This window comes from Nitrospirota bacterium (genome assembly GCA_040757335.1).
GTDB lineage: Bacteria > Nitrospirota > Nitrospiria > 2-01-FULL-66-17 > 2-01-FULL-66-17 > JBFLXB01.
On sequence record JBFLXB010000016.1, the window covers coordinates 1 to 56,211 of the forward strand.

The 56,211-nt window shown below is 64.5% G+C and carries 60 protein-coding genes, 1 tRNA gene and 1 pseudogene (1 of these 62 only partly in view); 33 read left to right on the forward strand and 29 right to left on the reverse strand.

The features are described from left to right. Positions 1-141 precede the first annotated feature (141 nt). The 10 genes and pseudogenes from AB1451_09720 to crcB form a co-directional block, all read right to left on the reverse strand. Positions 142-420: a hypothetical protein gene (locus AB1451_09720; GenBank protein ID MEW6683180.1), complete on the reverse strand. Its 279-nt coding sequence runs from the start codon at positions 418-420 to the stop codon at positions 142-144. 13 nt (positions 421-433) lie between these two features. Then, complete coding sequence (locus tag AB1451_09725; GenBank protein MEW6683181.1) at positions 434-1,486, reverse strand: trypsin-like peptidase domain-containing protein; 1,053 nt, start codon at positions 1,484-1,486, stop codon at positions 434-436. A 4-nt stretch (positions 1,487-1,490) separates the two neighbouring features. Next, complete coding sequence (locus tag AB1451_09730; protein ID MEW6683182.1) at positions 1,491-2,225, reverse strand: pirin family protein; 735 nt, start codon at positions 2,223-2,225, stop codon at positions 1,491-1,493. 104 nt (positions 2,226-2,329) lie between these two features. Further along, on the reverse strand, positions 2,330-2,656 hold the full coding sequence (locus AB1451_09735) for a DUF5615 family PIN-like protein (protein MEW6683183.1): 327 nt from the start codon (positions 2,654-2,656) through the stop codon (positions 2,330-2,332). Beyond that, positions 2,653-2,898: a DUF433 domain-containing protein gene (locus tag AB1451_09740; GenBank protein MEW6683184.1), complete on the reverse strand. Its 246-nt coding sequence runs from the start codon at positions 2,896-2,898 to the stop codon at positions 2,653-2,655. The genes AB1451_09735 and AB1451_09740 overlap by 4 nt, the downstream gene beginning before the upstream one ends. Positions 2,899-3,036: 138 nt before the next feature. After that, positions 3,037-3,246, reverse strand: coding sequence for a hypothetical protein (locus AB1451_09745; GenBank protein MEW6683185.1), 210 nt, complete (start codon positions 3,244-3,246; stop codon positions 3,037-3,039). 18 nt (positions 3,247-3,264) lie between these two features. Beyond that, positions 3,265-3,618, reverse strand: coding sequence for a hypothetical protein (locus AB1451_09750; protein MEW6683186.1), 354 nt, complete (start codon positions 3,616-3,618; stop codon positions 3,265-3,267). 4 nt (positions 3,619-3,622) lie between these two features. After that, positions 3,623-3,964: a DUF190 domain-containing protein gene (locus AB1451_09755; protein MEW6683187.1), complete on the reverse strand. Its 342-nt coding sequence runs from the start codon at positions 3,962-3,964 to the stop codon at positions 3,623-3,625. A gap of 105 nt (positions 3,965-4,069) precedes the next feature. After that, positions 4,070-4,369, reverse strand: a pseudogene (locus tag AB1451_09760) (DUF190 domain-containing protein). A gap of 16 nt (positions 4,370-4,385) precedes the next feature. After that, positions 4,386-4,775, reverse strand: a complete 390-nt coding sequence (gene crcB, locus AB1451_09765; protein ID MEW6683188.1) for a fluoride efflux transporter CrcB — start codon at positions 4,773-4,775, stop codon at positions 4,386-4,388. A 157-nt stretch (positions 4,776-4,932) separates the two neighbouring features. On the opposite strand from crcB, the gene AB1451_09770 reads away from it, so the two are divergent. Continuing rightward, positions 4,933-5,727 carry a hypothetical protein gene (locus AB1451_09770; protein MEW6683189.1) on the forward strand — a complete coding sequence of 265 codons (795 nt, stop codon included), beginning with the start codon at positions 4,933-4,935 and terminating at the stop codon, positions 5,725-5,727. A 25-nt stretch (positions 5,728-5,752) separates the two neighbouring features. Beyond that, complete coding sequence (locus AB1451_09775; GenBank protein ID MEW6683190.1) at positions 5,753-6,478, forward strand: class I SAM-dependent methyltransferase; 726 nt, start codon at positions 5,753-5,755, stop codon at positions 6,476-6,478. On the opposite strand, the gene AB1451_09780 is transcribed toward AB1451_09775, so the two are convergent. From AB1451_09780 to AB1451_09800, 5 genes are all read right to left on the reverse strand, one after another. Continuing rightward, complete coding sequence (locus AB1451_09780) at positions 6,455-7,192, reverse strand: hypothetical protein (protein MEW6683191.1); 738 nt, start codon at positions 7,190-7,192, stop codon at positions 6,455-6,457. The two genes, AB1451_09775 and AB1451_09780, sit on opposite strands and share 24 nt — an antisense overlap. Next, positions 7,189-7,602, reverse strand: coding sequence for a DUF559 domain-containing protein (locus AB1451_09785; GenBank protein ID MEW6683192.1), 414 nt, complete (start codon positions 7,600-7,602; stop codon positions 7,189-7,191). The genes AB1451_09780 and AB1451_09785 overlap by 4 nt, the downstream gene beginning before the upstream one ends. Positions 7,603-7,658: 56 nt before the next feature. Further along, the gene (gene polA, locus AB1451_09790) at positions 7,659-10,238 is read right to left on the reverse strand and encodes a DNA polymerase I (protein ID MEW6683193.1); all 2,580 of its coding nucleotides are present in this window, start codon (positions 10,236-10,238) and stop codon (positions 7,659-7,661) included. A 117-nt stretch (positions 10,239-10,355) separates the two neighbouring features. Then, positions 10,356-10,844 (reverse strand): methylated-DNA--[protein]-cysteine S-methyltransferase, encoded by a 489-nt coding sequence (locus AB1451_09795; protein MEW6683194.1) that lies wholly within the window; start codon positions 10,842-10,844, stop codon positions 10,356-10,358. Between the two features lie 98 nt (positions 10,845-10,942). After that, positions 10,943-11,027: transfer RNA gene (locus AB1451_09800), tRNA-Leu, on the reverse strand. Positions 11,028-11,172: 145 nt separating this feature from the next. On the opposite strand from AB1451_09800, the gene AB1451_09805 reads away from it, so the two are divergent. Further along, positions 11,173-11,334: a hypothetical protein gene (locus AB1451_09805; GenBank protein MEW6683195.1), complete on the forward strand. Its 162-nt coding sequence runs from the start codon at positions 11,173-11,175 to the stop codon at positions 11,332-11,334. A gap of 292 nt (positions 11,335-11,626) precedes the next feature. Next, entirely contained in the window at positions 11,627-12,154 is a 528-nt protein-coding gene (locus AB1451_09810) for a J domain-containing protein (protein MEW6683196.1), read from the forward strand. A gap of 73 nt (positions 12,155-12,227) precedes the next feature. On the opposite strand, the gene AB1451_09815 is transcribed toward AB1451_09810, so the two are convergent. The 7 genes from AB1451_09815 to AB1451_09845 form a co-directional block, all read right to left on the reverse strand. Next, entirely contained in the window at positions 12,228-12,560 is a 333-nt protein-coding gene (locus tag AB1451_09815; GenBank protein MEW6683197.1) for a co-chaperone GroES, read from the reverse strand. Between the two features lie 51 nt (positions 12,561-12,611). After that, positions 12,612-14,048 carry an ABC transporter permease gene (locus AB1451_09820; GenBank protein ID MEW6683198.1) on the reverse strand — a complete coding sequence of 479 codons (1,437 nt, stop codon included), beginning with the start codon at positions 14,046-14,048 and terminating at the stop codon, positions 12,612-12,614. Beyond that, positions 14,045-15,022 (reverse strand): ABC transporter permease, encoded by a 978-nt coding sequence (locus AB1451_09825; GenBank protein MEW6683199.1) that lies wholly within the window; start codon positions 15,020-15,022, stop codon positions 14,045-14,047. Before AB1451_09825 ends, AB1451_09820 begins: the two co-directional genes overlap by 4 nt. Further along, positions 15,019-17,196: an ABC transporter substrate-binding protein gene (locus AB1451_09830; protein MEW6683200.1), complete on the reverse strand. Its 2,178-nt coding sequence runs from the start codon at positions 17,194-17,196 to the stop codon at positions 15,019-15,021. The genes AB1451_09825 and AB1451_09830 overlap by 4 nt, the downstream gene beginning before the upstream one ends. A 153-nt stretch (positions 17,197-17,349) precedes the next feature. Beyond that, positions 17,350-17,574, reverse strand: a complete 225-nt coding sequence (locus AB1451_09835; GenBank protein MEW6683201.1) for a hypothetical protein — start codon at positions 17,572-17,574, stop codon at positions 17,350-17,352. A 231-nt stretch (positions 17,575-17,805) separates the two neighbouring features. Continuing rightward, the gene (locus AB1451_09840) at positions 17,806-18,930 is read right to left on the reverse strand and encodes an HD domain-containing phosphohydrolase (GenBank protein ID MEW6683202.1); all 1,125 of its coding nucleotides are present in this window, start codon (positions 18,928-18,930) and stop codon (positions 17,806-17,808) included. Continuing rightward, the gene (locus AB1451_09845; protein MEW6683203.1) at positions 18,914-21,049 is read right to left on the reverse strand and encodes a HEAT repeat domain-containing protein; all 2,136 of its coding nucleotides are present in this window, start codon (positions 21,047-21,049) and stop codon (positions 18,914-18,916) included. The genes AB1451_09840 and AB1451_09845 overlap by 17 nt, the downstream gene beginning before the upstream one ends. Positions 21,050-21,202: 153 nt before the next feature. Between AB1451_09845 and rplU the strand changes: the two genes are divergently transcribed. From rplU to gspK, 22 genes are all read left to right on the forward strand, one after another. After that, a complete protein-coding gene (gene rplU, locus AB1451_09850; protein ID MEW6683204.1) occupies positions 21,203-21,517 on the forward strand; it encodes a 50S ribosomal protein L21 in 315 nt (104 codons plus the stop codon). A 21-nt stretch (positions 21,518-21,538) separates the two neighbouring features. Next, positions 21,539-21,799, forward strand: a complete 261-nt coding sequence (rpmA, locus tag AB1451_09855; GenBank protein ID MEW6683205.1) for a 50S ribosomal protein L27 — start codon at positions 21,539-21,541, stop codon at positions 21,797-21,799. 67 nt (positions 21,800-21,866) lie between these two features. Next, on the forward strand, positions 21,867-22,913 hold the full coding sequence (gene obgE / locus AB1451_09860; GenBank protein MEW6683206.1) for a GTPase ObgE: 1,047 nt from the start codon (positions 21,867-21,869) through the stop codon (positions 22,911-22,913). After that, on the forward strand, positions 22,910-24,061 hold the full coding sequence (proB, locus tag AB1451_09865) for a glutamate 5-kinase (GenBank protein MEW6683207.1): 1,152 nt from the start codon (positions 22,910-22,912) through the stop codon (positions 24,059-24,061). The genes obgE and proB overlap by 4 nt, the downstream gene beginning before the upstream one ends. Before the next feature lie 12 nt (positions 24,062-24,073). Continuing rightward, positions 24,074-25,333: a glutamate-5-semialdehyde dehydrogenase gene (locus tag AB1451_09870; GenBank protein ID MEW6683208.1), complete on the forward strand. Its 1,260-nt coding sequence runs from the start codon at positions 24,074-24,076 to the stop codon at positions 25,331-25,333. A 52-nt stretch (positions 25,334-25,385) separates the two neighbouring features. Beyond that, positions 25,386-26,072, forward strand: coding sequence for a nicotinate-nucleotide adenylyltransferase (gene nadD / locus AB1451_09875; protein ID MEW6683209.1), 687 nt, complete (start codon positions 25,386-25,388; stop codon positions 26,070-26,072). Between the two features lie 48 nt (positions 26,073-26,120). Continuing rightward, positions 26,121-26,522 carry a ribosome silencing factor gene (gene rsfS / locus AB1451_09880; protein ID MEW6683210.1) on the forward strand — a complete coding sequence of 134 codons (402 nt, stop codon included), beginning with the start codon at positions 26,121-26,123 and terminating at the stop codon, positions 26,520-26,522. A 9-nt stretch (positions 26,523-26,531) separates the two neighbouring features. Further along, on the forward strand, positions 26,532-27,872 hold the full coding sequence (locus AB1451_09885) for a tetratricopeptide repeat protein (GenBank protein ID MEW6683211.1): 1,341 nt from the start codon (positions 26,532-26,534) through the stop codon (positions 27,870-27,872). Continuing rightward, the gene (gene gpmI / locus AB1451_09890) at positions 27,866-29,449 is read left to right on the forward strand and encodes a 2,3-bisphosphoglycerate-independent phosphoglycerate mutase (protein MEW6683212.1); all 1,584 of its coding nucleotides are present in this window, start codon (positions 27,866-27,868) and stop codon (positions 29,447-29,449) included. The genes AB1451_09885 and gpmI overlap by 7 nt, the downstream gene beginning before the upstream one ends. 36 nt (positions 29,450-29,485) lie before the next feature. Further along, positions 29,486-30,178 carry a rhomboid family intramembrane serine protease gene (locus AB1451_09895; GenBank protein MEW6683213.1) on the forward strand — a complete coding sequence of 231 codons (693 nt, stop codon included), beginning with the start codon at positions 29,486-29,488 and terminating at the stop codon, positions 30,176-30,178. Positions 30,179-30,295: 117 nt separating this feature from the next. Further along, positions 30,296-31,192 carry a type II secretion system protein GspC gene (gene gspC / locus AB1451_09900; GenBank protein MEW6683214.1) on the forward strand — a complete coding sequence of 299 codons (897 nt, stop codon included), beginning with the start codon at positions 30,296-30,298 and terminating at the stop codon, positions 31,190-31,192. A 93-nt stretch (positions 31,193-31,285) separates the two neighbouring features. Then, the gene (locus AB1451_09905; GenBank protein ID MEW6683215.1) at positions 31,286-32,791 is read left to right on the forward strand and encodes a secretin N-terminal domain-containing protein; all 1,506 of its coding nucleotides are present in this window, start codon (positions 31,286-31,288) and stop codon (positions 32,789-32,791) included. 18 nt (positions 32,792-32,809) lie between these two features. Next, positions 32,810-34,597: a type II secretion system ATPase GspE gene (gene gspE, locus AB1451_09910; protein MEW6683216.1), complete on the forward strand. Its 1,788-nt coding sequence runs from the start codon at positions 32,810-32,812 to the stop codon at positions 34,595-34,597. A gap of 65 nt (positions 34,598-34,662) precedes the next feature. After that, complete coding sequence (gene gspF, locus AB1451_09915) at positions 34,663-35,871, forward strand: type II secretion system inner membrane protein GspF (protein ID MEW6683217.1); 1,209 nt, start codon at positions 34,663-34,665, stop codon at positions 35,869-35,871. 34 nt (positions 35,872-35,905) lie between these two features. After that, on the forward strand, positions 35,906-36,412 hold the full coding sequence (gene gspG / locus AB1451_09920) for a type II secretion system major pseudopilin GspG (protein ID MEW6683218.1): 507 nt from the start codon (positions 35,906-35,908) through the stop codon (positions 36,410-36,412). 229 nt (positions 36,413-36,641) lie between these two features. Then, a complete protein-coding gene (locus tag AB1451_09925; GenBank protein MEW6683219.1) occupies positions 36,642-37,163 on the forward strand; it encodes a prepilin-type N-terminal cleavage/methylation domain-containing protein in 522 nt (173 codons plus the stop codon). 35 nt (positions 37,164-37,198) lie between these two features. Next, positions 37,199-37,651 carry a type II secretion system minor pseudopilin GspI gene (gene gspI / locus AB1451_09930; GenBank protein MEW6683220.1) on the forward strand — a complete coding sequence of 151 codons (453 nt, stop codon included), beginning with the start codon at positions 37,199-37,201 and terminating at the stop codon, positions 37,649-37,651. 40 nt (positions 37,652-37,691) lie between these two features. Further along, a complete protein-coding gene (locus AB1451_09935; protein MEW6683221.1) occupies positions 37,692-38,348 on the forward strand; it encodes a type II secretion system protein GspJ in 657 nt (218 codons plus the stop codon). Between the two features lie 10 nt (positions 38,349-38,358). Next, positions 38,359-39,264: a type II secretion system protein GspN gene (gspN, locus tag AB1451_09940; protein MEW6683222.1), complete on the forward strand. Its 906-nt coding sequence runs from the start codon at positions 38,359-38,361 to the stop codon at positions 39,262-39,264. Positions 39,265-39,266: 2 nt separating this feature from the next. Next, positions 39,267-40,766, forward strand: coding sequence for a pilus assembly protein PilM (gene pilM, locus AB1451_09945; GenBank protein MEW6683223.1), 1,500 nt, complete (start codon positions 39,267-39,269; stop codon positions 40,764-40,766). Further along, entirely contained in the window at positions 40,763-41,311 is a 549-nt protein-coding gene (gene gspM / locus AB1451_09950; GenBank protein MEW6683224.1) for a type II secretion system protein GspM, read from the forward strand. Before pilM ends, gspM begins: the two co-directional genes overlap by 4 nt. Continuing rightward, on the forward strand, positions 41,295-42,278 hold the full coding sequence (gene gspK / locus AB1451_09955; protein MEW6683225.1) for a type II secretion system minor pseudopilin GspK: 984 nt from the start codon (positions 41,295-41,297) through the stop codon (positions 42,276-42,278). Before gspM ends, gspK begins: the two co-directional genes overlap by 17 nt. Positions 42,279-42,300: 22 nt before the next feature. Here the strand turns inward: gspK and AB1451_09960 are convergent, their stop codons facing one another. The 6 genes from AB1451_09960 to AB1451_09985 all read right to left on the reverse strand — a co-directional run bounded on the left by AB1451_09960 (position 42,301) and on the right by AB1451_09985 (position 46,692). Continuing rightward, on the reverse strand, positions 42,301-43,158 hold the full coding sequence (locus tag AB1451_09960; protein MEW6683226.1) for a class I SAM-dependent methyltransferase: 858 nt from the start codon (positions 43,156-43,158) through the stop codon (positions 42,301-42,303). A 62-nt stretch (positions 43,159-43,220) separates the two neighbouring features. Next, positions 43,221-44,312, reverse strand: coding sequence for a class I SAM-dependent methyltransferase (locus AB1451_09965; protein ID MEW6683227.1), 1,092 nt, complete (start codon positions 44,310-44,312; stop codon positions 43,221-43,223). Between the two features lie 106 nt (positions 44,313-44,418). Further along, entirely contained in the window at positions 44,419-45,204 is a 786-nt protein-coding gene (locus tag AB1451_09970; GenBank protein ID MEW6683228.1) for a methyltransferase domain-containing protein, read from the reverse strand. A 199-nt stretch (positions 45,205-45,403) separates the two neighbouring features. Continuing rightward, positions 45,404-45,844, reverse strand: coding sequence for a group 1 truncated hemoglobin (locus tag AB1451_09975; protein MEW6683229.1), 441 nt, complete (start codon positions 45,842-45,844; stop codon positions 45,404-45,406). Between the two features lie 25 nt (positions 45,845-45,869). After that, the gene (locus tag AB1451_09980) at positions 45,870-46,109 is read right to left on the reverse strand and encodes a zf-HC2 domain-containing protein (GenBank protein ID MEW6683230.1); all 240 of its coding nucleotides are present in this window, start codon (positions 46,107-46,109) and stop codon (positions 45,870-45,872) included. Next, positions 46,081-46,692 (reverse strand): sigma-70 family RNA polymerase sigma factor, encoded by a 612-nt coding sequence (locus tag AB1451_09985; GenBank protein MEW6683231.1) that lies wholly within the window; start codon positions 46,690-46,692, stop codon positions 46,081-46,083. The genes AB1451_09980 and AB1451_09985 overlap by 29 nt, the downstream gene beginning before the upstream one ends. Before the next feature lie 163 nt (positions 46,693-46,855). Between AB1451_09985 and AB1451_09990 the strand changes: the two genes are divergently transcribed. The 7 genes from AB1451_09990 (at position 46,856) to AB1451_10020 (ending at position 54,951) form a co-directional block, all read left to right on the forward strand. Then, positions 46,856-47,380: a DUF4262 domain-containing protein gene (locus AB1451_09990; GenBank protein ID MEW6683232.1), complete on the forward strand. Its 525-nt coding sequence runs from the start codon at positions 46,856-46,858 to the stop codon at positions 47,378-47,380. Positions 47,381-47,429: 49 nt separating this feature from the next. Then, on the forward strand, positions 47,430-47,792 hold the full coding sequence (locus AB1451_09995; GenBank protein MEW6683233.1) for an FHA domain-containing protein: 363 nt from the start codon (positions 47,430-47,432) through the stop codon (positions 47,790-47,792). A gap of 152 nt (positions 47,793-47,944) precedes the next feature. Further along, complete coding sequence (locus tag AB1451_10000) at positions 47,945-48,343, forward strand: hypothetical protein (protein MEW6683234.1); 399 nt, start codon at positions 47,945-47,947, stop codon at positions 48,341-48,343. A 72-nt stretch (positions 48,344-48,415) separates the two neighbouring features. After that, positions 48,416-49,672 carry a TolC family protein gene (locus tag AB1451_10005; protein ID MEW6683235.1) on the forward strand — a complete coding sequence of 419 codons (1,257 nt, stop codon included), beginning with the start codon at positions 48,416-48,418 and terminating at the stop codon, positions 49,670-49,672. A 10-nt stretch (positions 49,673-49,682) separates the two neighbouring features. Then, complete coding sequence (locus tag AB1451_10010) at positions 49,683-51,374, forward strand: efflux RND transporter periplasmic adaptor subunit (protein MEW6683236.1); 1,692 nt, start codon at positions 49,683-49,685, stop codon at positions 51,372-51,374. Between the two features lies 1 nt (position 51,375). Next, positions 51,376-54,591, forward strand: coding sequence for a CusA/CzcA family heavy metal efflux RND transporter (locus AB1451_10015; protein ID MEW6683237.1), 3,216 nt, complete (start codon positions 51,376-51,378; stop codon positions 54,589-54,591). 39 nt (positions 54,592-54,630) lie between these two features. Further along, positions 54,631-54,951, forward strand: a complete 321-nt coding sequence (locus AB1451_10020) for a hypothetical protein (GenBank protein MEW6683238.1) — start codon at positions 54,631-54,633, stop codon at positions 54,949-54,951. A gap of 67 nt (positions 54,952-55,018) precedes the next feature. On the opposite strand, the gene AB1451_10025 is transcribed toward AB1451_10020, so the two are convergent. Beyond that, positions 55,019-56,211, reverse strand: partial view of a glucosidase gene (locus tag AB1451_10025; GenBank protein MEW6683239.1) — the end only. Its footprint extends 1,489 nt past the window's final position; the window shows 1,193 of its 2,682 coding nt (coding positions 1,490-2,682); the start codon falls outside the window, past its right edge; it ends in the stop codon at positions 55,019-55,021.

The following is a 56,211-nucleotide window of genomic DNA, read 5'->3' on the forward strand; positions in this document are numbered from 1 at the left end:
CCGCCAGGCTGGGAAACAGAACACCCTGTGTGCTATCATCCGCTCGCATCGACACGCCTCCGAGGTGGGAAATTGCTGCCCGCAACAGCACTTATACCACAGCGGAGGCGTTGTCGTTTCAAGTTTCATGAATTATTCGGGTTAGAACCACCAGACGCCAAACCAGCCGACCATCCCCGACGCAGCCAGCAGTTTCTGGGTACCCGTCAGCCGCCGGGTCGAGAGCACGACCGGCAGGCTGAGCGGGGAGGTGAGAAAGCACGCGGTGAAGAACACCCACGTGGGCAGCCGACGCGCGTGTGACGACTCCGGGAACAGCCCGCAAAACGGGCATTCGATCTCCCCGTGGAGCACCTGACCGCAACGCGCGCAACGCGTGCGGCCCAGGAGCTCGTCGAGGTCCGTGTCCTGGTCGCTCATACCGCGGAAGGAATCAGCGGCGCGACCGCGAGGCTTCCGGAACGATCGTGACCGCCAGCCGCTCGGTGCCGCGGATCAACGTGAGCGTGGAGGCCACGCCCACGGCCGTGTCCACCAGCAGCCGGTGGAGCGCGTCGATGCCGTCGACCGGCTGGTCGCCGAAGGCGATGAGCACGTCGCCCGGCAGCACGCCTGCGCGTTCGGCCGGGCTGTCGGATTCCACGGACGCCACCAGAATCCCGCGCTCCACGGGGAGGTCGTGAAAACGAACCAGCCGGCGGCGCAAGGGCGTGTCCTGTCCTGCAACGCCGAGATAGCCGCGGGTGATGCGGCCGTCCTTGAGCAACCGTCCCGCCACGAAGGCCGCGGTGTTGATCCCGATGGCAAAGCAGATACCCTGGGCCGGCCGGATGACCGCGGTGTTCACGCCGATGACGCGGCCGCGGCTGTCCACGAGCGGCCCCCCGGAGTTGCCGGGGTTGAGCGCCGCGTCGGTCTGGATCACGTTGTCGATCAGGCGCCCGGAGGTCGCGCGGAGCGAGCGGCCGAGCGCGCTCACCACCCCGGCCGTGACCGTACACTGAAACCCGTACGGATTGCCGATCGCGATCGCGAGCTGTCCCACGCGGACCGCGTGCGAGTCCGCGAACGTCACGGCCGGGAGCCCGTGCGCGCCAATACGGATGACGGCCAGATCCGTGTCGGGATCGTCGCCGATCAGATCCGCTTCCGCGCGGCGACCGTCGAACGACGTCACGGTCAGCCGGTCCGCGCCCCGCACCACGTGGCTGTTGGTCAGAATGAATCCGTCGGGGGTGAACAGGAATCCCGATCCGCTGCCTTGGGCCTCGAACGAGCGCCGACGCGCGGGTCCGCTCACCTGACGGTGCACGTCGATGTTGACGACCGAGGGACTCACCCGATCCGCCGCGGTCGTGACCGCGTCCGAGTAGGCGTCCAGCAACTCCGCATCGCTCGCCCGCGGCTCGCCCCGCGGCTCCGCGATATGAGAGCCGTCGTGGCTGAGCAACTCGATAGCGTGGTCGAAATCTCTGTCGAATTTCATGATGTCACCATCCTCTCAGGTGGGAGCTCATCTCCCACACCAATACCTCCGCCCCGGCGGCCGCATCCGCGACAAGCTTGCGCGAGCCCGCCGTAACCAGCCGTGCCGAGTCGCCGGCTTCCAGGCGTCCCACGCCTTCCAGGTCCGCAGCGCCTTTGGGTACAAACACGTGGACAAACCGCGCGTCGGGTACTGTAACCGTCTCCCCGGGCCTGAGCCGCCCCACCCACAACACCGCGTCCTTCTGCCGGATCGAGATGGCCGCGTGATGCCCGCACCCCGACGCCAGCGGCACCAGGCCGCCCTTGGCGATCTGGCTGTTGATATCCAACTGCTCGTACGCGGGGTCGATCCGCTCGGTATCGGGCACGACCCACATCTGAACGAAGTGCACCGGCGCGTCGCCGCTGGGATTCATCTCACTGTGCCAGATCCCCGTTCCCGCGCTCATGCGTTGCGCCAGACCAGGGTAAATGATGCCCTTGTTGCCCAACGTGTCCTTATGTTCGAGCTCGCCCTCCAAAACCCACGTCACGATTTCCATGTCCTGGTGCGGGTGCGTGCGAAACCCGGTCCCGGGTCTCACGATGTCCTCGTTGTTCACAAGGAGGAGGCCGTGATGCGTGTTCTGCGGGTCGTAGTGCGGCCCGAAACTGAAGCTGTGTCGCCCGTGCAGCCAATCGATCGACGTGACGAAGCGATCGGTGCTGCGCTGAATCTGCGTCAACGCGGCCGGCATGACGTTCTCCTCCATGTCAGGGAATACGATCTGACTGTACGACGACCGTGGGGCTTCGTAAAGGGTGATGGCGTTGTTGTCAGGGAACTCGGCTGACGCCGACTTTACACGTCGTTCGGTAGGACAATTTCCACATAGGTTCCCGGAACCGCTCGGCTAATGGCCTGTTCGATCTCGGTGAGGAGGTTGAGCACGATGGGGATTTGATTGCTGGGTAGCACAATGATCGCGAGTCGGCGCCGGGAAAGGTTCTGTTGGTGCCGGAGATTCTTGTCGGCGGTGACGAAGATGTCGAACTCGCGTTCCGCCCGTTCGAGCAGATCGCCGTTTTTGATGCCAGCCCAACCCATCTCTTGGACGGTCCGGATTGCCGCATCGGACAGTCGGCGCTGAATGATCCGCGGCGCCGACTCGTCGAGCAGGACTTTCAACGAGGCTGGCTAAGCTTGAGAAGGGTGCTCTTCGAAAACTCGAGGACCTGTAACGCTTGCGCGCGGGAGACGGTTGGAAAATTGTCAAGGAATTCATCCAGAGTTAAGCCCGCTTCGAGGTTGTTCAGAAGGGTGTCAACGGGTACCCGCGTTCCTTGAAAGACGGGACGTCCCCCCAGGATGTCAGGGTCGACCGTGATCGGCAGCCGATTGAGCTCTTTCTCCTCGATAACCAGTGTCATAGCACATCCCCCTCCGGATACCCCAGCGACAGACCCGCAGCGTAGTTGAATCATACACGGTAGCTGGCGGCCTTTCAATGTTCGGTCCAGTGACCGGCCGGAGCGATGCACAAGCTAAGGGGCCATCCACATCGCCAGCTATGTGTTCTTCCGACGCTTGAGCAGCGACTTGAGCCGAGCCTTGCTTACCTGCTCGCCTTCGAACGCCATCGACTGCACGACCCTATCCAAGAGTACTTTTCGGTGGGCAGCTGCGACCTTCTCTGGCGTGTTGTGACGCTTCTGCCAGGCCCGAATCTTGGCGGTCAGGTCATCTAAGTCGATCGGCTCGCGATCTCTCTTCTTCATTCAGAGTTGTCCACTCGTTCACGCGATCTTGATCACGAAGTGCATGGCGAAGTCCAGCACCGTGCCCAACACGCCCACCAAGTACGACGGGCCGACGAATCGCGGGCCGGTGCGCCAGAAGTAGATCGTGTTGCCGACGAGCAGGGCGTCGTAGACGATGTTGACGATCTGGTGCGCCAGCGGGAACGGGCGCGCGAGGAAGGCGGTGGTGAAGATCAGAATGAGGGGCAGGATGGCCAGGACGAGCGGGACGAGTTGACGACGTTTGACCAGGACGATGACGAGCGAGGCCACCAGCGCGACGAAGACCACCAGGAAGAAGATGTGCGCGAGGAAAAAGGCCTGAGCTCCGGCGCGTTCCGCCTCGTGCATCCCGTCAGGCCTCCGCGGCGTATTTCAGCACCCGCACCTTTTCCATCGTGACCAGACCTTCCGTGACCGACTGGTCCACCACCGGCAGAAACGATTGGATCTTGGGTTCGGAGTCCACGATCTCGATCACCATCGGCAGATCGCGAGACAGCTCGACCAGTTTGGACGTGTGCAGCCGCGAGTGTTTGCCGAAGCCCATGGGTCCGCGCAGCACGGTGGCCCCGGCCAAGTGCATTTCCTTGGCCCGGTGTACCAACGCCTCATAGAGGGGCCGTCCGGTGCGCGCCTCCACGTCGCTTTCGCCGATGAAAATTCTGAGCAAGACGCCTTCTTCAGGAATCTGCATGGATGTGACCTCCTGCCCTGCGGGAAGCGCCTCGATCGCGGGCGCATCGAGGGAAACGGCGGCCCCGTCATCCGCGCCACCTCGGTAGTACAACACGTGGGCGCGCTCGAGCGTGACCATTCCCGAATGGATGCGGGGTGCCACCCGCGCGAGCAGCCTGCGGATCCGCGCGTCCGCATCCACAACTTCGACAATCACAGGCATCGGATGGCTCACGCCCCACGCCTGCTCGGTGAGCATCGCGCCGCCCTGCGAGAATCCCATGTGCCCCTTGAGCACCGTGGCGCCCGCGAGGTGTTCGCGACGCGCCGTCTCCACGATCACCTCGTACGCGGGTTGCAGTCCCGCGCGGTCAGCCGTGGTCAGATAGAACCGGCACAGAACCTGTTCGCCTTCGAGCTTCACGGGCCCGCATCCGATGTCAGAACCACGCGCGCGCCGCCAGCACGCCCAGCCGAACCGCCGCGAGACCGAGGATCACGCTGAGCGCGATGTTCAACGCGGTGATGAGCCACTCGCCGTCCATCAGCAACGCGTGGTTCTCGAATTCAAACGACGAGAAGGTGGTGTAGGCGCCGAGGAAGCCGATGGCCAGCAGGAGCTGCACCTGCTCCGGCCGCGCGATCAGCCGCTCCAGGATGACCGTGCCGAGAATGCCGATCAGGAAACAGCCCGAGATATTGACCACGAACGTGCCGAGAGGAAACCGCGTGCCGAACGTGGAGCCGATCCACGTGCCGACCAGAAACCGCGCGTTGGCTCCGAAAAACCCTCCGATTCCGACCAAGAGATAGGGCATGATCTGGCGCACGGTCGTCCTCCGTTCTCCCACCCGCTGTCCGGCGCTACCTTAAAGGAATTCGCCCCCCGGCGTCCAGCGTCAGGGAATCGAGTAATGGGATACGCGTCTTGACTTGAGTCGGGGATGGTTTATAGTGGCGCGGACGCCCTGTGAGGAGACGGCCGATATGCGGAAATCGCTAGGGGTGTTGACTGGAGTGCTGGTGGTGCTGGTCCTCACGGCTCAGCCGGCGCGTGCGGTGGAGTACCGGCTGGACGCCGCGCTCGCAGTCTACCGTTGGGTGGAGGACGTGGCCCCCATCTATCCAGAGGAACTGGGTCCCATGGTTCTGCTGGGAGGCTTCGTAAGCGGCTCCCCATCGTCTGCGATGCCAGCGCTCACTCTGCGGGGGGATGTCCGCGTGATGCTCGGTCGGGTGAACTATGACACGGCGCTTATTTCAGACCCGACGACGCCGATCAACACGCAGACCACCTACGCGGGAATGATTCAAGAAGGCACGGTGGGATGGCGCAAGGCTCGCGGGAGTTGGCGCGCAGAGCCTTTCGTGGGAGTCGCGTACCGCTGGTGGCTTCGCCAGATCGAATCGACTGGAAACGTCGAAGGATATCCCGAGTGGTACTACACGATCGTCGGGCGACTGGGCCTACGGTTGGACCAAACAGCCTCCGCCGGCTGGCGCCTGTATGGGGTGTTCTCCGCGGATCCGTTGCTGTGGGCGACCGAGGTGATCGATCTCACCGACGCAACAGGCGAGGCGTTGTACGTGGAGAACGGGTTGAACATCGGCTGGACGCTTGAACTCGGGCTGCGTCAACCCCAGGCCGACCTGGGCGTCTTCTGGCAAGCCGTTCGGCTCGGAGAAAGCAACGTGGTATCGTGCAGTATCTCCACGAGCGGCTGTCTGCAGCCGAAGTCCGAGCAAGACATCATCGGCGTGAAACTCGGCGTCACATTCTAGTTGCCATGCTGCGAGCGGGGCGTTCGTGACCTCGGACCCTCGACTCGACCTCGTCGAACGCTTCTTCCGCGGAACCGGTTCCACGTATGACTTCATGGTCCGCGTCGCCACGCTGGGCTTCGACCCGGCGTGGAAGCGTCGGATGGTCCGGATCGCGCGTGAGCAGAAGGGCGAGCCGGGAGCGATCCTCGACCTGGCCTGTGGGACCGGAATTTCGACGTTCGCGTTCAGCCGTGCGTTTCCCCGCGCGCGCGTCGTGGGCGTCGAGCTTCGGGACGAGTACCTGCAACGTGCGCGGGCGAAATTGGCGGCCGCGCCCGATCCTCGCATCCAATTTGTCTTGAGCCGCGCCGAGGACTTCGCGACCGACCAACGCTTCGACGTGGTCGCCGCGTCCTACCTCGCCAAATACGCCGACCTACCGGTGTTGGTGGATCGCGTGGTCGGATGGCTCAAACCAGGCGGATTGCTCATGATGCATGACTTCACCTTGCCGCCGAATCGTCTCGCGTTGGGGGTTTGGAGAGCCTACTTTCGGATGTTGCAAACCCTCGGGTCGAAGATCTTCCCCCCGTGGAAGGCGATATACGATGGGTTGCCGGAGTTGATCGAACGCACGCGCTGGACGAGCCAACTGCAAGAGTTACTGCGTCAGCGGCGATTTTCAGATGTGCGGTTCGAGTGGCAGACGTTGGGCGGGTCGGCCATCGTGACAGCCTTGGCGCCGTTAACCGTGCGTGAACCGGAATAGGGCGACACCTATTCCAAGCGCGATTACCCCGAGGCTGACGCTTTTCAGAATGCGTTCGTACATGGTGGCGGACGCCGTCTCGTCCGCGGATCGAGTCGATTTCCGCTTCAGATCCTTATAGGCGCGCGACGCGGTGATTTCCACCACGCTCAACGCGGCCATGGCTGCCGCGACGATCAGGGCCGCGACGGACACGCCGTTAGTCTGCATCGCGTATCCGGCCAGTACCGGCAGTGCGCCCCAAGACAACGCAAACCAGCCGTCGGTGTGGAAACGGCCGTTCCACCATTCGAGGTTGTAGGCGAACACGAAAAAGCCTTCGACCACGGCAACGGCCGCGAGCCACGGCACGTACCAGAAGCTATAGTGCCCCGCGATCGCGTAGGCCGCGATCAGTGAACCACCCGCGGCAAACCATAGTTGCCGGCGCGAGAACACCTCGCCCCACGGCTTGATGCCGCGGCTCCCCAGCGCGTCCAGCGCGTGCGCGGCTATACCCAATCCAAAGAAATAGATTACTAACAGCGCACCGACACGATGCCACACGACCGACGTCGCGAGCATGCCGCCGATCACGGTGTAAGACAGCACCATGCCGGTGTACGGCAGAAAGAGCAGGCCGATGGCGGTTCGAAACCACAGCGGTCCTCTGCGGGGGACGAACCACTCGGAGAGTCGCGCGTTGTGGGTCGAACGCGCGGCGAGACGACTCACTCAGTCCCTTGTCGTCCCCCCCCTTTGAAAAAGGGGGGAGGGGGGATTTCCCGCCTGCGGTCCACCACCGCCTCACGGATGGCCTCGGTGACAGCGTCGGTGTGCCGAAGGACTTCCGCGCTGTCAAAACGTAATACGCATAGACCGAACCCTCTCAGCACTATGTCGCGCCGCGCGTCCTGGAGACTTCCTTCAGGGGCGAAGTGCTGGGATCCGTCGACCTCTACGACGAGCTTGGCACGCGGAGCATAGAAGTCCACGACAAAGCCGGCAATTGGTCGCTGGCGATAGAACTGAATTCCGGCGATCTGTTTCCTTCTCACTCTCGACCAGAGAACCTGCTCACTCTGAGTCATCTCCTGGCGGAGGCGCCGTGCGACCTGCTTCAGGTCTGGTCGATAGTTGAGCACAGGGCAAATCCCCCCTTGCCCCCCTTTGTCAAAGGGGGGAAGAAGGCCCTGGAGCGTCAGTGAGCCTCCGCCCAATTCTGTCCTGTCCCGATATCCACGCGGATCGGTACGGATAGCGGGTACGCCCCCTCCATTTGGGCCTTCACGAGCGCCTTCAGCGCCACGACGTCCCGCTCGACCACCTCGAAGACCAGTTCGTCGTGCACTTGCAGCAGCATCCGCGCGTCGAGCCCCTCGGTTTGAAGGCGTCGATCGATGTTGATCATCGCGAGTTTGATGATGTCCGCAGCGCTGCCCTGGATGGGGCTGTTCACGGCGCTGCGCTCGCCGAAGCTGCGATGCGCGGGGTTGGCGCTGGCCAACTCAGGGATCGGGCGCTTACGGCCCACGAGCGTAGTGACGTGGCCGTCGGCGCGCGCTTTGTCGATCGTCGCGTCCACAAAGCGCTTCACGCCTGCGAAGTGGATGAAGTACTCGTCGATATAGCGTCTGGCCTCGGCTTGCGACACGCCGAGTTGCTCTGACAAGCCGAACGGAGAGATCCCGTAAATGATGCCGAAGTTCACGGTCTTCGCGGCTCGACGCATCGCGGGCGTGATCTCCGACGCGGGCAGGTTGAACAGAGTGCGCGCGGTGTCGGTGTGGATGTCGCCGTTGGTCCGGAACGCCTCGAGGAGGCGTTCGTCGCCCGACAGGTGCGCCAGAATACGCAGCTCGATCTGGCTGTAGTCCGCGGACAGCAGCGTGTACCCGGGCTCGGGCACGAACGCGGCGCGGATGCGCGGGCCCATCGGACCCTTGATCGGGATGTTCTGAAGATTGGGATCACTACTGGACAGGCGCCCGGTGGCCGCGACGGCTTGGTGGAACGTGGTGTGGATCCGACCGGTGCGCGGGTTGATCAGCGCGGGCAGCGCGTCGACGTACGTCGACTTCAGCTTGGAGAGCTGCCGGTAGGCCAGAATCTCGGCGGGCAGCTCGTGCTGCGCGGCGAGCTGCGTGAGCACGCTCTCGTCCGTGGAATACCCCGTCTTGGTTTTTTTAATCGGGGCCAGGCCGAGCCTGGTGAACAGGATCTCGGCGAGCTGCTTGGGGGAATTGACGTTGAACTCGCCGCCGGCCAGGGTGTAGAGCCGTTGCATCATCCCCGCCATCTGCACATCCATCTCTTTGCTCAGGGAACTCAGGAGGTCCGCGTCCACACGGATGCCGAGCGCTTCCATGCGGGCGAGAACCGGAATGAGCGGGAGCTCGACGCGCTCCAGCACCTCGGTCTGACCGTCCGCGGCAAGGCGCGCCGCGAGGTCGTCCACCAGCGCCTCGGTCGCGCGGCACCAATCCGCGGCCGCGTCCGGACCGTCTGAAGCCGCAATCGTTTGTGAAAGGTATTCCAGCGCCACGGGCGCCAGGCGTTGATCGGACCGATTCGCGTTCAACAGATACGCCGCGAGCATGCTGTCCCAGAATCCGGCGCGCACCGGGATGCCGCGTCCGAAGGCCCACACCAGCAGAGGCTTGACGTTGTGGCCGCGAATCGTGACCCGGTCGTCGCCCAGCAGGGCCGTCAATCCGCGAACCACGTGGTCGGCGTGTCGAGTCGCGTCGATCACCCCTTGTTCGCCGCCGACCACGGCGTACGCCAACGCGGTGGGCTCGCTGTTCACCGCCAGCCCTTCGCTCCACGCTGCCGCGAGCGTGACGGCCCGTGCGTCGCGACCGCGCGCCATCGCTTGCTCGAACGTGGCGCCGTCCACGGTTGCGACCGCGACGGCCGGCGCTGACGGCGCGGGCGTAAGGGATTTCAATAGCGCCGTGAATTCCAACTCGCGGCACAAGGCCACGAGTCGGCCTTGGTCCGGATCTTGCCGCTTGAACCGCGCGAGATCGAGCGTGACCGGGCAGTCGGTGGCAATCGTGGCGAGGCCGCGCGATCGGCGCGCCTCCTTAGCGTGCTGTTCCAGCGCGGCGCGCAGTTTAGGCTGGGGAATATCGGGAAGCCGGTTGAGAATCTGCTCCACCGAGCCAAACTCGCCGACCAGTTTGGTGGCGGTCTTTTCCCCGATGCCTTTGACGCCGGGGATGTTGTCTGTCGAGTCTCCCATCAGCCCCAACACATCGGGCACCAGAGTCGGCGCGACGCCGAACCGCTCGCGCACCTCGGCTTCACCGAACATCTTGTTTCGCAAGGTGTCGAACACCTTCACGCTCGGCGTGACGAGCTGCAGCATGTCCTTGTCCGCGGTGACGATTGTGACCTCCAGCCCTTGCGCCTCGGCTTGGCGGGCGATGGTGCCGATCAAATCGTCCGCTTCGTACCCCTCCAGGACGAGCTTGGGAATGTTGAAGGCCTCGACCATGCGTTCGATATAGGGGATCTGCCGGGCCATGGGGTCCGGCATGGGCGGGCGGTGGGCTTTGTAGTCCGTGTACTCGACGTGCCGTTGCGTGGGACCGACGGTATCGAACGCCACCGCGAGATAATCGGGCTGCTGCTCGCGAACGATCTTGAGCAGCATGTTGGTGAAGCCGAAGACCGCGTTGGTCTGAAAGCCTTTGGACGTGGACAGCGGCGGCAGCGCGAAAAATGCGCGGTAGATATAGCCGTGGCCGTCGATGAGGAAGAGTCGTTGGGGCATGGGACCGTGCCGAACACTACACTAGGGGCGACCGGGAAGACAACTGTTGTTCGCGGGCAGTTGTCTGTTGTTCGTCACGGACAACAAACAACGAAGAACGAATAACGTGGTGTGGAACTAGTGAGTGCGTTCGTGTTGCAGCAGCTTTGCCTTCAGAGCCAGCCCGCCGGCATAGCCCGTGAGGGTTCCGTCACCGCCAACAACCCGATGGCAGGGGATGATCAAGCCTATGGGGTTGGTCCGGCATGCCATGCCCACGGCGCGCGCAGCCCCGGGGTGGCCGATCATTGCGGCGATCTCGCCGTACGTCCGCGTCTCCCCATAGGGGATCCTGAGCAGCGCGGCCCAGACCGCCCGCTGAAACGGCGTACCTTGCGGATCGAGAGGAAGCGAGAAGTCCTTGAGCTGTCCGCGTGCATAGGCGCGCAACTGCTCGTGGGCCGCGCGATGCATCGGATCGGACGCGGGCGCCTGGGGGTATTTGTCATGGAACGGCGGCCTGATGTCGAGCTCGATGACTCCCTGCGGCCCGATCACGACGCGGGCGCGTCCCCACGGCAACGCCACCGAACTGGCGGTGGTGAGGGAATCGCCAAGATTCCGCAAGACGCTTCTGCTGCGGGTGGGACGGGGGAGGGGCCGGGTGGTGCTCAAAGAAGGAAGAGTCATGACGTTCGCAGCCTCCTAGGTAAGGTGCGTTGCCATGGTGCCGAAGGGGGGATTTGAACCCCCACGGGTTGCCCCACACCCCCCTCAAAGGTGCGTGTCTGCCAGTTCCACCACTTCGGCTCGGCGTGCATCGCGCGGGGCGAGAGCAGAGGGGATAGCCCCCACGCGCGGGCCGGATTATACATCTCAACCGGCTGGCGAAGCAATCGGCGTTCCACGGCACTACGGATTCTGTTAGAATCGATCCGTTCCGCGGAGTGGTTCCGTGCCTACCGATGATTTCGACGACATCGAGCTGCCCCCGCTGGTGATCCCCAAGCGCGATGGGCCCGAGTGCCCGTTCTGCGGCGAGCCGACGATGATGGCGGATGGCGATTGGATCTGTTTGGATTGCAACGGTGGTAGCTACGGTCCTGAGACTGGTTAGGAGCCTGACCATGAAGGGCCATCTGCTGCGTTGCCGCTCTCTTAAGGTGCCACGGCCGCCTCACCGTCTCGGCGGCGCTCGTAGCTTGGGCGCCACTTCTTCGTGGCGCCATTCGCCTCACGTACGCACTCAGCAGTATGCTCCGGTGCGGTGCTCGCGGCGCCTTGCATTTGGCCCATTCCTGGCCAGGCTGAAATGGGCCACTCTGGATACGGTTCCCTGATCCCTCTTCTCTCTAATGAGAGACGGTACCTCGCGGTTCTTTGCTCTCCATGACGCTTTGCGGGAGCGCATGGACGGGCTCCAGCGCAAGATCAGCGCCGGGATGGAGTTTGCGCTCGACAATCTGCTCGAACACCAGATCGATCACTATTTTCGGCACGAAGAGGCGTTAGAGGAGCTCGAGTCGTTGTTCTGTCGAGTCACCGCGGACTTTGATTCGTTGGACAGCGTGGAGGCGCTGAAGCGCTTCGAGGCGCGGTTCGTGATCCTCGAAGATCGCTGCGAGGAGATCGATGCCGCGTTGCGTCAGCGACCCATGCGGCGGCGACAGCGCATCAACTTTTTCAATTTCTTTCGCCAGTCCCAAGGAGACAACGGACAGGCCGAGACCTCGCGACCCGAAGTCTCATCGCTCACCGAGGCGTACGAGATCCTCGGCGTGGAGCCGGACACGCGCCCTGCGCTGATCACCGCGGCGTTCCGAAAACTCGTGAAGGAATTTCATCCCGATATGAACGGCGGGGACCGCAGCCATGAGCCGCGTTTGCGCAAGCTCATGGCTGCGTATCAGTTAATCAAAGCACAGGTCACCAAATAAACCACGTTCAAATTGTTCAAGGGTTCAAGGGGTTCAAGTTAAACCTTTGAACCCTTGAACGTTTGAACAGTCTTTACGCGAGAATCCCCAGGACGTTCTCTTCCCGCACGAGCACGAACTCTTCACCGTTGACCGTCACCTTCGAGCCCGCGTACTTCTCGTAGAGGATTTTATCTCCGGGTTTTAGCGTGGTCTTGACGAAAATCTTGTCCTCAGTGCTCTTCTTTTTTCCCGATCGGTAGTTGTCCTCGTCTTTGGACTTCCAACGACCTTCGCCGATTGCGATGACCTCGCCCTCCTGGGGCTTTTCCTTGGCGGTGTCCGGGATGTATAGGCCGCCGGCGGTGCGCTCTTCTCCTGACGATTGTTTGACCACGGCCCAGTCGTGCAACGGTCGAATCTTCATCTCACGTCCTCCTTTCAGGAACAAAATTATAGAAACGTCGCCTCGCCCGAATCAAGCCGCCTTGCGGCTGTCGGAAAGACGCGGATCCAACGCGTCGCGTACCACGTCGGCGAACAGGTTGGCGGCCAGCACGAGCGTGAACATGAAGGTGAACGCCGCGGCAAGCGACCACCAGACCATGGGCTCGCGCGCCATTTCCAGTCTGGCGCTGTTGATCATGGTGCCCCAACTGATGGTGGTGGGATCGACGCCCACGCCCACGTACGACAGAACGGCCTCGGCCAGCACCAAGCCGCTGAAGTCCAGCACGAGGGTGATTAGCACGATATGCATCACGTTGGGCAGCAGATGCCGCATCATAATCGTCATCGACCCCGCGCCATATGCCTGCGCGGCTTGGACGTACTCCATCTCGCGCAGCTTGAGAGTCTCACCCCGTAGGAGCCTGCACAGGCCCGTCCAGCTCGTCACGCCGAGTATCGCGCACAAGAACAGCAGGCGTGCGTCGGCACGGACGGCCGCGGTATCGAACGCCTCGGGGTGCACGGCAATATACGCTTGGAGCGTCAGAATTGCCGCGGCGATGAGCAGCACGCCGGGAATCGAACTGAGCGTCGTATACAGATACTGGATCACGTCGTCGGCCCATCCCTTGAAGTATCCGGCGGTGATTCCGAGCAGGATGGCGAACGGCATCATAATCAGCGTGGTGAGCGTGCCGATCGCGATGCCGGTGCGGACGCTTTTGAGCGAGAGGTACAGCACGTCCGTTCCGACTTTGTCGGTGCCGAGCACGTGGTACTTGACCGCCCAGTGACCCACCACGAAGCCGAGCAACAGCAGCACTCCGAGTGTCGCGAGGATGACCCGCCAGGGCGTATCGGTCTCACCCCGGATGAAGCGTGCCAGCATGGTGTTCCACGGCAGCCGGTGCCGACGGACCTGCCAGGCGCTGACGCCGACGATCAGCAGCGCCCAGACCAGCAGGCCCTGGATCGCGCCAACCGCCGCAGTCGCGGCGATGTCTCGCGCGCGGTCGGCCGCGGGATCGGCCAGATGTGCGCCGCCGTAGCGGAGGCGGGGGAAGTCGCGCGTGGTCGTCCCGTCGGGACGCTCCACCGTCTCCTTGGCGTACAAGTGCGTGGCGAACGGCGCGGAGTAGGTTTTTTCCACCCGATCCTTCAGGGGGAGGACCAGGGCGTCAAGTGCGCTCAGGACCTCGGTCGAATAGTCCACGCGGGTCGCGGTTGCGGGGTTATCGGTCTGCGGGAGCGCCCGGCGAAAGTGGATCGAGTCGAGCAACCCGATCGCCACGTACGCGGCGAGCACGACCAGCGCGGCCATGCCCAGCCGGCTGCGCCGCACCACGCGCCAGGGCGCGCGCAAGTGCTCCCGCTGCCGCGTATACAGCGCCGCCGCGACGGTCAGGCCCACCAGCACGAACAGCAGGGCGTCGGTCCACAGCAACACGGGCTTCACCGAGGTCATTCCAGCCGCACCCGCGGATCCACGAGCGTGTAGGACACGTCGGTCAGGATCAGCCCCACGATGTATAAAGCCGACCCCAGGAACACCATGGCGCGCACGATCGCGAAGTCCTGCGAGCGTATTCCGTCGATCGTGTAGCTACCGAGGCCGGGCACGCCGAAAAAGGACTCCAGGATCAGGCTGCCCAGAAACAGGGCGGGAATGATCACCACCACGCCGGTCAGAATCGGAATCATGGCGTTCTTGAGGCCGTGTTTGAAGAGCACGCGCGCTTCCGACAAACCCTTGGCGCGCGCGGTGCGGACGTAGTCCTTGCCGATCTCTTCGAGGAACACCGTTCGGTACAGCCGCGTGCTCGCCCCGACGCCGCTGACCACGCCCACCAGCACGGGCAGCACCAAGAACTTCGCGGCGGCCGTGCCGGTGTCGTATCCGGAGATCGGCGTGAGGTTCAGCAGCTTGCCGATCACGTATTGTCCGCCGATGACGTAGAACAACGAGGAAATCGACAACAGGATCACGCAGAGGACCACGCCCCACAGATCGAGGTACGTGCCGCGGAAAAACGCCAGCGTCATGGCGAACGTGACGTTGATCAGGATGCCGACGACGAAGATCGGGACCGCGATTGCGAGGCTGGGCCACATCCGCTGTTGGATATCGTAGCCGATGTCGCGGCCGTCGTCGGCGCTCCCGAACTGGAACGCGAACAGGGAGAGCGATTTCTCGAAGAAGATGGTGTCGGTCACCTTGCCGCCGCCGGGTGCGGTTCCGTTCCATAGCAATGGTTTATCGTACCCGTGCTCGTGTTTCCATTTGGCGATCGCTTCCGGGGTGACCCGTTTCACGCCCAAATGGATGCGCGCCATGTTGTCGGGTGGATTGACGACAAAAAACAGGGTGAAGGTGATGAGATTGACGCCGATGAGGATCGGCACCGCGTAGAGGAGACGGCGGATCAGGTATCGGGTCATCCCGGGGCTCGGGTGCGCCGAATGTGCCGAATCACTGCGGGCAGGACCACCGCCACTGGTAGCAACAGGGCCACCGCGATCGGGGCGAGCTTGGGCCGGTTCCACGCGGCGCGTTGCTTTGCGCGCTGCCCAGGATCGATGCGCTTGTATTTCAGCGTGTTATTGGCCATCAGGTTGGGTTTCGCGTTGTGGTACCAGGCGTGGTGAAGCGTGAACTGCTTAGGGTGAAATCCGAAGGCCCAGGGCGCGTCCCGCCTGGCCATCTCCACCATCCGATCAATGATGGCCTGCCGTTCTGGCCCGTTGTTCATGTTCTTCATGCGTTCGAACAGCCGGTCGAACTCTGGGTTCTGATAGTTCGCCGCGTTCTCGCCGTTCTTGCCGACCTTGATGTTGGGGCCGTAGAGCAGGAACAAAAAATTCTCCGGGTCGGGGTAGTCCGCGTTCCAGCCCCACTGAAAGATTTGGGCGTCGCCCCGGAGCATCTTGTCCTGGAAGCGGTTGTAGTCGGTGTCGCGAATCTCCAGGTCAAGGTCCAGCTTGGCGAACTGTTTGCGCACCCAATCCAGACGCGCTTTGTCCTCGGGCCCACCCGTCGTGACGTCGAAATGCAGCACCAAGGGTCTGCCGGTTTGGGCATCGCGGCCATTGGGGAACCCGGCTTCGATCAACAGCCGCTTCGCGTCCGCGATGGACTTGCGCTGGGGGCGATTGTCCACCCAGTCGTAGACGTAGGGGTTCACGCCCGCCGGTCCTTCCAAGTGCCCGAAGATCCCCGGGGGAATGGGCCCCTGCGCTGGGCTGCCGCGCCCGTTGCGGAAGATCGAAATGAACTCGTCGTCGTCGTACGCGATCGAAATCGCCTGCCGGAGCTTGCGACCGCGCTCGGAATATCCTCCGACAACCGGATCGAGCATGTTAAAGCCCAGGTAAAAGATCGACGTCTCAACGGACGTGACCAGCCGGATCCCTTTGGCTTCCATCGCTTCGGTGAGCCCCACCTCGCCGTGTCCGGTCATCTGTACGGCTTGGTCGAAAGTCTCGGAGCTGATGCCGCTGACGTCGTAGTAGCCCTGGAGGAACTTGTTCCAATACGGAATGCTTTCTTTCTCCAGGCTGTATACGGCCTTGTCGATGAAGGGCAACGCCTCTCCAGCGTCGACCAGGAACCCGGCGGCTCGATCGCTCGGCTCGCCATCCGAGGGATAGCGCTCGCCGTGAAAGTTGGGGTTCCGCTCCAGGGCCATCTGGCGGTTGGGATTATTGACCGTGAGCATGAAGGGGCCAGTGCCGATCGGGTACCAGTCGAGCGTGATGTTCTTCTCGGTCATGCCGGGCTGGGAATAGAACCGATCGGCCTCCCATGGGATGGGTGCGAAAAACGGCATGGCGAGCCAGTACACCATCTGCGGATACTTTGCCTTGACCGTGATCCGGTAGGTGTAGCGGTCCACCACCGCAGCGCCTTCGAGCGGATACTGCGTCAAATCCAGGAACGCGGAGGGGTGATCAGCGAGCGCTTTGGCCAAGACCCCGGCGTAGTCACCGAGCCCGACGATGTATTCGCTCATGAGGCCGAAGATCGGCGAATGCACCTTGGGATGGGCCAGGCGTTTGATCTGGTACACGTAGTCGTCGGCCACGAGCTCGCGCGTGCCGGTCTGGGCAAAGTCCGACAACGCGTACACGCGCGCAAGGTCCGTTGGCGCAAGGTCGTGATAGAGGAAGCGCCCCCCGGCGTCGGCGGCAAACGCGGGGTGGGGCTGGTACCGGATACCGGGCTGGATGTGGATGTCGTACACGCTGTACGCGATCTGTTCCACCGACGCGGAGTCGGGCAGCGGACGGCGCCGGGCGTCCAGGTAGGCGGGCCGGGGCACCTCGGTCGCGGTCAGCGGGATGAGTTCGTAGGGCCGTCTGAGAAAGTGGTACTGGAGCGGCGGTTCGTAGATCTGGGCGGTGAACGCGGCCTCGTTCGCGCTGTACGACCGCGCAGGGTCCAGGTGCTTGGGGCGTTCGTCGAACGACGAGTAAAGGATGTTGCGGCCTTCGTCCGAGCCGGGATACGGATTATTCCACGGCGAACCAGTGCACCCGGACAGCCCGGTGAGAAGGATCTGAGCAGACAACAACGGGACGCTGAGGTAGATCGACAGCCGACGAGCCCCCGGCATGGGGGCCATCGTAGTGAAGCGCTCGGCAGAAAGTCAAACGCGGGGTGCGAGGGGTCTTGCGGCGGTGATCGTCAAGCGGCAGCAGTGCCTGCTACGCGCTGTCCAACCGTTCAGATATGCGCCGAAGCGACCGCGTGGATTGTTCGGGCAGAATCAGCCGAATAACACCCACGCCGTGGTGAGTCCGAACACAAAACCCACCATCAGCATGGTCACGGTCGCCAGCATCGTGACGGTCGCGACGGATCCCGTTGAGGCAGCGGTCTCCAGCGCATCCGACACGGCCTGTTGGCAGCACGACGAGAGGGGCCTTGCGCGAGCCTCGGGCATCGGGATCGCTATTTGGTCAAACGCGGCCGGGGAAACCACGTGCCCCATGGGAAGTCCTCCTGGGTGAGTCAGCCACAAACACGGCCACGCACACTGAACTCCTTGAAAACATACCGGCCTTCAATTCGTGTGCCAGCCAAACTGCGGTAAAACAGGTGTACGCGCTCACCTGGTGCCGGAAACATGGCAGAAGTCGAGTTGAATCGACGGAGTTTCGTCGTGTGTTCCTCAAAAAGAAGCCCGACCGTAATAAGGAGTCGAAGCGTTCGGTTACGACGACTACGCCACGGTTCGTGCTTGAATGAGGGCCACGAAGTGACGAGCCAGGCGTTCCTCGAAGTGCGTGCCGATGCGCGTCTCCAGCATGGCCAGAATTTCGTCCGACGGACGTGCGGTCTGGTAGGGCCGATTGGTGCGGAGGGCGTCGTAGAAGTCCGACAGCGAGGTCAACATGCTGCACAGGTGTTGGGAGCGCGATCGCGGAAGCGTAGGATACCCCGACACGTTGTACAAGAGGTGGTGCTCATACGCCACGATCGCGGCCAGCTTGGGAATCGCCGGGTTGCGCAAGAGCAGGATCGACCCGGTGATGGGATGTTTTTTCATCTCCTCGTACTCGTGGGGTTCCAGCTTGGAGGGTTTCTTGAGAATGTGCTCGGGAACCAAGGTCTTCCCGATATCGTGCAGCATGGCCGCGATGCCGAAGTCGTGGATCAACGTCTTGGGCACGCCCAACGACTCGGCTTGCGCCATGGTCAGGATCGCGATGTTGATCGCGTGCGTGTACGTGTATTCGTCATAACTCTTCAAGCTGGCCAAGGAGATCAGGGACGACCGATTGGCAAAGAGCTGATCTTCCAATACGCGCATGATTCGCTCGACGTGATCCATCACCAGCCCCTGGATCTCATCCCATCCTTCGAAGATCTGACGCAGCTCCTGGACCTGGGGACCGAAGTCGAATTGTGCGCGGCCGGACGGCGACTCCGGGCGGTCGGCCGAGAGTTTGCCGATCTGGATATGGGGCAGCGTCGGCACCGTGCCGGCCGTGAGGCCGTCCACCAAGGCCAGCAACTCGTGACCCTCCACACCGGCTTGGAAAATGAGCATCTCGATGCCGCGGGTCTTGAGCCGACCCTTGAGGTCGTGGGAGACCATCTCCAGCTCGAGGCTTCGGACATCGTCAACGAACAGCCGGTCATCGACCGCCACGATGCGAATCTCTTCGCGCCCCTCGAACAGCCCATCGAGACTGCCGAGTAACTCGCTCACGGCGTCACGAAGCTGCGGGTGACCGGCGGGATAGAGCGACCGCCCGCGCAACACCCGGCTGATCTGTCGGAGCAGCCGATAGCGGGGATCGGCCGCGATCGGAGAGAGGGACCACTCAGGCTGCGCGCCCATGTTCCTCCGCGCTTTGTCGCTCCGACACCTTGAGCCGACGCCGGCGCAACGCCTCGCGTGCGGCTTTGCGAACCACCGCGTCTTTCGGGAGATCGAACAAGATGAATCGCCGACGCCTGGCCAGTCGGCTCAGAAACGCCACGCACGCCGGTTCGTTCGAGCGTCCCAACGCCTCGATGATCTTGAGTTTCCGCGTCTCCGATAGGCGCGAGGCGCGGGAGTGGTAGATCTGCCGAAGGCGCTCCACCGTAGCCGGCGTGGGTCGCTGGAGCAGAAGGGAGATTGCGCAGGAGGCCACGCGGTCATCCTTGTCCTGCACGCCGACAGCCAGCGTGTCCAGCAGGGCTTCTGGTGGGCTGATCGACCCGAGCGCGCGCAGCGCTTCCAAGCGGACCTGCTCGTGGGCGTGCGTGGCGAAGGGCTTGAGCTTCGGGAGCACCTCCGAAACTCGGGCTTCGCCCAGCAGAAAAATCATGTTCCGGAGGATGAACCACCGCTCGTCCTTGAGCCAGGGCAACACGGCCGGCGCGATGGGTCGGCCGATTCGCGCGAGGACGTCGAGTAGGCGCTTGCGAAGGACCATGTCGCCAGGGTCGGTCGCGGCATTCAAGATCTCCAACAACGCGGCGACGATGGGTTCGCCGATGGCGACCAGGTGGTCCGCGATCGCCGCGGCCCGCGCCTTGTCGATTTTGGGGATCGCCCGTACCACGGGCGCCACCATGCGGGCCAGCGTTTTGTCGAACGCCTGCTTCGCCTCCGGGTTGGCGGGCCGACACGCCCTGATGGCCTCGAACACCCCTACGACCGCCTCGGGATGTCCGCCCACCAGCGGGTCTTCCAGCGCCTGGCCCAGCCGTTCGATGAGGGCGGCCTGACTGGGGGCCGCGGCGGGAAGCTCCAGGAGTTCGGTCATCACGATCGCGAGGTGGCGGTGAATCTGCGCCTCATCGACCGGATCGACGAGGTCTCCGATCGGCTCATGGGCGACGGCTGCGAAGGCGGGCGCGGTACCAGACAGCCCCTTGATCGTCTTAGCGTAACTATCCGGATAGAAGTTCTTCTCCGTCTTCTTGTGGAACAGCTCCGCGTACAACGCGTGTCGATCCGCCAGTTCGAGCCCGTCCAGCCGCTCCGCGATGGACGGAGCCAAGGCGGGTTGCTCCCGACTGAGCCCCACGAACTTCCTGAGCAGCTCCAGCGTCGGGATCGAGATGGTTCCGCCGTGGGACTGGATCTGGGACAAGACCTCGAGCAGGACCGGTTCGGACAGGTCCGCCAAGATCGCCGCCAACGCGCCGGGTCCCGGACTGTCCGGCGCGAACGCGAGGCGAAACAGGCGTTCGCGCACCGGCGGATCGAGCCGTTCGACCAGCGTGGCGAGCCGTTTGCGTTCGGCCTCGGGCAACGGTGCGGCGCGCTGGTCTCCCGTTGCGGGATCGTGCAGCGGGGCGGCAAGGCGCTGCAGGTGTTCGAGCACGAGCCGCTCGTACCGCCCGGAGTCGCCGGTCGTGGACGCGCGGTTGATCAGTTCCGCCAACCGTTCGGGTTGTTGGCTCTCCGGTGTCTCGCCGCCGGGCGCGCCGCCGGGGCTACGCTCTTCCAATCCGGCCTCGAGCAGCGCGTCCAGGAGCTGGCTCCACGTGTCGCCGCGAGACGCCGATCCTTGCGCGTCCGCGGTGGCGTGTCGAAAACTGACCAGTGCGATTTCGATCGCGGGGACGGCCTGGTGAAGCGCTGCGAGGCTCTGTTGTCGCGCTTCGGGAGACGCGTTGCGTTCCTTGAGCCACACGAGGAGGCGAGACAGCCCGTCGTGGTCCACGCCCTGGCGAACCGTCATGCGCGCGACGTGGGCGGACGACAACGCGTGGGTCAATTCCTTGAGCACCGGATTCTGCGGGTCCAGGGGCTCGCCTGCCAAGAGCAGGTGCTTGGCGCCGACGTCGACGGTCAGCGTCGGGTGAGTCGGCCAGAGCGCCTCAAATCGTTGGGCCAAGCTGTCGATGGCTTTGGGAATGAGCGCGTGCGTCGGCGGATACAACACCATTTTTCGCGCCGCCTGGTGGAGCTCGACGAGCACCGGAATAACCTGGGGAGGTGTGGGTCCTTCAACTGCCATGGCCAGCGCCAAGTCTGCAGACGACACGCGATGTTAGGATAGGAGCAACCCGGGGGTCTGTCAAAAGACGGCGGCCGCGTCGGCGCCTTGACATTGGTTGGATCGGAGTGATACAAAATGCGGATTCTATCTTCCGGTAAGGAGGACCATCCGATGTACGCAGTGATTGAAACGGGCGGCAAGCAATACCGCGTGACGCCCGGGGAATTGGTGCAGGTTGAACGACTGGACCGTCCGGTCGGAGCCGTGGTGGAGTTTGACCGCGTGCTGGCCGTGGGCGGCGATCAGGGGTTGGTCGTCGGCGTCCCGCACGTGGAGCGGGCGCGGGTGTCGGCGGAGGTCATCGCGCAGACCCGGGGCAAAAAGGTCATCGCGTTCAAGAAGCGGCGGCGGAAGAATTCTCGGCGTACCCGAGGCCATCGCCAGCAGCTCACCACCATCAAAATTACGCAGATCGCCGCGGCATGACGCGGGCGGCACGAGGACGCCATGGCGCATAAAAAAGGACAGGGATCAACGCAAAACGGCCGCGACAGCAACGCGCAGCGGTTGGGCGTCAAGCGGTATGGCGGCGAGCTGGTGTCGGCGGGGGCGATTTTGGTTCGCCAGCGCGGCACCAAGTTCCATCCCGGATTCAACGTCGGGCGCGGGAGCGACGACACGCTCTTCGCCAAGATCAACGGCGTCGTGACGTTCGAAGGAAAAAGGTCGGACCGCAAGCGCGTGAGCGTGTATCCCGTCTCAGCGTAACTCCTTCTTCCCGTTGTTGGGGCGACGCGCCCCGGTGTCGTCGGCCCGCGGTCCGCGGCTCGACCCCATGTTTATAGATCATCTCTCCATCCAGGTGAAAGCCGGCGACGGCGGAAACGGGTGCGTGAGCTTTCGTCGTGAGGCGTTCGTTCCCCGGGGGGGACCGAACGGCGGCGACGGCGGCGACGGCGGGAGCGTGATCCTGCGCGCGGATCCTCAACTGCGCACGCTCCTGGACTTCCGGTACAAGCGGCACTACACGGCCCAACGCGGGGCACACGGCCGCGGGAAGGACCAGACCGGTAAACGCGGTCCCGACCTGGTGATTCGCGTTCCCGTCGGCACGCTGATCCGGGATGTCACGCACGGCGAGACCTTGGCCGACCTCACGGTGCCCGGGCAGGAGGTCGTCGTCGCCCCGGGCGGACGCGGCGGACGCGGCAACAGTCGCTTTGCCACCCCCACGCGCCAGGCGCCGACGTTTGCGGAGCCCGGGACTCCGGGTGAAGAGCGCACCCTCGCGTTGGAGCTCAAGTTGCTCGCCGATGTCGGCTTCGTGGGGCTGCCCAACGCGGGGAAATCCACGTTGTTGGCCGCGATTTCGTCGGCTCGCCCCAAGGTCGCGTCCTACCCGTTTACCACGCTGGAACCCGCGCTGGGAGTGGTGACCTGGGCGGAGGGACAGAGTTTTGTGGCGGCCGACATTCCGGGACTCATCGAGGGCGCGCACGAGGGGCGGGGATTGGGGTTCCAGTTCCTCCGTCACGTGGAGCGCTCCGCGTTCCTCCTGCATCTGGTCGATGTGTCGGAGGCGGCGGGGCATCATCCGGTCGAGGATCTCGAAGCCGTGCGCCGCGAGTTGGCCCTCACCCATCCCGAACTCGTCGCCAGGCCGTTCGCCGTGGTGGGGACCAAGCTCGACGCCGCAACCGGCGACGAACGCGTGCTGGAGGCCTATTGTCGCGATCGGGGGTGGTCGTATTTGGGGATCTCCGCCGCGACCGGCGAGGGCGTTGCCGCGCTCGTGCGGGCGGTGGGCCGCCGCGTGGCCGATGCCCGGGCGTCGTCTCCGGTTTCGACCGCCGGAGTCGCGGCCTCGAAGGAGCATGGATGAGCGCCGTTGACCGTCGATCCGTTCTGCGGGGCGTACGGCGTGTGGTCGTCAAGGTCGGGAGCAGCGTGCTGGCCTCGCACGCCCGCGGCGTCAATACGCGCCGAATCGGGCTTCTCGCGCGGGAATGCGCGGCGCTGGCGAGCGAGGGATACGAGCTCGCCCTGGTGTCCTCCGGCGCCATCGCATCCGGTCTGGCGCCCTTGGGGTTGCGCGAACGGCCCCGCGGTCTGCCCCTCAAACAGGCGGCGGCCGCGGTGGGACAAAGCCGCCTGATGTGGGCCTACCATCGGGCGTTCGAGGCGCAAGGACGGCGCGTGGCGCAGGTCCTGTTGACCGGCGATGATTTGTCGCGTCGCGCGCGCTTCCTCAATGCCCGCCACACGATGATGACCCTGCTGGAATTGGGCGTCGTCCCGATCATCAACGAGAATGACACCGTGGCCGTGGAGGAAATCAAGTTTGGCGACAACGATACGCTGGCGAGTCTGGTCGTCGGGCTCATCGACGCGCGCCTGCTGGTGATCCTATCCGACGTGGACGGGTTGTACAGCGGCGACCCCCGACGCGATCCCGCGGCGGTGCGACGGGTCAACGTCGACCGCATCACACGCGAGGTGGAACGAGTCGCGGGTGGGTCGAGCCGGAGCGAAGGCACGGGCGGGATGGTGACCAAGCTAAGCGCGGCCAAACGCGCGGCGTCTTGCGGGGCCGCAACCCTGATCATTGACGGGCGCCGAACCGGAGAGCTGAGCCGCGCCCTGCACGGCGAGGACGTGGGCACGATGTTTCTCCCGACTCCCCAAAGTCTGAACAGCCGGCAGCAGTGGATCGCCCACGCGGTGCGGGTCTCCGGCCAGTTGTGGCTCGACCCCGGGGCGGTTCGAGCCGTGGTGGAGGGTCGGAAGAGCCTGTTGCCGTCCGGCGTCACCAAGGTGACCGGCGAATTTTCGGCGGGCGACGCGGTGGCCTGCCTCGACTCCGTGGGGCGGGTGGTGGCGCGAGGGTTGGTCAACTACTCAGCGTCGGACATGGCCAAGATCTGCGGTCTCAAGACCTCCGAGATTGCAAAACAGTTGGGATACAAATATTATGACGAAGTCATCCATCGCGATAATCTCGTGGTCATCGACGAGGCCCACCGAGCCTGACGGAATGCGAACGTGAGCGACCTGGCGACCCACATCACGGAAAAGGCACAGGCCGCCAAACGCGCTGCCGCGTCGCTCGCCGTGCTCCCCGGCGAGGTCAAGAACCGGGCCTTGCGCGCCATGGCCGACGCGCTGGTGGCGAACCAAACAGGGCTCTTAACGGCCAACGCCCTCGACGTCGAGACCGCGCGACGCGAGGGCCGGTCGGCCGCGTTCACCGACCGTCTCACGCTCACCCCGACTCGCATCGAAGACATGGCCAAGGGGTTGCGCGAGGTCTCGGAGCTGCCCGACCCGGTGGGATCGATCGGGTCGCTCGCAGTACGCCCCAACGGGATGCAGGTGGGCCGCATGCGCGTACCGCTTGGCGTGATCGGTATCATCTACGAGTCCCGTCCCAACGTCACAGCCGATTCTGCGGCCTTGTGTCTAAAATCCGGCAACGCGGTGTTGCTGCGCGGAGGGTCGGAGTCGCTGCAGTCCAATCGGGCGATCGCGATGTTGCTGACCGACGCGGCCGCAAAAGCCGGCGTCCCGCAAGGCGCGATCTCGTTGATTGAACGCACCGAACGCGAAGGCGTGCGCGTAATGGCCACCCTCGACCGGTACGTGGATCTGATCATCCCGCGCGGCGGCGAAGGGTTGATTCGGGCCGTCGCCGGCGAGGCGACCGTGCCGGTGATCAAACACGACAAAGGAGTCTGTCATATCTACGTAGACGCTCCGGTGGACTTGACCATGGCCGACGCGGTGTGTCTGAACGCGAAAGTCCAGCGTCCCGGGACGTGCAACGCCATGGAAACGCTCCTCGTGCACGAGGCCCACGCGGGTTCGTGGTTGCCCGCGATGATCAGGCACCTGCAACAAGCCGGCGTGGAGATCCGCGGATGCCCGCGGACGCAAGCCGCGGCTCCCGGTGTCGTGTCGGCCACCGAGGACGACTGGTCCGCGGAGTACCTCGATCTCATACTGGCCGTGAAGGTGGTCCAGGGATTGGACGACGCGATGGCCCACATCGCGCGCTACGGCTCGCAGCACACGGAGGCGATCCTCACCGCGGACTATGCCCGCGCCCAGCGGTTCCTGCGCGAGGTGGACGCGGCCGCCGTGTTGGTCAACGCCTCCACACGCTTGCACGACGGGTACCAGTTCGGCTTGGGCGCTGAAATCGGAATTTCGACCACCCGCATCCACGCCCGCGGAGCCATGGGGCTGGAAGAACTCACCTGCGCGAAGTTCGTCGTGTTCGGTTCCGGCCAGATCCGCACCTAGGACCTGTGGTGGTGAGCGTGGAAGCCCGTGACCATTCATGGACGGGCTAGCCATGCCACCGAGAATCGGGGTATTCGGTGGGACATTCAATCCTATCCACGTCTGCCATCTCCACGTCGCGGCGCGCGTTCGCGAACTGGTCGGATTGGACCGGGTGATCTTCGTGCCCGCGGCCGAGCCGCCGCACAAGAGCGCGGATCTGGCGCCGGCGTTCCACCGGTTGCAGATGACCAAGCTCGCGGTCGCGGGGCGGCCTGGGTTCGAGGTGGATGATCTGGAGCTCAAGCGCTCCGGCCCGTCCTATTCCGCCGATACCATGGAGGAGTTCCGCCGCCGGTATCCGGACGCCGACCTGTACTTTTTGCTGGGGGAAGACATGTTCCGCGACCTCTCGACGTGGCGTGATCCCCACCGCTTGCTCGCGGTCTGTCGCCTGGCGGTGATCGCCCGGTCGGGAGTCCCGTTCGCCGAACTCGCCGGCCTCCCCTGGTTGGGCGACACGCCGCGCAAGGTGCTGGAGCGTCTCGATGCCCAGTCCGGTGAGGTCAGCCTTGATTTGGGACCGCGCGTTCCGGTGTGCCTGGTCAAACCCACGCCGTGTGATATCTCTTCGACGCAGGTCCGACGCGACTTGGCCGCTGGTCGCCTGGAGAAAAAGGTCTTGCCCGACCCAGTGCACTCTTATATACTGAAAAACAGATTATATGGAGTTCGCGACGATCAGAGACCCTTCTCGTGAGCCAGCGTTCGAGGAGCCCGCACGACCCTGACCGATAAAGCCGCTGCGATGTTGGCCGGCACGGTCGCCCGCGACAAGCTGGCGGAGGAGGTGCTGGTGCTGGACGTGGCCGCGCTCACCACGGTGGCGAGTTACCTGGTGATTGGTTCGGGCGACTCCGTGCGTCAGGTGAAAGCGATCGCCGAAGCCGTGGACGAGGCGCTCGCGGCCGAGGGCGTGCGGTTGCTGCACAGCGAGGGGGTCGAACACGGTCGCTGGGTGCTCCTCGACTACGGCGACGTCGTTGTCCACGTGTTCCACCGTGAGGCGCGCGAGTTTTATCGCATTGAGCGCCTGTGGGCGGATGCCCCCGAGGTCGATCTGCCGCCCGTTCGCGCAGAAGGCCGCCAGGGGCGAGCCCCTTGGCATCACGACCGAGAACGGAAGGTTCCTCCCGCCGAGCACGCGTAAGAGACCACTGTGCGCTTCTTCGTGACGATCGTCATCCTGCTCTTGGGGGCGTTGGCTTATCTCACGCACCTAAACCCCACTCCCGTCACCTTTCGACTGACCCAAACCCGCCAGGCCGAGATCGGGCTGGCGGTGCTCATGTTGGGGGCCACGGCGTTCGGCGGCGTGCTCGTGTTGTCGGCGCTCGGTATGCGCGAGGTGCGTCGCTGGTGGGCCAATTGGCGGCTGGGTCGCCAGCGGCAGGCGGCGGGCAAGGCGCAGGAGCAACTCGCGATCGCGCACCGGGCGTTGTTCTCCGGCCGGATCAAGGAAGCCTCCTCCCATCTGAGCCGGTTGCTGGACATCAATCCGCACCACGTGCCGGCGCTCCTGGCTCTCGGTACCATCAAGCAGCAACACGGAGAGTTGGCGGATGCGATCCGCCTGCATCGACGCGCGCGAGCCGCGGACGACCAGAACCTGGAAGTAGCGCTCGCGTTGGGCCATGATCTCGAGCTGGCGGAACGGAGAGACGAAGCGGTGCAACTCTACCGTGATCTGCTCAAGTCGGACGAGACCAATCCGAAGGTCCTGGCGCGTTTGCGCGACCTCTACGTCCGCGCCGAGCGGTGGGAAGACGCGCACGGCCTGCAGGAACGGATCTTCAAGACGGCTCGTGTGCCGGCCGACGTCGAGGCCGCCAAGCGGATGTTCTGCGGGATCAAATACGAGTTGGGGCGAATGTGGATGGCGAAGGGCGACCGGGACCGCGCCCGGCGCGCATTTCGCGGCGTGGTCAAGCTGGACAAACGATTCGTCCCGGCATACGTGGGGTGGGGCGAGTTGATCCTGCAGGAAGGACGGCCGCACGACGCCGCATCGCTGTACGAGAAAGCCTACGCCGTGGTCAATGAGATGGTCCTCCTGCACCGCCTGGAGGACCTCTACATCGATATCGGTGAGCCAGAACAGATTCTTCGTCTCTATCACGAGGCGGTTCGCAAAGATCCCGATAACCATGCGCTGCGGTTCTACCTCGGAAAGGCCTACTACCGGCTCGAGATGCTCGACGAAGCCCAGGAAGTCCTCGCGGAAATCGACGCGAGCGACGAACACTTTCCCGATCTGCACCGGCTGCTCGGTAACCTGGCGCAACGCCAAGGGAACGAAGCGCTGGCGGTCGAAGAGTTCAAACGCGCGCTGGGGCTGAAGAAACGCGTGATCGTGCCGTATTACTGCCCGGCCTGCGACTACCACTCCACCCGATACTCGGGCCGGTGCCCGCGCTGCCAGGCGTGGAACACGTTCTCCGCATCGCCGATCGTGGTCAAGCAACACACCGAAGGCGCCATCATCCGCGTGCCATGGTAAGGCCGAGCGATCAGAAACGGCCCCGCCCGATGGTGCTCATCGTGCTGGACGGATGGGGGATTCGGCGGGAGCGCGAGGGGAACGCCATCGCCTTGGCCGGCGCGCCCTTCTATCACGGTCTGTTGCGCGATTATGCCTCGCTCGAACTGACGGCGTCCGGCGAATCCGTCGGTCTTCCCGACGAGCAGATGGGCAATTCCGAGGTCGGCCACCTCAATCTCGGAGCCGGCCGAGTCGTCTACCAGGAGTTGACTCGAATCAACCGCAGCGTGTCCGACGGGTCGTTCGCCTCCAACCCCGTGTTGTGCCGGGCCGTGGACGCGGCAACAGCTCCCGGCGCCACACTTCACCTGCTGGGTCTGCTGTCGGACGGGGGCGTCCATAGTCATATCGAACATGTGTTCGCCTTGCTGGCCATGGCCAAACGCCGCGGTGCGCGTCGCGTGGCCGTGCACGCGTTTCTTGACGGTCGCGACACGCCGCCGCAAAGCGGGGTGAACTACCTCAGGACGTTGGAGGCGCGGCTCGCGACGGAGGGCATCGGGCGCCTGGCGACCGTGTCGGGCCGTTACTATGCCATGGACCGCGATAAACGGTGGGATCGCGTGCAGAAGGCGTATGACGCCATCGTGGCCGGACAAGGAGTCGAGGCCAAGGAAGCGGTGGGCGCGGTGGAGGAGAGCTACCGTCAGGGTGTGACGGACGAATTCGTCGTCCCCATCGTGCTGACGGCCAACGGACAGCCAACTCCTATCCGCGACGGGGACAGCGCGATCTTTTTCAATTTCCGGGCTGACCGCGCGCGGCAATTGACCGCCGCGCTGATCGACGACGGCTTCGACGGATTTCCGCGCAGCCGCCGCGTGCGGTTCGCGGAATTCGTGGGGCTGACCAGGTACGACGACCGACTCGCCGTCTCCGCGGCGTACGAGCCGGTGCGCTTGACGCGGATATTGGCGGATGTCCTCAGCGACCGGGGGCTGAGGCAACTGCGGATTGCGGAGACCGAAAAATACGCCCACGTCACCTATTTCTTCAACGGCGGGGTGGAAACGGTCTACCCGGGGGAGGACCGAATCCTCATTCCCTCGCCCCGCGACGTGGCCACGTATGACCAACGGCCCGCCATGTCGGCCGTCGAAGTCACCGACACGGTCGTCGCCAAGGTGGCGTCGGGGGCGTACGATTTCATGCTCATCAACTACGCCAACCCGGATATGGTCGGGCACACCGGCGACCTGGCCGCGGCGATCGAGGCGGTTCGGGTGATCGACGCGTGCCTGGAACGGGTCGTCGCCGCGGTGTTGGCGCAGGGCGGGGCGGTGTTGCTCACGGCGGATCACGGCAACTTGGAGCAAATGTTCGACGACACGGGGGGACCGCACACCGCGCACACCACCAACCCCGTGCCCTGCATTTTGATCGATGCGCGCCTGCGTCTGGATGCGGCTGATCGGCCGGCGGTCCGTGCCCGCGGAGTGTTTGCGGACGTGGCGCCCACGCTGCTGGCGTTGATGGGTATTCCCCAGCCCCCGGAGATGACGGGCCGGTCGCTCGTAGCTGTTCCCAGCGCGTAGCGCGGGCACGCGTCGCGTCAACCTCCCCAAGGTCGTATGATTCCAATACGGGATGACAACCCCACCACGATCACGCCGGTCGTCACGGTCGGGCTGATCGTGGTCAATGTCCTGGTCTTCATCTATCAACTGTCGCTCGGGCCCCAGGGTCAGGCGTTCGTATACGTCTTCGGCGCGGTGCCCGGAGCGTTGTTCGGGGGCGAGTCGTTGTCACCGGTTCCCCCGATGCTCACCCTTGTGACGTCGATGTTTCTTCACGGAGGCGTGATGCACATCGGGGGCAACATGCTGTATCTGTGGATCTTCGGCAACAACATCGAGGATGTGATGGGCCACGGCCGGTTCATCCTGTTCTACCTGCTGTGCGGGGTGGCCGCGGCCTATGCGCACGCCATCACGGCGCCCGACTCGCTGGTTCCCATGATCGGCGCGAGCGGCGCGATTTCGGGCGTGCTCGGCGCCTACCTTCTCTTATTCCCCCGCGCGCGGGTGTTGACGCTGATTCCGTTCGGGATCGTGATGCACATGGAGTACATCCCGGCGGCGTGGCTGCTGGGGCTGTGGATCCTCCTGCAGTTTTTCAACGGTACCTTGAGTCTTGGTGGCGGAGGCGGCGGGGTGGCTTGGTTTGCGCATGTGGGGGGATTTCTGGCGGGCATGGCGTTGATCCACGCGTTTGTGCGCCGTCGTCCAGGGCGGGACCGGGTGCCGGGGCGGCGGTTTTCTTGACAAATTTGCCAATGTTCTCGGATAATTTTGCGGCTGATGGAGAATCAGCGGTGCAGCGTGTCGATTTCGGGATGAGTCGATGCCCCGGAACGGTCCCTCTTAGGGGGTTTACTCGTGATGGCATGGTGGCATAAGCGGCTCTTACTGGTGCTCCACGTGGCGTTCCTCACCACCGGAGCCTACTTCCTCGCCGACACGGTCAATCTGGTCATCGCGCGAGGTCTGGAGGCCTCGATTCGCCCCAACCAAGGCCCGCCGAATCCGGTCGCGAACCGTACCCCGGCCGTTGATCGGACGGCCTACCAACGGATTCTCCTGGGCGATCTGTTTCACCCCACCGAGCGTGGCCAAGAGATTGTTCAGCCGGAGTTCGCAACCTCACCGACTCTTACGCCTCTTGATTTGCCCCTGATCCTCATCGGGACCGTCGACGGCCAAGGCACGGCCTCGTTTGCGATCCTGGAGGATCGCGGCACGCGCGAGCAACAAGTCTACCGCCTGAAAGACGTGGTCAGGGACGGCGCCATCTTGGCGAAGGTCGAACGCAACCAAGTGGTGTTGCAGCTCGGCACCCGAGAGCAGGTGTTGACGATCTACAGCGACGGGACCCAAGACGTGGCCCCACCAGGTCCCGGTGTGACGTCGCGCGCCGCTGACGCGCCGCCTTCGGGTGCGGGGATCCGCCAAGTGCAGCCCAACCGGTGGGTGCTGGACAAACAGGAGGTCACGGCGGCTTTGGGCAACCTCTCCCAACTGCTGACCAAGGCCCGCGTCGTTCCGAACTTCACCGACGGCAAGCCGGATGGGTTCAAGATTTTCTCGATCGCTCCCGACAGCTTGTACGCGAAGATCGGCCTTCAGAACGGGGACGTTCTGCAGCAGATCAACGGCGTGGAGGTCAAAGACCCGGAGAACTTCATGCGGGTCTTCCAACAGCTCAGGGACGAAACCCAGATCGCGCTGGACTTCGTCCGGAACAGCCGGCGCGAGAGCTATACGTATGAAATCCGCTGAGCCCACGACCCCACGAAACGGAGCCGAGGGCCGCCGCGCGGTACGACGCATCGGCCGGCGGTCTTCCCGCGAACGGGTGTCTGGGCCTGCGGCATGACGAAGCGGAGCGTTCTTCGGCGCTCATTCCTACCTGTTCGATGGGTGGTCCTCGCGGCCGCGATGTTGGTCGCGCCCGCGGGGCTGGCTCAAGCCGCGGAGCCAGCGCCCTCCGCCGCGGCCAAGCCCGTCCGCGCTAGTGAGGCCAAGATCTCGCTCGACTTCAAGGATGTGGACCTACCCGTCCTGGTCAAGTTTTTCGCCGAGCTGACCCAGAAGAATTTCGTGATCGACGAGAAGGTCAAGGGTAAGGTCACGATCTTCTCCCCCTCTCAACTGTCGGTGGACGACGCGTACCGCGTGTTCCTTTCGGTGTTGGAGCTCAAAGGGTTCGCGGCGGTGCCGGCCGGGAAAGTGACGCAGATCCTGCCCGTCACCGAGGTGCCGCCTGATCGGGTGATTGAAGTCTATCCGTTGGCCAATGCGAACGCCGAAGATCTGGTCAAGGTGCTCACGGTGGTGGTCACGCGCCCGGCGCAGGCGGGAGCGGCCCGTCGCGGAACCCAACAGGCCGGGGATTTCGAAGGCGCGGTCCAAATCCTTGCCGACAAGCCGACCAACTCGTTGATCATCACCGCTACGGCGCGCGACCTCGAGTTGGTAAAGGACGTTGTCCGCAAACTGGACACCGCACGGCGCCAGGTGTACGTGGAGACCGTGATCATGGAGGTCACCGTCGATCGCCTCAAGCAGTTCGGCGACGACATTACCGCCTTGTTCGGCGTCCAGACGCCGTCGCAAAACCTCACCGCGGTGGGCGGGCTCAACGCCGAGCCTCCGACCTTTGCACAATTCGCGACGTTGACCAGTACCCCAATCGACTTCAGCGACCTCAGCGCGTTCAACGTCCGGGCCGTGCTCACGGCCCTGCAACGAAGCGACGGTGTCAATATCCTGTCCACGCCGCAGATCCTCACCAGCGACAACCAGAAGGCGGAGATCGTGGTGGGCGAGAATCGTCCGTTTCCCACCGGCCAGAGCCAGACCACCGGGGGGAACACCATCACCACGATCGAGCGCCGAGACGTCGGCATCACGCTTCGCCTCACGCCCCAGATTCTCGAGAGCAGTTTGGTCAAACTCGACGTATTCCAGGAGATCTCCGCGGTGTCGGGTGAGTCGCAGGCGGCTGGATCGATCCCGCTGGGCGTGGTCACCAACAAACGGTCGGCCACCACGTCGGTGCTGGTCCAGGACGGACAGACCGCCGTGATCGGCGGCCTCATCCGCGACAACGTCGTGACGGGTCAGCGAAAGATCCCGTTGCTGGGGGATATTCCGATCTTGGGGTGGCTGTTCAAGTTCGAGAGCAAGCGCACGGAAAAAACCAACCTGCTGATCTTTCTTACGCCCACAATCGTGAAGGGCCCCAAGGAAATGGCCGAGATTCGGGCGGCGAAGAGCGAGGCCATGGGCCAGTACATGGAGACCCTCGACGTCCCCAAGAACGAGATGCAGCGCACCTTGCTGAACGGCGCAAACCCTCCGCAGCCGAAACCCTAGCGCGTCGATGGCAGCACGATGGCGACAAAAGCGGCCGAGATTATGACGCCGGGTGGTGTGTCCCGTGTCGCGCAGGGCACGCGGCCGTCGGGGAACACCGCCGCTCCCCGGCTGGGCGAGATCCTGGTGAGCAAATTCGGCGTCACGCAGGCCCAGGTGGACGAGGCGCTTTCCGTGCAACGGGACAAGGGCGGGCGGCTGGGAGAAATTCTCGTTCGCATGGGGCACGTGAAAGAAGAAGCGGTGCTCGAAGCCCTGGCCGAGCAGCTCCGCATGCCGTACCTGCGTCACATCTCCACGGGCGACATCGACCGCGCGTTGCTGGCCAAGGTTCCGATCGCGTTCGCCAAACGGTACGAGCTCCTGCCGCTGCGTGAGGTCGACGGCGCGGTGCAGGTGGCTACGTCGCAACCGTTGGCCACGGCGCCGCTCGACGACGTCCGTCTCCTGCTGGCGAAACCGGTCGCGCCGGTCATCGTGTCGTCCCGAGCAATTGTCTCGTGTATCAACCAGGCCTACGAGCGCGGCGGGGACTCGGCGGAACAGGTGATCGAAGGTCTCGGCGCCGAGTCACTCGATTCCCTGGCCACCGCGCTGGAAGAGGAGCCGCGCGATCTCCTCGAGGCGGCGGACGAAGCGCCCATCATCAAGCTGGTGAATTCGCTGCTGTTCGAGGCCGCGACCAAACGAGCGAGCGACATCCACATCGAACCCTTTGAGCGCGACCTCCTCATCCGATATCGCATCGACGGGGTGTTGTACAACGTCTTGACGCCGCCCAAGCGGCTGCAGGCGAGCATCATCTCCCGGATCAAGATCATGGGGGGGCTCAATATCGCCGAGAAACGCCTGCCCCAAGACGGCCGGATCAGCATCAAGATCGCCGGGCGGGACATCGATATCCGCGTGTCCGCGATTCCGACCGCGCATGGCGAACGGCTTGTGCTTCGGCTGCTGGACAAGGGCAACCTGTTGCTGCAGCTCTCCGAGATCGGGCTTGACGACGACGAGCGACTCACGACCCTGAACCAACTCATTCGCCTCAGTCACGGGATCGTGCTGGTCACCGGGCCGACCGGAAGCGGCAAAACCACTACGCTCTACGCCGCCCTCAACACCATCAACGCGCCCGAAAAGAACATCATCACCATCGAAGACCCGATCGAATACCAACTGCGCGGCGTGGGTCAGATGCAGGTCAACCCCAAGATCAATCTGACGTTTGCGGCGGGCCTGCGGTCGATCCTGCGTCAGGACCCGGACGTCATCATGGTCGGCGAGATCCGCGACGGCGAAACCGCGGAAATCGCCATCCACGCGTCGTTGACCGGACACCTCGTCTTCTCCACCCTGCACACCAACGACGCGGCGGGAGCCATCACCAGACTGCTGGACATGGGAATCGAGCCGTTTCTGGTCGCGTCATCGCTCGTCGCGATCGTGGCCCAGCGCCTGGTGCGCATCTTGTGTCCCGCGTGCCGTCAGCCGTACCAGCCCGCGGCCGAAGAGCTCGTCAAGCTCGGCATCCGCGCCGACCGCGCGAAGGGTGCCACCGCGTTCCGGGTCGGGGGATGCGCCGCCTGTCTCTCCACCGGGTACCGCGGACGGACCGGAATCTACGAGCTCCTGGTGTTGGACGACGAGTCGCGGGCGCTGGTCCTCGCAAAAGCCGACGCGAACACCATCAAGGCCCGCGCGATCGCGCACGGCATGAGAACCCTCCGCGAGGATGGCGCCAGAAAAGTCCTGTCAGGGATCACCACCACGGAAGAGGTGCTCCGCGTGACCTCGGAGGACGTGAGGTGACGGCGGGGGCGGGACATCCGCTGCCGGCTGGTCGTGACGATTCGCCCTGACCCGCTCTCCGACCCATGCCCGTCTTTGAATACACGGCGTTGACGCCCGAGGGCCGCACGGTGTCCGGCGTCATCGACGCGGACAGCCCCAAAGACGCCAGGCAGAAACTCAAACGCTCGGGCGTGTTCCCCGTTGACGTGGCAATCACCGCGACGCGGCCCGCGGCCGGCCGGCCGCTCTGGGGCGAGCGCGTGGCGGCCACCGAGGTGGCGGTGCTCACGCGCCAACTCGCCACCCTGCTTGCGGCGGGTTTGCCGTTGGTGGATTCGCTCACCGCGCTCGGCGAGCAGGTGGAGCGGACCGCGGTGAAACGCGTGGTGGCCTCCGTGCGGGAGCGGATCCGCGAGGGCGGTTCGTTCGCGGAAGCGCTGGCCGTCCACCCCACGGTGTTCTCCTCCCTTTACGTCAACATGGTTCGGGTGGGGGAGGCCAGCGGAACGCTCGATCGCGTGCTGCAGAGCCTCGCGGAGTTCCTGGAACGCCAAGCCAAAGTGCGGAACGCGGTCGTGGGCGCGTTGACCTACCCGGTGCTCATGCTCGCCGTCAGCCTCGCCATCCTGGTGTTCCTGATCGCGTTCGTGGTCCCCAAGGTGACCGCGGTCTTCGCGGATCTCCAGCAGGCGTTGCCGTGGCCGACGAGGCTTCTGATCTTCGCCAGCGACGCGGTGCGCGCGGGGTGGTGGGTGTTCGCCATCGTCGCGGTCGCGGGCGGCGTCTGGTTCTCCCGTTATGCGCGCACCGCGCACGGTCGCCGCCGTCTCGACGCGCTGGCGTTGCGGGTGCCGATCGTAGGCCGCCTCACCCGGCTGATCGCGCTGTCGCGGTTTTCGTCCACGCTCAGCACCTTGCTGGCCGGGGGCGTGGCCCTGCTGACGGCGCTCGAGATCGTCCGGCACGTGGTCCGCAACGAGATCATCGCCGCGGCCATCGACGCGGCGCGTGAACGGATCCGTCAAGGGCAGAGCATCGCCGAACCGTTGCGCACGAGCGGGGTCTTCCCCCCCCTGGTGACGCACATGATCGCCGTCGGGGAACTGAGCGGGGAGCTGGAGTCGATGCTCAAGAAGGTGTCCGAGGCGTACGATCACGAGGTGGAAACCACCCTCGGCTCGATCACGGCGATGTTGTCTCCGGTGATGATTTTGGTGATGGGCGGTGTGATCCTGTTCATCGTCCTGGCGATCCTGTTGCCGATTTTCGAGATGAGCCAGATTGTGAGGTGATGCCGTGATTGGTCTATCGTCGTGGGTGAGAAGCATGATCCGTAGGGCCAAGCTGGTTGCGTCGCCGGTTGGCTTGCTGCACGATCCGCAAAGAAAGGGGCGATTTCCAGGGGTCCCCTTGGCGCACTCCGGGTTTACCTTGATCGAAGTCATGGTGGTGGTCACGATTCTGGCTATCCTGGCCATCCTGGTGGTGCCCAAGATCGTGGGGCGAACCGACGACGCGCGGCGGACCGCGGCTATTGTGGAGATCAAAAACCTCGAAGAAGCCCTGCATCTCTACAAACTCGACAACGCCTTCTATCCCACAACGGAGCAGGGACTGGAGGCCCTCGTGACGAAACCCACGTCGAGTCCGATTCCGGAGCGATGGCGCACCGGAGGCTACGTGGCGAAGGTGCCCAAAGATCCGTGGAACAATGACTACGTCTACCTGTCGCCCGGAACGCACGGCGATTTCGATTTGTTGTCGTACGGCGGGGACGGGGAGCGCGGCGGGGAGGACAAGGACGCGGATCTGGAGAATTGGGATCTGAAGTGACACCGAGTGATGGGTTGATATGACAAAGGCGGGATGGGGGGATTTCCGAAAGGGATCCCCTCGTCACGTGGAGGTCGGCTTGCTTCGCGATCCGTATCGAAGGAAGCGATTACATGCTGCGCCCTTGGCGCAGGGCGGGTTGCTGCGCGATCCGGGAAGAAGGGGAGGATTTACAGTTGCGCCCTTGGCGCAAAGCGGATTGCTGCGCCACCCGTGTGGATTGGGACGATTGACATCTGCGCCCTTGGCGCAGGGCGGGTTTACTCTGATTGAAATTTCGATCGTGGTGTTTATTCTTGCACTCGTGGCGTTGCTGGTGACTCCAAAACTGCACCGGTTCGCGGGAGGGGACGCCCGATCAGCGTCGCGCGAGTTGGCCGGATTTGTCGCTGCGCTCGAACAGGAGGCGGTGGCGTCGCACACCATCCATCGACTCTATTACGACCTGGAGGCAGACGAGTACTGGGTCACGACACTGGTGCCGGTGGGCGGCGTGCTGGAAGAAGGTGCTCCGGTGGGCACGAAACGCCGGCTTCCTTCCGATGTTCAGTTCGAAGACGTGGCCACAGCGCACCAGGGATTGGTCACCTCGGGGACGGCGTTCACCCAGTTCTTTCCTTCGGGCGCGGTGACGCGAACCACCATCCATCTTCGCGATGAGGATGACGCGAAGTACAGTCTGTCGGTCAATCCGATCACGGGCCGAGTCGTGGTCACGGACGGATACGTGGACACGGTGGGGGCGTCGTGAGCACGCGGGGCGGCTTGCTGCGCGATCCGAGTGGAATGGGACGATTTAGATTTGTGCCCTCGGCACAAGGCGGATTGCTGCGCCAACCGCGAGGAACGGGACGATGTACATCTGCGCCTTCGGCGCAGTGCGGATTTACTCTGTTGGAAATCATGGTGGCGCTGGCCATCATTGGGGTGGCGTTCGTGGCCCTGCTCGGGCTGCGGAACCGAGACATCGTGCTGCACGAACGTGGGCGCGCGATGATTCAAGCCACCGCGCTCGCGCAGCAGCGGATGGGCGAGGTGCTGGTCGGCACCTATCCCGATGTGGGAACCAGTGAAGGACAATTCGAAGACGAACAATCGCGGTTTGCCTGGCGCCAAGAGGTGCAACAGACGCCGTTCGAGTTCGTGCGGGAGGTCCGCGTGACCGTGACGTGGGATCCGCCCCACAACGAACGAGTCGACTTGGTGAGTTACGTCTTCCAACGCTCCGCCCAACCGTAACGCTGTGCGTGAACACACATTGCTGCGCGATCCGAGAGACGTGAGCGCCTTTACCTTGATCGAGGTGGTGGTGGCGATCGCTCTGCTGGCGGTGGTGATGACCATCGTGTACAGCGCGTTTTCTCGGAGCATCGACGTGACGCGCGAAACGGCCCAAGTGACCGAGCGGGTGCGACAGGTCCAAGTGATCACCGAGCGGCTGGTCGATGAACTCTCGGCGGCCCACTGGTCCAACAGACCAATGGTACCGGCGTCGGCCGACACGGAGGGGCGCGGGAGTTTTGTCGGGACGAGGGACACGACGCTGGACTCCGACGTCCGGCTCGATCGGTTGGTGTGGACGACGTTTGCGCATCGCCGCTACGTGGCGGACCGTCCCGAGGCGGATGTCGCGGAGGTCGCCTACCGGGTGGCGGTCGAGTCTGATTCGTCGGAAGGGGGGCGGTTGGTGCGCGACGAGCGGATCAATGTGTTTTCCGAAGCGGAGTGGGCCACGCAAAGCGACGACCTGGCGGTTGGTGTGTCGGAGTTTCGCCTCCGATATCTGACCAAGGGCGAATGGGTGGATGAGTGGGACGCTGACCAGCGCCTCCGCCTTCCGGACGCCGTGGAGGTGACGGTCGCGCTCGCCGGCAAGGGCAACGCCCCGCCGGAGCGAATGCGGACGATCGTCCCGCTGCCGCTCGCCACCCGGTGAGCCGTTACATATGTCGGGTCAAGCCGTGGTGACTGCGGGTCGTGTCGGCTCACGCGTGTCTTGGCGAGCCGCCATGGGTTACGCGCTGTATGCGTTGCTCGCCTTTGCCGTGTTTCTGGTCTGGTTTTTCCCGGTCGAGGGGCTCCAGACCAAACTGCTGGCTGAAGTGGAACGCCGCGTTCAGGCGACCGTCACGGTGCAGAACCGTGACTGGCTCTTCCCGCTGGGCGTGGCGTGGCAGGGAGTGCGGATCGTGCCGGTCGGCCACCCCGACCGCGCGGTGGTGCTCGACGCGATTCGAGTGGACCTGGCGGTTCTGCCACTGTTGCGTCGGCGGATCGAAGCCGATCTGACGTGGGAGGCCTACGGCGGCAAGGCGCGGGGGAGCTGGTCGCTGCGGCGTGAAGGCGACGATACGCGCCTCTCGCTCGATCAATTCGGGCAGGGGTTCGAGGTGGGGCAGCTGCCGGGCCTGCCCGAGGGCTCGTGGCAGGGCGTTCTGCAGGTCGACCTCAACGGCCGCTGGCTCAATGAGGCATGGTGGTTGGGGGAGGGGACCGGGTCGGTCGAGGTCTCGCGATTGAAGGTCGACGGTCTGACCGTCGGGGGATTCCCCGTGAACGGAATCGAGTTCGACTCGGTGACGGGGCACGTGTCGCTCAACGGCGGCACGATCACGCTGCAACGGCTGGCCGCTCACGGCCCGCTGGGCAAGGTCTCGGGCGATGGCACGGTGCTGGTGCGCGCCCCGTGGACGGAGAGCGTCATCAACCTTACGCTGCGACTCGAACCGACGGCCGACGCGAAGGCGCGCGTCCCGATGCTCGCGCTGTCCGGTGGGGGCGCGGTGACCGTGCGGGTGAGCGGGCGTCTCGCCAGACCCGGCGTCAGCGTCAACGGCGCACCGGTGGTGTAGCGATGCGAGGCATCGGATTCGATCTCGGTCCCAACGCGGTGACGGCGGCGGTGGTGAACGCGGGGCTCAAGAGCGTCAAACTGGAGTCCGTGCGGGTCTCCGCTGCGCCCGAGACGGGAGAGGCCCGCGCCCGTGCATTGCGGGCCCTTAAACAGGCGACGCTGCCGGCGGCCATCGCAGTGCCGGTGCATCAAGTATCCACCCGCCTCGTGACGGTGCCGTTCACCCTGCAAGCGAAGTGGGACGCGGTGCTGCCGTCCGAGTTGGAGGGCCAGATTCCGTTCGAACTGGACGAGGTCGTCGTCGATGGGGCGGCGGTGGACCGCGACGGGAACCGCACACGCGTGCTGGCCGCCGCCGCGCCCAAAACCACGGTGAAAGCCCGACTCGATGACGCCGCCCGGGGTGGAATCGATCCCCGCGTCGTCACCATCGATGCCGAGGCGCTCGCAGCGGCCGCGTCCGCGTGGTTGCCGGCGTCGCCGGATCTGGCGCTGGTTCACCTGGATGATCGCGCGGTCACGCTCACGTTGCTCGCCGACGGTCGGGTGCGCGCCACGCGCGCGGTACTCTGGGACGGCGGTGCGGCGCGCGACGCGGTCGCCCGCGGGTGCGGGCTGCCGGCGGCGGAGATCGAGGAAATTGCCGCGGGCGAACGACGGACAGAAGTCGACGGAGGAGAGCTGGCCGAGGCCTTGGGACGCGCGCTCAAACCGGCGCTCGACGAGGCCGTTCGCACCTTGCGCGCCGATCGGCTCGAATCGGACCGTGCCGTCGCATCCGTTTCGGTGAGCGGGCGATGGTCCGCGGTCGGAGAGGTCGGCGAAACCGTGGCCCGGTCGCTCGGCCTGGCGTGCGTCCGGTGGCCGTCCGTGTCCGTGGGCGGCGTCGAACGGCCCCTCGGACCGGCCGCGCTCGCCGCCGGCCTCGCGTTGATCGCGGCCCGCGGCGGGGTCCATCTCAACCTCCGTCGCGGGGAGTTCGTCTACGGGCGCGAGCGGGCCGGGCTTCGGAGGCGGTTGGTGGCGCTCGGCGCGCTCGCCGTGTTCGCACTGGCGGCGGCGGGCGTCGATTGGGGGGTCCGCTTGACCCTCAAGGAGCGCCGATGGGCCGAAGTCGACGGTCGCGTCCGCGCGGCGTTCCAGCAAGTGTTGCCCGAAGCAACGATCGTGAGCGAACCCGAACAGCTCCAAGCGGCGATCGACACGTTGACCAAACAACGGGCGTTTCTGGGGGGCAGGCTGGGCGTGTTGGACGTCCTATTGGCGTTCACCGACGCCATGCCGCCGGAGAGCGGCGTCGCGGTGTTGGACCTGTCGATCGACCAGGACAAGGTTCGGATGGAGGCCGAGACGCTTTCGTTCGACTGGGTGAACAAGATCGAAAGCGCGATTACCAAACTGCCGAACGTGCAAACCGTGGCGGTGAGCGACGCCAAGACCACGGCGGATCAATCCAAGGTCCGCTTCATCATGAACGTCACGCTGGCGGAGGGCGTGTGAAGGCCGCGCTGTCCGCGTGGTGGCGAGAGCGGACGGACCGCGAGCGCGTGGTGCTCGGAGCCGGCGCGGTGATCGCGTTGGGCCTTGCGGGGTTCGCGTTCGTGGCGGACCCGTTGATGGAACGCAGCGCGCGGTTGGACCGCCGAATCGTCCAACGCCAAGACGACCTCGCACGGGTGGAAAAGCTGGGCGCCGAGTACCGCGCCGTCGCCGACCAGATGGCGGGCCTCGATCGGCGCGTGGCTGCTCCCGGCAGCTTTGCCCTCTTGTCGTTTCTCGAAGAAACCGCCTCGGTGCAGCAAATGCGCAACCGCCTGACCTCGATCCGGCCCCAGCCCGCCCAGACACTCCCACCGTACCGGGAGGTCGTCGCAGAGGTGAAACTCGAGTCCATCACCTTGGCCCAGGTCGTGGCCTACCTGGACGCGCTGGATCGAGCCCCGCAGCGTGTGCGGGTCAAGCTGCTGCGTCTCAAGACGCGTTACGCAGACCCCAAACTCCTGGACGGATCGCTCCTGGTTTCCACGTATGAGCGGATCTCCTGACCGCGTGGCACACGGTCAGCGCGGGATGGCGCTGGTGCTCACCCTGCTCGTGGTGGTCCTGCTGGTGACCGCGGTGCTGGAGTTCGATCGGTCCACGCGGACCACGCTCAAGGCCGCCGGGAACTTCCGCGACGGGATGAAAGCCTTTCATCTGGCCACCTCCGGTGTGGCAGCTGCTCAAGCCGTGCTGAAAGACGACCTGACCAAAACTGGCGGCAAAGACGATCTCACCGAGTTGTGGGCCATTCCGTTTCCTCCCTATCCGGTCGGCGACGGGACCGTGGCGGTCGCGATTCAAGACGAGGGTGGAAAGATCAACCTCAACGCGCTAGTCACCAAAGACGGTAACCGCTTTACCGAACCGGCGTGGCAGGTCGAGCGTCTTAGGAAGCTCTTTCGCCTCAAGGATCTGGACCCCAGCATGGTGGACGCGATCGTGGACTGGCTGGACCGCGACGAGATTCCAGAGCCCAACGGGGCTGAAACCTCGTACTACGAGGGCCTTGAACGCCCGTATCGATGCCGGAACGGCCCGATGGAGACGCTGGCCGAGCTGCATCTGGTGAAGGGTATTACGGATGAGGTGTACCGAACTATTTCCCCGTACCTGACGGTCTATTGGAACGGTCCGCCGGGCGGAGAATCACGGATCAACGTCAACACCGCGGACCCCCTTGTGCTCGAGTCGCTGGCCGTGCGCGAAGGGCCCGGTATCCAGTTTCCCTTGGACGCGGCGCAGGTCGAGCAGATCGTAGCCACGCGTCCGTTCGCCAACGTCACGCAGTTGCAGAAGGTCCCAGGCCTCACGCCGGCCGTGTACAGCGCGATCCAGCCGCAACTGGAGGTCGGGAGCCGGTTCTTCTCGATCTACGCGGAAGGGGAGGCCAACGGCGTGAAAAAAGGGGTGATCGCCGTGGCCGAACGCGTGGGCGAACCGGCGTTGCGCTACTGGCGGTTGGCCGACTGAACCCCCTGAGCCAGTCGCCGCCTCACGCGGGCTTACGCGCCACCACAACGCGAATCGCCATGGGGAGGGCGATTCCCCCGTCGCGCCGGTAGCTGTCGGCCGCGCGTTTGATTCCCTCCTGGGCCGCTCCCCGTTGTGCGGCGTCCAATTTCGTCAGCAGATTCTGGATGGGCGCGGCGATGTCGAGCAGGCTGTCCAGGTACTCCTGGGCGGACGCGAACGGAGATTCACCGATCATCTCATCGTCCGCCAAGCCGGCAAGGCCCGCGCGTTCCATCATCCCCAGCAGATCTCCCGGTTTGGCGAGCCGGAAGATCCCGGGCTGGTCTGGAGCGGGCGTGGGAACTTCTGTGAGCGTCTTGATGACGTCTATGGGCGCGCGGAGGTAGGGATTCTTGTCTGGCGCGGACCACACCGCGGCCGCCACATAGCCTCCGGGCTTGACCACGCGGGCGATCTCCGCGACCGCCCTCGCAACATCCGGTAGAAACATCAGACAGAAACGCGTGATCACGGCATCGAACGAGGCCGGCTCGAACGGCAGCGTGGTAACGTCGGCGGGGCGGAACGAGAGATTCGCGAGCCCCAGCCCAGCGGCCTTGCGGCGCGCCACGTCCAGCATCTCCTCGGCGAGGTCCAGTCCGACCACTTCTCCGCCGTTGCCGACAGCCTGTGCGGCGAGCACGGCGGGATAGCCGGTACCACTGCCCAGGTCCAGGACGCGATGACCGGGGCGGAGCCTCGCATCCCCCACCAGCCGATAGTTAACGAACGCGAGGTTGTCATCGAGCACCCGGTCCCATTTCTCCCAACCGGGTGCGACGCGGTTCCAGTCAGTGCGTTGGGTATCGATGTACTGTTGGGTGTCGCCGGTGCTCATAGTGTTCTCCCCGAAGTGACGCGTGAAAAGTCGTGTGGCGCATGCCGCGACGGCGCCTGCGCCTATTTCATCACGACGTACCAGTTGTTTTGGATGTCGTGCGCCAAGCGGTGCGTGGTGATGGAGCGAAAACCGGCCCGCTGAAGGTACTCCCGCGTGGTCTCTTCGCCCCACATCGCGCCCAACCCCTCACCGCCTTGCGCGAGGGAGACGGTCATGCAGTGCATGCAGGAGATCGTGTACAGGAACGGGCCGATGGGATGCTCGATGTCCTTGTGAACGTGGCTCGTCCCGCTGATGTCCTGCATGAGATACACGCCGTCCGGCGTCAGCGTCCGATAAATACCCTTGAGCACGTTCAGCGGCCTGGCTTGGTCATGAATGGCGTCAAAGGTCGTGACGACGTCAAACGATCCAGGCTCGGCCGTTCGGTCGAAGTCACTCACGTCGGCGGTGGCGAACTCGATGTTTCGTAATCCGTGCCGCGACGCCTCATCGCGCGCAGAAGCGATCGCCTCCGGCGAGAGGTCCAGCCCGGTAAACCGACTGTTGGGGTACAGCGTTGCGAGCCGGGTCAGGATGCGGCCGCGTCCACATCCCACGTCCAGGACGCGAAGCCCTTTCTCCAAGCGCTCGGTCAACTCCGGCACGAGCGGCAGGATGTGAGACTCCAGCGAGGATAGCACCGACTGTCCGCTATCCTCGGCCATCACGTCGTGGAACCGCGGGAACTTGGAGTACGGGACCCCGCCGCCGTTCGTGAAGCATTCAACGATATCGTCCTCCACACCGCCGAGCACCGCAATATATTGGGCGAACACCGCCATATTGTCGGCGGCAGCCGCCCGGGTCAGATACGCGGCGTGCTCGCTCGGCAGCGAGTACCGGGCAGTGGCGGGATCGACCTCCACGACCCCTGCGGTCACCATCGCGCCGAGCCACTCACGGACGTAGCGTTCGTTCAAGCCCGCGGCCGCGGCGATGGCTTCTGACGTGCTTGGGGCCAGCCTGCTCATGACGTCGAACAGCCCGGTGCGATGGCCGACGGACAGCATCAGGCAGAGGGCGCCGTTGTTGAGCGTTCCGAGCACTTTCCCGGCGAAGGCCTCGGCTTTGGCCCGATCAAAGGTGAGTTGCGTGTCGCTTTGTGACATGTTCTTCGCCTCCATGGTTGCCGGGTAGTTTTCGCCACCTAATTGCTCCGTTATTGTGATGCTGCTGATGGCTCGGCCCGTGCGTGCCCCATCGTTGGCGATCGAGTCATGCGGCCTTGATGCCCTTCAGAACCACGGTGATGGCCCCGTATTTCCCGGCAACCTCCCGGGTCTCAGCCTCCGGGCTCTTCGAGAAGTAGTCAACGTGACTGATCGCGGCGACATCGGAGAAACCCGCCTTCCGGAACAGAGTCAGGTAGTCGTCCTCCAACACCGCGCCCACGATGCACTCGGCCCAGAGCTGGGGGTTCTCCCGCGACGTCTCCTTGATCGGCTTGCCGAGCACGATATCGGAAATCTGGATCCGGCCGCCGGGCTTGAGGACTCGGAAGATTTCGGCGAATGCGCGGGGTTTGTCGGGCACAAGGTTCAACACGCCGTTGCTGGTCACGACATCCATGGAGGCGTCGGGAAGCGGGATCTTCTCGGCGTTCCCCTCGATGAACGTCGCGCACCGCGCAGTCATTTTGGCGGCGTTGGACCGCGCCTTCTCGAGCATGGCCGGCGTCATGTCCAGGCCGTAGACCGTGCCGCCCGGGCCGACCCACAACGAGGCGATGAGCACGTCGGTTCCCGAGCCCGAGCCAATGTCGAGCACGGTGTCGCCCTTCCGGATCGCTCCCACGGCAAAGGGATACCCCACGCCCGCGAACGACTCCACGGCCGTGGCCGGTATCGCATCGAGCTCCTCGGCGGGGTAGCCCACGAATTCGCACGCCGGGCGACCCGTAGGGAAGTGAAACGCTCGGTTGGGGCAGCTTGCCACGTCGGAGTACATCTGCGACACGGCCTTAAAGATCGACTCCTTCTTGGTATCGGTGATGGCGACCATTGCAATCCTCCCTCCCTCGCTTGCGAAGCGCAACGCAGGCGCGTCGTTCCGCGCCGAGAACCTGCGCCGTGCCGACGGCACGGATGCCAATCGCCCTTCCTACCAGGTGGCGAAGCACTGCGAGACGCCGTTGATCTTGGTGATACGTTTCGTGTCAGCCGGGTTATCGTCCCCCGTACAGCGCGGCCAAAAGGTACCGCTATCGCGTTTCGACGATGTCCTCGCGCATCGGCGCCAACAGGGCGAGCAGTTCGTTTTTCTCCCGTGCGGGCACCTTGTAGTGATCGAGGGTCTGGACGAGATCGTCGACCACCGCGTCGAACTCGTCGCCGGAGATCCCCATCCCCGCGTGCGCGGCCTTCATCGGCCGGCCCTGATACTCGCAGGGGCCGCCGGTGGCCTGGCAGACGAGGTCCACGAGGTTTGCGGCAAGCACCGGGACGCGTTCAGGAGCGGGCTGGTGCTGGATACGGCTGTCCGATCCCACCTTCTGGAGGAAATCCCCGACAACCGCGGTGATGGCGGGCTTGCCGCCCAGGCGGTCGTAGAGCGAGGCTTCGGTCGTGGTCACGTGGCGCGCGCAGCCGGCGGCCGCTGCCATGGAAAGTCCAACGACGACAGCAATTCGCAAGATACTCATCGGTCATCCTCCCGCGGTGAAATGGTTAAAACCGCTTTAACACGGTCTTGATCCGCTCCTGAAAAGATTCGCCGGCGGGCTCCCGCCCCGCCGTGCGAAGCTTGTCTTTCAGGCGGCGCTCGAACTCCGCGCGCGAGAAACAACTCCTGCACGCTTCCAGGTGATGGTCGACCTGGTGGCGCACCGTCGCTCCCACCTCCTGGTCGAGGTACTCGAGCAGGTGCGCCAACGCTTCCTCACATCCGATTGTCTTGACCCGTTTCATGGCATGCCTCGTGTGAGTGATGGCTCGACGGCGCGTCCTTGGCGTAGACCCACAATGCCTTCTGGAGGTGGCCTCGCGCCCGTGCCAGCCGGGATCGCACCGTGCCGAGCGGAACGCCCAGCATCCGGCTGATGTCCTGGTACGAAAACCCTTCCATGTCCGCCAGGACCACCACGATACGGAACGCCTCGGGCAAGGCATCCACGGCGCGTTCGATGTCGTGGCGGAGCATCTTGTTGAGGAACTCCTGCTCGGGGTTGCCCCACCACAGCAGGAATGGCTGGTGGAGCTCTTCGAACAGGGAGAACGCCGACTCGCCGGTGGGCTCGTCGAGCGAGACGTCGGCCTTCGGGCGGACGCTGCGCTTGCGGCACTCGCTGATGAAGGCGTTGGTGAGGATCCGGAACAGCCACGGCCGGAAGCGGCCGGCGTCCCGGAGGGTGCCGCGTCGCTCCCACGCCTTGGCTACGGCGTCCGCCACGAGATCTTCGGCGTCTTGCCGATTTTTTGCCAGCCGCATGGCGGCGCCCAGCAAGTCGTCGAGGAGCGCCATGATCTGGTCTTGAAACGCCGTTCGATCCATCCGTTCCCCCCGCAGTCCGTTGTCGCCCGACATCCGCCTAGACGCAGGCGCTCCGAAAAAGTTCCCGGGTGCCCCGCTTCGACGCCAAGGACATGGCCCGCGGGCGAGTCGACGACCGGACCGCGCCGGTTCAGACGCGGCGAGCTGTGCTACAGTTGATGCCATGGCACCGCTGGACGCTGCCCACTCTCCACTCGACGGCCGTCGCGTCATTCGCGACATTAACACGGTGGGCTGGCACGTCGCGCGGGTGCCGCCCGCGGGCGGCCACCACGGGTGGGCGTTTTCCGTGGGATTCGCACAGACCTTTGATCATCCCGAAGTGGCGATCTTCGGGCTCCCCGACGACGTGCTACGGGCGCTCCTCGACACCATCGGCCGGCATCTCCGCGCCGGGCGAACGTTTCGCGACGGCCACGAGGACGCGACACTGGCCCCGCCCTTTCGTTTCGTGTTCCGTGCCGTTGACCCCGCGTGGCGGGCCGCGGTGCTGCCGGTGGCGTCGTGGTTTTACGGCGACCGCTCGTTTACCGCGGTGCAGTCGTTCTGGCCGGATCGCGCCCACCGACTTCCCTGGGAAGAGGGTTTCGACCCGGATCTGGTCGGCTTCCAGCCCCTGTTGTTTCACGACGACGCGACGGCGGCGCGCGTCGGGCCTCTGCTCGCTTCCTCGCCCGCTGCCGATTGACAGCGGGCCGCTCCCGTCTATCCTTAACCGGGCTGCCGAAACTTCACGTATGGACGACGAGCAGACACTTCATTTCGGAATGAACGGGGGGCTGCCCGGGGACTCGGTGCCGACCCTCAAGGTGCTCAACGGCCCGCTCGAAGGCCGCGAGTATCGTCTGGTCAGCCGCGAGTACGTGATCGGCCGTGACCCCATGTCGGACATCGTGATCGATTTGAAGGACGTGTCGCGGCGCCACGCCAAAATCGAGAAAATGGCGACCGAATACGTGATCTGCGACCTGGGCAGCGCCAACGGCGTGTCCGTCAACAACCTCAAATCGCCGCGAGCGGTCTTGATGAACGGCGACGTGCTCCAGATCGGGTCCTGTTTAATCCAGTTCCACTGGATTCGTCCCTTGCCCACGTCCTGACGCTCCCTCCCGCCACCAGCGCCCAGGCCCATTGCCGCGCCGTCCCCTTCATCGGGCCGCAGCGTAGCAGAGGAGATCGCTCGGTTCAACCGACCGGATGGTCGGAATACGTGCATTGACAACTCGGCGGTTATTGAAGTAGCTTGTCTGACGTGAAGACCCTCTTCCGTCGCGGCTCCTCGGCCGGTGGGTACTCTCCCATTCGGAAACCGGTGGCGGTGGTGGTTTCGTTCCTGCTGCTGGTGGCGTCGCTTTGTCCGGTGTCTGTTTCGGCAATGAGCCCGGACGTCGCTTGGACCGACCCCGGGATGGCTCCCATGTCCTGCCCGGTTCAACTGGTCCCCTGCACCACGCTCTCCACCGCGTTCCAGTCATCGGTGCAGCATCTCAAAAGCGTGCCGGGGCACAGCGCGTCGATCTTGGATCCGGATGGGGAGACGACGATTGCTCCTGCCGTTGCGAACCGCGGCCGAGTCAGTCGTGACTCCATCCGCGTTGCACCACTCCGTTCTATTCCGCTGTACCTCCTGCACGCCTCGCTGATCCGCTAAACCCTTCGCTCTGCGTCAATCGACGCGCCCCCGTGGTGCGTCCGAGTCCTCGACGTCCGGAGAGAGGGTGGTATGCCGATTTTGTCTCGCTTAGTTACCCGGTTCATCTTATGGGCCGTGTTGTCGCTGGTTGTCTGGGGGATGCCGCACCCCGCGCACGCCGACGACACGTTGAACCGCTTCCTCGATCAGGCCATGGCCGACAACCCCGCGATCGTCGCAGCGCGGCAGCGCTGGGAGGCGGTGCAGGCCGAGGTCCCGCAAGCGCGCGCCCTGGAAGACCCGACGGCCAGTCTCACGCTCTGGTCCATTCCCTCGAATTTCGACGTGTCGGAGACCGATGAGGTCTGGTACGGCCTGTCCCAGACATTCCCGTTTCCGGGAAAACGAGGGTTCAGGGGGCGAGCGGCAGAGCAGATGGCCCGTGCCGTGGAACAGGACTATCTCGCGGTGCAACGAGCGGTGCGCGCGCAGGTCAAGCAGACGTGGGCGCGGCTGTACCGCGTGCAGCGACAGATCGCGGTCCACCGTGAGCATCAGGCCCTGTTGAACGAATTAATCCAGAGCGCGCTGCAGCGCTACGCCGTGGGGCAGGCGACGCAGCAGGAAAGCCTCAAGGCCCAGGTGGAGCTCTCCACGCTGCACGCAAGTCTGTTGACCCTTGAACAAGAACAGCAGAGTCTGCGCATCGAACTCAACACCCTGGCGGGCCGTCCCGATGACCCGTTGTTCTTCGGCACGGCGCAGATCGACTATCAATCGGTCGCGGCCGGTCTCGATGCATTGGAGGCGCGTGCTCTCGATCAACGCCCGGAACTCCAAGCGGCCGGCCGCATGGTGGCGCGCCAGGAGGAGACTGTGGCGCTGGCGCGGCGGGCGTGGTGGCCCGACTTCATGACGGAGGTCTCCTACTGGGACGTCCAGGATGGGCCCAATCGCTGGATGCTCACGGGCAAGATGACGCTCCCCTGGGTGGCGGCCGGGAAATACCGGGCAAAGGTCGCGGAGGAAGTGGCGGGTCGGGCACGGGCCGCGGCCGAGGTGGATGCCGTCCGGAACGACACCGTCTCCAGGGTCCGCGATGCGTTCCTCAAGCTCAATACCGCACAGTCGCTGATCGAGCTCTATCGCGGCGGCATCATCGCTCAAGCCGAACAAGGGCTGGAGTCGGCGCGTATCGCGTACATGACCGGGAGGACCGATTTTCTCAATGTGATCGATGCGGAGCGCCGGTTGCGCGACGTGAGGCTCGCGGCGGACGTGGCGCTCGCTGATTGGGCCGAGCAACGCGCTGAACTGGAACGAGTGGTTGGACTCGATCTTTTATAACGAGAAAGGAATGGACACCATGACAGCACGAGCACGACGAACGATCTCGGGAACATTGTTGGGCTTCCTCGGCGGTGTGGCCACCGCCCTGGCTGTAGTCGCGGGGTGGTGGCTGTGGTCGGACCGCCCTCTGGCTGCCTCCGGGGACGTGGAGCGCTCAGGAGCCATGGCGAACATGTCCGACATGGAGGGCATGGACATGTCGGGTGGCAGCATGGCTCAAGCCCCCGTCACACTGACGCCCGCGCGGCGCCAGAGCATCGGGGTCAAGACCGGCGTCGTCGAAACACGTCCGTTCGAGAAGACGGTCCGTGCCGTCGGCACCGTGGCGTATGACGAACGGCATGTCAAGCAGGTCAATCTGCGGGTCGCGGGGTGGGTCACCAAGCTGGCCGCGAATTTCACCGGCCAGTTCGTGCGGGCCGGGGAGCCGTTACTGACCATTTACAGTCCCGAGCTGGCAGCGACCCAGGACGAGTACCGTCTGGCGCTCCGTACCCGCGCGCGGCTGGGCCAGTCGGTGATGGAGCCCATTCGAACCGGGGCCGACGAGCAGGTCGTGGCCGCACGCTCGCGGCTGCGGCTCCTCAACCTGAGCGACGAGCAGATCGCGTCGCTGGGCGAAGCGGCCCCCAGCGCTGAAACCACCCTGGTCGCTCCGCTCTCCGGCGTCATCACCAAAAAGATGGCGCTTCAAGGCATGTACGCGACCCCCGAGATGCCCCTGTACGAGATCGCGGACCTTTCGACGGTGTGGGTCTACGCGGACGTTTACGAGCAGGATCTGCCCTTGATCGCTCTGGGCCAGACGGCCGCGGTGACGTTGGCGGCCTATCCCGGAGAGCAATTTGAGGGGCGCGTCGTCTTCATCGACCCGGCGCTTTCGCCTGAAACGCGGACCACCAGGGTCCGGACGGAGTTCGCGAATCCCGATCTTCGGCTCAAGCCCGGCATGTATGGCGACGTCACGATCCACGTGAGGAAAAAACCCGTGCTGGCCGTGCCGCGCGAGGCCGTGCTCGATTCAGGCACCAAGACGCTTGCGTTCCTGGACGCGGGGGACGGGCGTTTCGAGCCGCGCGAAATCAAGACCGGCCGCACGTTCGACGGCTACACCGAGGTGATCGAGGGGCTGCAAGCGGGCGACAAGGTCGTGACCTCGGGAACGTTCCTGATCGATTCCGAGAGCAGGCTGATGGCGGCGACCAACATGATGGGGGCGCTCGGCATGGGCGGTATCAAGATGGAGCAGGCCCAGATGGGCGAGATGGATATGGGCGGGATGCCGGGCATGGCCGGGATGGAGGACATGAAGGGCATGGAGGGCATGGAGGGCAATGACATGAAGGGTATGCCCGGCATGCCCATGGGAGCTGCCGCGACGCCGTCCGCTCAGACGATCGGCGGGGTCACGCTCTCCCTGGAGACCGATCCCGCGCCTGCCCAAAAAGGCGACAACACGGTGCGGGTGACGGTTCGCGCCAACAACAAGCCGGTGACGGACGCCGTGGTCACGGTGGCGTACACCATGGCCATGCCGGGCATGGAGGTGGAGACCGTGAAAGCGACCCACACCAAGGACGGGGTCTATGAGGCGGTCGTAGATCTGGGGATGAGGGGCGCGTGGACCATTGACGCGACCGTGGCGCGAGGCAATTCCAAGCCCGTGACCGCGCAGTTCACCGTGCACGCCGGGAAATAACGTGATCAACCGCATCATCGCGTGGAGCGCCGGGAACCCGTTCCTGCTCGGGCTCGCGGCCATCGGGCTGTCGGTGTGGGGCGCCTGGGCCGTGGTCCACACCCCGGTGGACGCGTTGCCTGACTTGTCGGATGTCCAGGTCATCATCTACACCACCTGGGAGGGACGCAGCCCGAATCTGGTCGAAGATCAGATCACCTACCCGCTGGTGACCAGCATGCTCGGCGCCCCGCACGTGCGATCGGTGCGCGGGGTGTCGGATTTCGGATTTTCGTACGTCTACGTGATCTTCGAGGATCGGACCGATCTCTATTGGGCGCGCAGCCGCGTGCTGGAGTACCTCAGTAAGATCAGCGGGCGCTTGCCGGACGGCGTCACACCCATTCTGGGTCCCGACGCCACCGGCGTGGGATGGGTGTATCAGTACGCGCTGGTCGACACGACGGGACGGCACGACCTAGCCGAGCTGCGCTCGTTTCAGGATTGGTTCCTCCGTTATCAACTCCAGGCGGTTCCGGGCGTGGCCGAGGTGGCGTCGGTGGGCGGGTTCGTCAAGCAGTACCAGATCGCGGTCGATCCCAACAAGTTGCTGGCGTACCGCATGCCGCTCTCCCGCGTGATCGAGGCGGTACGGATGAGCAACAACGACGTGGGCGGCCGCGCAATCGAGATGGCGGAACGCGAATACATGATTCGCGGCCGCGGGTATCTGCAATCGATCGACGACTTGGCGCTGGTGGCGCTGGGCGCGGATCAATCCGGGACCCCGATCCTTCTGCGCGATGTGGCCGCGATCGCGCTCGGACCCGAGATGCGCCGCGGTGTCGTGGAACTCAACGGCGAAGGCGAGGTCGTGGGCGGCGTGGTGGTCATGCGCTACGGGGAGAACGCGCTCGCGGTGATCGATCGCGTCAAAGCCAAGCTGGCCCAACTCGCGCCGGCCTTTCCCGAGGGCGTCGAGGTCGCGACCACCTACGACCGGTCGGACCTGATCCAGCGCGCGATCGCCACCTTGCGCGAGAAGTTGCTGGAGGTCACGGTCGTCGTCAGCCTGGTCTGCCTCGTGTTCCTGTTCCACTTTCGATCAGCCTTGGTCGCCATTCTCACGCTGCCGCTCGCGCTTCTCCTCTCCTTTATCGCCATGCAGGCCCTGGGCCTGACCTCCAACATCATGTCGTTGGGCGGCATCGCCATCGCGGTGGGAGCCATGGTGGACGCCGCGATCGTGATGATCGAAAACGCTCACCGGCGACTGGAGCACGATGAGTTGGCCGCCACCGACGCACGGCGACGGCGAGAAATCATTATTGCAGCTGCCAAAGAAGTCGGGTGCCCGCTGTTCTTCTCGCTGTTGATCATCACCGTGTCGTTCTTGCCCGTGTTCACCTTGGAAGCGCAAGAGGGTCGGCTGTTCAAACCGCTGGCCTTCACCAAGACCTTTGCGATGTTCTTCGCGTCCATGCTCTCGATCACGCTCGTCCCGCTCTTGATGGTGGCCTGGATCCGAGGGCGCATCACGCCGGCCGCCAAGAACCCGGTGAACCGGGCGCTCGTCGCCGTGTACGCCCCCGTGGCGCGGCTGGCGCTGCGCCACGGAGCCGTGGTGGTGGTCATCGCGGTGGTGCTGGTCGCCGCCGCGGTTCCGATCTATCGCGCGCTGGGGTCCGAGTTCATGCCCCCCCTCAACGAGGGGACCATCCTCTATATGCCGACCGCGTTGCCCGGGATTTCCATCACCAAAGCCACCCAGGTGCTCCAACAACAGGATGCGCTGTTGAAGACCATTCCCGAGGTCGAGACGGTGTTCGGCAAGATCGGTCGCGCCGACACCGCGACCGATCCCGCGCCGCTGTCCATGGCCGAAACTACGATCACGCTCAAACCCGAATCGGAATGGCGTCCCGGGATGACGTGGGACGGCCTGATCGCGGAGATGGACCGGTTGGTGCGCTTTCCCGGCATGCCGAATATCTGGTGGATGCCGATCCAGACCCGTACCGAGATGTTGGCTACCGGGGTGCGCAGTGCGGTGGGGGTCAAGATCTTGGGCCGCGATCTGGCCGAGATCGACCGGGTGGGCCAGGAAATCGAAGGGGCGCTGGCCGATCTGCCCGGCACGCGCAGCGCGTTTGCGGAGCGGGTGACCGGCGGCTACTACCTCGACATCGGAGTTGACCGGGGGCAGGCTGCGCGGTACGGCCTCACGGTCGGCGACGTCGAACACGTGATCGAGGCGGCCATCGGGGGCGTCAATGTGACGACCACGGTGGAGGGTCGCGAGCGGTACCCGGTCAACGTGCGATACCCCCGTGGGTTGCGGGAGGACCCGGAGAGCCTCTCGCGCGTGCTGGTGCCGACGCCCAGCGGAGCCGCGGTGCCGCTGGGCCAGCTCGCCACCATCGAGGCCACGATGGGACCCTCGATGGTCCGCGATGAGAACGGTTCGCTGTCAGGGATCGTCTACGTGGACGTGGCGGGCCGCGACCTGGCGGGCTACGTGAAGGACGCCAAGCAACGAGTCGCCGAGCGGGTGACGCTCCCCACCGGCACCTCGCTGGTCTGGGCAGGTTCCTACGAATACCTGTTGCGGGCGCAAGACCGGATGAAGATCGTGGTCCCGGTCACGCTGCTGCTCGTCTTCGTGTTGCTGTACCTGAACTTTCGGTCGGTGGCGCAAACCCTGATCGTCCTGCTCTCGATCCCGTTTGCGGTGGTGGGCAGCGTGTTGTTGCTGGGCCTGCTCCACTACAACCTCAGCGTCGCGGTGTGGGTGGGAATCATTGCGCTGGCCGGCGTGGCCGCAGAGACGGGGGTGGTCATGCTCATCTACCTGGACGAGGCCTACCAGCGGTGGCGACGCGAAGGGAGGCTACGCAGCCGAACCGATCTGCTCGAGAGCGTGATCGAAGGCGCGGTGCTGCGCGTGCGGCCGGTGGTGATGACGGTGTCGGCCATTGTGTTCGGGCTCGTGCCGATCATGTGGAGCCACGGAGCAGGCGCGGACGTGATGAAACGCATCGCCGCACCCATGATCGGCGGCATGGTCACGTCCACGCTCCTGACGTTGATTGTGATCCCGGTGATCTATTTGTGGTGGAGGGGCCGGTCCCTGGAGGGATCTGCTCCGCGATTGCAGAACGGTGAAGGGTTGGATGCGTGGGATCGGAAGCTCGCTGAAGGGGGAAGAGGGCGGGAGCCGGTGAACCAACCGGGGTGACACGCGGGTCCCGTCGTTTTAGCTGCAAAGGAGAAGGCCATGAAGCGACAGAGTTTTCTCACAGTGGCGATGGCGGGAGTGTTCATCGCGGTTGCGGTGAGCGGGTACGCAATGGACGCCGAGTACGTAAAAAAGGCGGCCGACACCAATCCGTTCTACGTCGGAGAAGGGCGGAGCGCCGCAGTCTCGTATGCGGGGGGAGAAGCCCCGCACATCGAGAAGCCGTGGGACAAAGGGGCCGTGGGCTACCACCCCCACAGAGAGGGATTGAGCGTCACGGTCTCGTATGCAGGGGGAGAAGCCCCACACATCGAGAAGCCGTGGGACAAAGGGGCCGTGGGCCACCACCGCCACAAATAGATCCGTTAGTCTGGACAGTCGAACGTACGCGGGTCGCGCCTAAGGCCCGCGGTCTGTCTTCGCTGGGTCAGTGGCCGAGTTGTTGAAGGAGCTTGGCCACCAGCGCGGTCCAGCCGGTTTGGTGGCTCGCGCCCAGGCCGGCGCCGTCGTCCCCGTGGAAGTACTCGTAAAACAGCACGAGGTCGCGCCAGTGGGGGTCGTGCTGAAACGTGGGGTTGTCTCCGTACACGGGGCGACGGCCGTCGGCGCCTCGCAAGAAGATCCGCGTGAGCCGCCGGGAGAGCTCCTCCCCGACCTCCCGCAGCGTCATTAACTTCCCGGAGCCCGAGGGGCACTCGACCGTGTACCCGTCGCCCAGAAAGTAGTGGAACTTCTGGAGCGACTCGATGAGCAGGAAGTTGACGGGGAACCAGACCGGGCCCCGCCAGTTCGAGTTGCCGCCGAACAGGCCGGAACGCGACTCGGCGGGCTCGTACGCGACGCGGTGTTCGGTCCCGTCGCACACCAGGGTGTAGGGACGGTCGCGATGGCACGCCGACAACGAGCGCACGCCGTAGGGCGAGAGAAATTCGCGTTCATCCAGCATGGTGCGCAGCACCGAGCCCAGGCGGTCCCGGTTGACCAGGGACAGGAAGCGGTGCACGTGTTCGTCGCCCACCGTGCGCGTTTCCACGTGGTTCGCCAGCTCGGGCCGGTGTTCGATGAACCATTGCAGGCGGCGCTTGAACCCGGGCACGCGGTCCACCGTGTCGGAGTCGAGCGTCTCCACCGCGAAGAGCGGGATCAAGCCGACCATGGAACGGACCTTCAGCGGGAACGGCTTGCGGTCGGGTTGTTGGAGCACGTCGTAATAGAACCGGTCCTCCGGGTCCCAGAGCCCGACGCCGGCCCCGCCGAGGTCGTTCATGGCCCGGCAGATGTACACGAAGTGTTCGAAGAACTTGGTGGCTACGTCTTCGTAGGCCGGATTCTCCCGGGAGAGCTCCAGCGCGATGACCAGCATGTTCAGGCAATACATGCCCATCCAGCTCGTGGCGTCCGACTGCTCGATGTGCCCGCCTCCCGGGAACGACACGCTGCGGTCGAACACGCCGATGTTGTCCAACCCCAAGAACCCGCCCTGGAACACGTTGCGGCCAGCCGCGTCTTTGCGATTGACCCACCACGTGAAATTGAGCAGGAGTTTATGAAAGACGCGTTCCAGAAAGCGGCGATCCGCCCGGCCCCAGTGCTTTTTCTCGATCTTGTAGACCCGCCAGG

What these genes read in the sequence shown, in the direction of transcription:
- AB1451_09740 (MEW6683184.1), bottom strand. Translation starts at nt 2,898, where the DNA reads ATGACACTGGTTATCGAGGAGAAAGAGCTCAATCGGCTGCCGATCACG.
- AB1451_09995 (MEW6683233.1), top strand. Translation starts at nt 47,430, where the DNA reads ATGGACGACGAGCAGACACTTCATTTCGGAATGAACGGGGGGCTGCCC.
- rpmA (MEW6683205.1), top strand. Translation starts at nt 21,539, where the DNA reads ATGGCGCATAAAAAAGGACAGGGATCAACGCAAAACGGCCGCGACAGC.
- AB1451_09750 (MEW6683186.1), bottom strand. Translation starts at nt 3,618, where the DNA reads ATGCACGAGGCGGAACGCGCCGGAGCTCAGGCCTTTTTCCTCGCGCAC.
- AB1451_09730 (MEW6683182.1), bottom strand. Translation starts at nt 2,225, where the DNA reads ATGCCGGCCGCGTTGACGCAGATTCAGCGCAGCACCGATCGCTTCGTC.
- AB1451_09720 (MEW6683180.1), bottom strand. Translation starts at nt 420, where the DNA reads ATGAGCGACCAGGACACGGACCTCGACGAGCTCCTGGGCCGCACGCGT.
- obgE (MEW6683206.1), top strand. Translation starts at nt 21,867, where the DNA reads ATGTTTATAGATCATCTCTCCATCCAGGTGAAAGCCGGCGACGGCGGA.
- AB1451_09985 (MEW6683231.1), bottom strand. Translation starts at nt 46,692, where the DNA reads ATGGATCGAACGGCGTTTCAAGACCAGATCATGGCGCTCCTCGACGAC.
- gspC (MEW6683214.1), top strand. Translation starts at nt 30,296, where the DNA reads ATGGCATGGTGGCATAAGCGGCTCTTACTGGTGCTCCACGTGGCGTTC.
- AB1451_09825 (MEW6683199.1), bottom strand. Translation starts at nt 15,022, where the DNA reads ATGACCCGATACCTGATCCGCCGTCTCCTCTACGCGGTGCCGATCCTC.
- AB1451_09835 (MEW6683201.1), bottom strand. Translation starts at nt 17,574, where the DNA reads ATGGGGCACGTGGTTTCCCCGGCCGCGTTTGACCAAATAGCGATCCCG.
- AB1451_10005 (MEW6683235.1), top strand. Translation starts at nt 48,416, where the DNA reads ATGCCGATTTTGTCTCGCTTAGTTACCCGGTTCATCTTATGGGCCGTG.
- AB1451_10010 (MEW6683236.1), top strand. Translation starts at nt 49,683, where the DNA reads ATGGACACCATGACAGCACGAGCACGACGAACGATCTCGGGAACATTG.
- AB1451_09725 (MEW6683181.1), bottom strand. Translation starts at nt 1,486, where the DNA reads ATGAAATTCGACAGAGATTTCGACCACGCTATCGAGTTGCTCAGCCAC.
- nadD (MEW6683209.1), top strand. Translation starts at nt 25,386, where the DNA reads ATGCCACCGAGAATCGGGGTATTCGGTGGGACATTCAATCCTATCCAC.
- gspF (MEW6683217.1), top strand. Translation starts at nt 34,663, where the DNA reads ATGCCCGTCTTTGAATACACGGCGTTGACGCCCGAGGGCCGCACGGTG.
- rsfS (MEW6683210.1), top strand. Translation starts at nt 26,121, where the DNA reads ATGTTGGCCGGCACGGTCGCCCGCGACAAGCTGGCGGAGGAGGTGCTG.
- AB1451_09815 (MEW6683197.1), bottom strand. Translation starts at nt 12,560, where the DNA reads ATGAAGATTCGACCGTTGCACGACTGGGCCGTGGTCAAACAATCGTCA.
- proB (MEW6683207.1), top strand. Translation starts at nt 22,910, where the DNA reads ATGAGCGCCGTTGACCGTCGATCCGTTCTGCGGGGCGTACGGCGTGTG.
- gspI (MEW6683220.1), top strand. Translation starts at nt 37,199, where the DNA reads ATGGGACGATTTAGATTTGTGCCCTCGGCACAAGGCGGATTGCTGCGC.
- rplU (MEW6683204.1), top strand. Translation starts at nt 21,203, where the DNA reads ATGTACGCAGTGATTGAAACGGGCGGCAAGCAATACCGCGTGACGCCC.
- AB1451_09820 (MEW6683198.1), bottom strand. Translation starts at nt 14,048, where the DNA reads ATGACCTCGGTGAAGCCCGTGTTGCTGTGGACCGACGCCCTGCTGTTC.
- AB1451_09745 (MEW6683185.1), bottom strand. Translation starts at nt 3,246, where the DNA reads ATGAAGAAGAGAGATCGCGAGCCGATCGACTTAGATGACCTGACCGCC.
- pilM (MEW6683223.1), top strand. Translation starts at nt 39,267, where the DNA reads ATGCGAGGCATCGGATTCGATCTCGGTCCCAACGCGGTGACGGCGGCG.
- AB1451_09830 (MEW6683200.1), bottom strand. Translation starts at nt 17,196, where the DNA reads ATGCCGGGGGCTCGTCGGCTGTCGATCTACCTCAGCGTCCCGTTGTTG.
- AB1451_09845 (MEW6683203.1), bottom strand. Translation starts at nt 21,049, where the DNA reads ATGGCAGTTGAAGGACCCACACCTCCCCAGGTTATTCCGGTGCTCGTC.
- gspN (MEW6683222.1), top strand. Translation starts at nt 38,359, where the DNA reads ATGTCGGGTCAAGCCGTGGTGACTGCGGGTCGTGTCGGCTCACGCGTG.
- AB1451_09810 (MEW6683196.1), top strand. Translation starts at nt 11,627, where the DNA reads ATGGACGGGCTCCAGCGCAAGATCAGCGCCGGGATGGAGTTTGCGCTC.
- AB1451_09990 (MEW6683232.1), top strand. Translation starts at nt 46,856, where the DNA reads ATGGCACCGCTGGACGCTGCCCACTCTCCACTCGACGGCCGTCGCGTC.
- AB1451_09975 (MEW6683229.1), bottom strand. Translation starts at nt 45,844, where the DNA reads ATGAGTATCTTGCGAATTGCTGTCGTCGTTGGACTTTCCATGGCAGCG.
- AB1451_09970 (MEW6683228.1), bottom strand. Translation starts at nt 45,204, where the DNA reads ATGGTCGCCATCACCGATACCAAGAAGGAGTCGATCTTTAAGGCCGTG.
- AB1451_09965 (MEW6683227.1), bottom strand. Translation starts at nt 44,312, where the DNA reads ATGTCACAAAGCGACACGCAACTCACCTTTGATCGGGCCAAAGCCGAG.
- AB1451_09770 (MEW6683189.1), top strand. Translation starts at nt 4,933, where the DNA reads ATGCGGAAATCGCTAGGGGTGTTGACTGGAGTGCTGGTGGTGCTGGTC.
- AB1451_09840 (MEW6683202.1), bottom strand. Translation starts at nt 18,930, where the DNA reads ATGGGCGCGCAGCCTGAGTGGTCCCTCTCTCCGATCGCGGCCGATCCC.
- gspG (MEW6683218.1), top strand. Translation starts at nt 35,906, where the DNA reads ATGATCCGTAGGGCCAAGCTGGTTGCGTCGCCGGTTGGCTTGCTGCAC.
- AB1451_09895 (MEW6683213.1), top strand. Translation starts at nt 29,486, where the DNA reads ATGATTCCAATACGGGATGACAACCCCACCACGATCACGCCGGTCGTC.
- AB1451_09905 (MEW6683215.1), top strand. Translation starts at nt 31,286, where the DNA reads ATGACGAAGCGGAGCGTTCTTCGGCGCTCATTCCTACCTGTTCGATGG.
- AB1451_09960 (MEW6683226.1), bottom strand. Translation starts at nt 43,158, where the DNA reads ATGAGCACCGGCGACACCCAACAGTACATCGATACCCAACGCACTGAC.
- AB1451_09755 (MEW6683187.1), bottom strand. Translation starts at nt 3,964, where the DNA reads ATGCAGATTCCTGAAGAAGGCGTCTTGCTCAGAATTTTCATCGGCGAA.
- gspE (MEW6683216.1), top strand. Translation starts at nt 32,810, where the DNA reads ATGGCGACAAAAGCGGCCGAGATTATGACGCCGGGTGGTGTGTCCCGT.
- AB1451_10020 (MEW6683238.1), top strand. Translation starts at nt 54,631, where the DNA reads ATGAAGCGACAGAGTTTTCTCACAGTGGCGATGGCGGGAGTGTTCATC.
- gpmI (MEW6683212.1), top strand. Translation starts at nt 27,866, where the DNA reads ATGGTAAGGCCGAGCGATCAGAAACGGCCCCGCCCGATGGTGCTCATC.
- polA (MEW6683193.1), bottom strand. Translation starts at nt 10,238, where the DNA reads ATGCCCCAACGACTCTTCCTCATCGACGGCCACGGCTATATCTACCGC.
- gspK (MEW6683225.1), top strand. Translation starts at nt 41,295, where the DNA reads ATGAGCGGATCTCCTGACCGCGTGGCACACGGTCAGCGCGGGATGGCG.
- AB1451_09980 (MEW6683230.1), bottom strand. Translation starts at nt 46,109, where the DNA reads ATGAAACGGGTCAAGACAATCGGATGTGAGGAAGCGTTGGCGCACCTG.